This is a genomic window from Nostoc sp., assembly GCF_036917275.1.
GTDB lineage: Bacteria > Cyanobacteriota > Cyanobacteriia > Cyanobacteriales > Nostocaceae > Nostoc.
This window is the reverse complement of record NZ_JBALDF010000001.1, coordinates 1-40,893: the sequence shown is the minus strand read 5'-3', so window position 1 is coordinate 40,893 and position 40,893 is coordinate 1. Positions and strand designations below refer to the sequence as shown.

37 protein-coding genes and 4 pseudogenes are annotated in these 40,893 nt (G+C 41.0%); 24 read left to right on the top strand and 17 right to left on the bottom strand.

Annotated elements, in window-relative coordinates; translation table 11 throughout:
• Positions 1–75: pseudogene (locus tag V7K35_RS00205) on the top strand (photosystem II protein D1); the annotation flags it as partial.
• 392 nt (positions 76–467) lie between these two features.
• Here the strand turns inward: V7K35_RS00205 and V7K35_RS00200 are convergent.
• Positions 468–596, bottom strand: a pseudogene (locus tag V7K35_RS00200) (Uma2 family endonuclease); the annotation flags it as partial.
• A 255-nt stretch (positions 597–851) separates the two neighbouring features.
• Between V7K35_RS00200 and V7K35_RS00195 the strand changes: the two are divergent.
• The 6 genes from V7K35_RS00195 (at position 852) to V7K35_RS00170 (ending at position 7,089) form a co-directional block, all read left to right on the top strand.
• A complete protein-coding gene (locus V7K35_RS00195; RefSeq protein ID WP_335075387.1) occupies positions 852–1,247 on the top strand; it encodes a type II toxin-antitoxin system RelE/ParE family toxin in 396 nt (131 codons plus the stop codon).
• Positions 1,237–1,761 carry a helix-turn-helix domain-containing protein gene (locus V7K35_RS00190; RefSeq protein ID WP_335075385.1) on the top strand — a complete coding sequence of 175 codons (525 nt, stop codon included), beginning with the start codon at positions 1,237–1,239 and terminating at the stop codon, positions 1,759–1,761. Before V7K35_RS00195 ends, V7K35_RS00190 begins: the two co-directional genes overlap by 11 nt.
• On the top strand, positions 1,758–3,452 hold the full coding sequence (locus V7K35_RS00185; protein ID WP_335075383.1) for a KGGVGR-motif variant AAA ATPase: 1,695 nt from the start codon (positions 1,758–1,760) through the stop codon (positions 3,450–3,452). The genes V7K35_RS00190 and V7K35_RS00185 overlap by 4 nt, the downstream gene beginning before the upstream one ends.
• A gap of 104 nt (positions 3,453–3,556) precedes the next feature.
• Positions 3,557–4,114: a recombination mediator RecR gene (gene recR / locus V7K35_RS00180; protein WP_273764321.1), complete on the top strand. Its 558-nt coding sequence runs from the start codon at positions 3,557–3,559 to the stop codon at positions 4,112–4,114.
• Between the two features lie 459 nt (positions 4,115–4,573).
• The gene (locus V7K35_RS00175) at positions 4,574–5,005 is read left to right on the top strand and encodes a hypothetical protein (protein ID WP_335075381.1); all 432 of its coding nucleotides are present in this window, start codon (positions 4,574–4,576) and stop codon (positions 5,003–5,005) included.
• Positions 5,006–5,448: 443 nt separating this feature from the next.
• Positions 5,449–7,089 carry a metallophosphoesterase gene (locus V7K35_RS00170; protein WP_335075379.1) on the top strand — a complete coding sequence of 547 codons (1,641 nt, stop codon included), beginning with the start codon at positions 5,449–5,451 and terminating at the stop codon, positions 7,087–7,089.
• A 180-nt stretch (positions 7,090–7,269) separates the two neighbouring features.
• On the opposite strand, the gene V7K35_RS00165 is transcribed toward V7K35_RS00170, so the two are convergent.
• Complete coding sequence (locus tag V7K35_RS00165; RefSeq protein ID WP_335075377.1) at positions 7,270–8,202, bottom strand: serine hydrolase; 933 nt, start codon at positions 8,200–8,202, stop codon at positions 7,270–7,272.
• 9 nt (positions 8,203–8,211) lie between these two features.
• Between V7K35_RS00165 and V7K35_RS00160 the strand changes: the two genes are divergently transcribed.
• The 7 genes and pseudogenes from V7K35_RS00160 to V7K35_RS00130 all read left to right on the top strand — a co-directional run bounded on the left by V7K35_RS00160 (position 8,212) and on the right by V7K35_RS00130 (position 13,859).
• Positions 8,212–8,934 (top strand): C40 family peptidase, encoded by a 723-nt coding sequence (locus V7K35_RS00160; protein ID WP_334794963.1) that lies wholly within the window; start codon positions 8,212–8,214, stop codon positions 8,932–8,934.
• Positions 8,931–9,944: a glycosyltransferase family 2 protein gene (locus V7K35_RS00155; RefSeq protein WP_335075375.1), complete on the top strand. Its 1,014-nt coding sequence runs from the start codon at positions 8,931–8,933 to the stop codon at positions 9,942–9,944. The genes V7K35_RS00160 and V7K35_RS00155 overlap by 4 nt, the downstream gene beginning before the upstream one ends.
• Before the next feature lie 143 nt (positions 9,945–10,087).
• Positions 10,088–10,306, top strand: a pseudogene (locus V7K35_RS00150) (ISAzo13 family transposase); the annotation flags it as partial.
• Between the two features lie 350 nt (positions 10,307–10,656).
• Positions 10,657–11,058 carry a response regulator gene (locus V7K35_RS00145; RefSeq protein ID WP_335075389.1) on the top strand — a complete coding sequence of 134 codons (402 nt, stop codon included), beginning with the start codon at positions 10,657–10,659 and terminating at the stop codon, positions 11,056–11,058.
• A 340-nt stretch (positions 11,059–11,398) separates the two neighbouring features.
• Complete coding sequence (locus V7K35_RS00140) at positions 11,399–12,214, top strand: class I SAM-dependent methyltransferase (protein ID WP_335075373.1); 816 nt, start codon at positions 11,399–11,401, stop codon at positions 12,212–12,214.
• 109 nt (positions 12,215–12,323) lie between these two features.
• The gene (locus tag V7K35_RS00135; RefSeq protein WP_335075371.1) at positions 12,324–12,965 is read left to right on the top strand and encodes a DUF4232 domain-containing protein; all 642 of its coding nucleotides are present in this window, start codon (positions 12,324–12,326) and stop codon (positions 12,963–12,965) included.
• A gap of 102 nt (positions 12,966–13,067) precedes the next feature.
• Positions 13,068–13,859 carry a GH25 family lysozyme gene (locus V7K35_RS00130; protein ID WP_335075368.1) on the top strand — a complete coding sequence of 264 codons (792 nt, stop codon included), beginning with the start codon at positions 13,068–13,070 and terminating at the stop codon, positions 13,857–13,859.
• A 661-nt stretch (positions 13,860–14,520) separates the two neighbouring features.
• On the opposite strand, the gene V7K35_RS00125 is transcribed toward V7K35_RS00130, so the two are convergent.
• Positions 14,521–14,964: an NUDIX hydrolase gene (locus tag V7K35_RS00125; protein ID WP_335075366.1), complete on the bottom strand. Its 444-nt coding sequence runs from the start codon at positions 14,962–14,964 to the stop codon at positions 14,521–14,523.
• Between the two features lie 491 nt (positions 14,965–15,455).
• Positions 15,456–16,427 (bottom strand): RsmB/NOP family class I SAM-dependent RNA methyltransferase, encoded by a 972-nt coding sequence (locus V7K35_RS00120; RefSeq protein WP_335075364.1) that lies wholly within the window; start codon positions 16,425–16,427, stop codon positions 15,456–15,458.
• 151 nt (positions 16,428–16,578) lie between these two features.
• Between V7K35_RS00120 and V7K35_RS00115 the strand changes: the two genes are divergently transcribed.
• The 3 genes from V7K35_RS00115 (at position 16,579) to V7K35_RS00105 (ending at position 19,042) form a co-directional block, all read left to right on the top strand.
• Positions 16,579–17,997: a DUF2157 domain-containing protein gene (locus V7K35_RS00115; protein ID WP_334794971.1), complete on the top strand. Its 1,419-nt coding sequence runs from the start codon at positions 16,579–16,581 to the stop codon at positions 17,995–17,997.
• Positions 17,998–18,166: 169 nt separating this feature from the next.
• Positions 18,167–18,877: a GDYXXLXY domain-containing protein gene (locus V7K35_RS00110; RefSeq protein WP_334794972.1), complete on the top strand. Its 711-nt coding sequence runs from the start codon at positions 18,167–18,169 to the stop codon at positions 18,875–18,877.
• Between the two features lie 6 nt (positions 18,878–18,883).
• Positions 18,884–19,042, top strand: coding sequence for a hypothetical protein (locus V7K35_RS00105; RefSeq protein WP_334794973.1), 159 nt, complete (start codon positions 18,884–18,886; stop codon positions 19,040–19,042).
• A 55-nt stretch (positions 19,043–19,097) separates the two neighbouring features.
• Here V7K35_RS00105 and V7K35_RS00100 read toward each other — a convergent pair whose 3' ends face one another.
• Both V7K35_RS00100 and V7K35_RS00095 read right to left on the bottom strand, forming a co-directional pair.
• Entirely contained in the window at positions 19,098–19,985 is an 888-nt protein-coding gene (locus V7K35_RS00100) for a metal ABC transporter permease (RefSeq protein ID WP_335075362.1), read from the bottom strand.
• The gene (locus V7K35_RS00095) at positions 19,985–20,713 is read right to left on the bottom strand and encodes a metal ABC transporter ATP-binding protein (protein ID WP_335075360.1); all 729 of its coding nucleotides are present in this window, start codon (positions 20,711–20,713) and stop codon (positions 19,985–19,987) included. The genes V7K35_RS00100 and V7K35_RS00095 overlap by 1 nt, the downstream gene beginning before the upstream one ends.
• Before the next feature lie 54 nt (positions 20,714–20,767).
• Here V7K35_RS00095 and V7K35_RS00090 point away from each other — a divergent pair, with 54 nt between their 5' ends.
• Positions 20,768–21,787 (top strand): metal ABC transporter solute-binding protein, Zn/Mn family, encoded by a 1,020-nt coding sequence (locus tag V7K35_RS00090; protein ID WP_335075358.1) that lies wholly within the window; start codon positions 20,768–20,770, stop codon positions 21,785–21,787.
• Positions 21,788–21,884: 97 nt separating this feature from the next.
• On the opposite strand, the gene V7K35_RS00085 is transcribed toward V7K35_RS00090, so the two are convergent.
• Positions 21,885–22,292 carry a universal stress protein gene (locus V7K35_RS00085; RefSeq protein ID WP_335075356.1) on the bottom strand — a complete coding sequence of 136 codons (408 nt, stop codon included), beginning with the start codon at positions 22,290–22,292 and terminating at the stop codon, positions 21,885–21,887.
• 89 nt (positions 22,293–22,381) lie between these two features.
• Between V7K35_RS00085 and V7K35_RS00080 the strand changes: the two genes are divergently transcribed.
• From V7K35_RS00080 to V7K35_RS00065, 4 genes and pseudogenes are all read left to right on the top strand, one after another.
• A complete protein-coding gene (locus tag V7K35_RS00080; protein WP_335075354.1) occupies positions 22,382–23,584 on the top strand; it encodes a phosphoglycerate kinase in 1,203 nt (400 codons plus the stop codon).
• 66 nt (positions 23,585–23,650) lie between these two features.
• Positions 23,651–24,268, top strand: coding sequence for an NUDIX hydrolase (locus V7K35_RS00075; protein WP_335075352.1), 618 nt, complete (start codon positions 23,651–23,653; stop codon positions 24,266–24,268).
• Positions 24,269–24,861: 593 nt separating this feature from the next.
• Positions 24,862–25,176 (top strand): CHASE2 domain-containing protein, encoded by a 315-nt coding sequence (locus V7K35_RS00070; RefSeq protein WP_335075350.1) that lies wholly within the window; start codon positions 24,862–24,864, stop codon positions 25,174–25,176.
• Positions 25,128–25,952 (top strand): annotated as a pseudogene (locus V7K35_RS00065) (CHASE2 domain-containing protein); the annotation flags it as partial. The gene V7K35_RS00070 and the pseudogene V7K35_RS00065, both read left to right, overlap by 49 nt.
• Before the next feature lie 62 nt (positions 25,953–26,014).
• Here V7K35_RS00065 and V7K35_RS00060 read toward each other — a convergent pair.
• From V7K35_RS00060 to V7K35_RS00025, 8 genes are all read right to left on the bottom strand, one after another.
• Positions 26,015–26,692, bottom strand: a complete 678-nt coding sequence (locus tag V7K35_RS00060; RefSeq protein WP_335075346.1) for a response regulator transcription factor — start codon at positions 26,690–26,692, stop codon at positions 26,015–26,017.
• 322 nt (positions 26,693–27,014) lie between these two features.
• Positions 27,015–27,716, bottom strand: a complete 702-nt coding sequence (locus V7K35_RS00055; protein WP_335075344.1) for a hypothetical protein — start codon at positions 27,714–27,716, stop codon at positions 27,015–27,017.
• Positions 27,717–27,734: 18 nt separating this feature from the next.
• Complete coding sequence (locus tag V7K35_RS00050; RefSeq protein ID WP_335075342.1) at positions 27,735–29,147, bottom strand: HlyD family secretion protein; 1,413 nt, start codon at positions 29,145–29,147, stop codon at positions 27,735–27,737.
• Between the two features lie 24 nt (positions 29,148–29,171).
• Positions 29,172–31,319: a peptidase domain-containing ABC transporter gene (locus V7K35_RS00045; RefSeq protein WP_335075341.1), complete on the bottom strand. Its 2,148-nt coding sequence runs from the start codon at positions 31,317–31,319 to the stop codon at positions 29,172–29,174.
• Between the two features lie 208 nt (positions 31,320–31,527).
• Positions 31,528–31,860, bottom strand: coding sequence for a hypothetical protein (locus V7K35_RS00040; protein WP_335075339.1), 333 nt, complete (start codon positions 31,858–31,860; stop codon positions 31,528–31,530).
• 487 nt (positions 31,861–32,347) lie between these two features.
• Entirely contained in the window at positions 32,348–32,584 is a 237-nt protein-coding gene (locus V7K35_RS00035; RefSeq protein ID WP_335075337.1) for a CTB family bacteriocin, read from the bottom strand.
• Positions 32,585–32,746: 162 nt separating this feature from the next.
• A complete protein-coding gene (locus tag V7K35_RS00030; protein ID WP_335075335.1) occupies positions 32,747–32,983 on the bottom strand; it encodes a CTB family bacteriocin in 237 nt (78 codons plus the stop codon).
• Between the two features lie 147 nt (positions 32,984–33,130).
• Positions 33,131–33,367 carry a CTB family bacteriocin gene (locus V7K35_RS00025; RefSeq protein WP_335075332.1) on the bottom strand — a complete coding sequence of 79 codons (237 nt, stop codon included), beginning with the start codon at positions 33,365–33,367 and terminating at the stop codon, positions 33,131–33,133.
• Positions 33,368–34,090: 723 nt separating this feature from the next.
• Between V7K35_RS00025 and V7K35_RS00020 the strand changes: the two genes are divergently transcribed.
• On the top strand, positions 34,091–34,960 hold the full coding sequence (locus tag V7K35_RS00020; RefSeq protein ID WP_335075330.1) for a TauD/TfdA dioxygenase family protein: 870 nt from the start codon (positions 34,091–34,093) through the stop codon (positions 34,958–34,960).
• Between the two features lie 44 nt (positions 34,961–35,004).
• On the opposite strand, the gene V7K35_RS00015 is transcribed toward V7K35_RS00020, so the two are convergent.
• Positions 35,005–37,161, bottom strand: a complete 2,157-nt coding sequence (locus V7K35_RS00015; protein WP_335075328.1) for a serine/threonine-protein kinase — start codon at positions 37,159–37,161, stop codon at positions 35,005–35,007.
• Positions 37,162–37,216: 55 nt separating this feature from the next.
• Positions 37,217–38,899: a serine/threonine-protein kinase gene (locus V7K35_RS00010; protein ID WP_335075326.1), complete on the bottom strand. Its 1,683-nt coding sequence runs from the start codon at positions 38,897–38,899 to the stop codon at positions 37,217–37,219.
• 207 nt (positions 38,900–39,106) lie between these two features.
• Between V7K35_RS00010 and V7K35_RS00005 the strand changes: the two genes are divergently transcribed.
• Entirely contained in the window at positions 39,107–40,621 is a 1,515-nt protein-coding gene (locus V7K35_RS00005; RefSeq protein WP_335075324.1) for a phenylacetate--CoA ligase family protein, read from the top strand.
• Positions 40,622–40,893 lie beyond the last annotated feature (272 nt).

Genomic DNA, 40,893 nt, shown 5'->3' with positions numbered 1-40,893 from the left:
CACAATTTCCCCTTAGATTTGGCAGCTGGTGACTTTGCTCCTGTAGCTCTTACCGCTCCTGCTATCAACGGTTAAATAGTAAAGTTTAGCTAAATCAAAAAGCGCCCCCCCTTTCGGGAGAGCGCTTTTTGTTTAGATATATCGGAATTGGAAGTTCAGCCCACCAAATTTCCCTTCGTTGCACTACTGCGCTTCCTCTATTAAAGTATGGCCTTGTAAATGAATGAAGAACGGATCAAGAGCACTATTCTCATCTGTATACACAGTGTCTAATTGTTCTGTAATGCGATCACTACCATAAGTTTGCAGGTATTCTTGAAGTGCTACTGCATACTAACTGACTGCGGGAAAGCTACATACGTTGTGCAAATAAATTGTTCAGCCACCTCGAATAGGGCATCAAGAACAGAAATTGCTCTCTTCATGGCAAGGGTATAACTGTGGTTATACATCGGACTCTAACTGTAATGAATTAGGGTTTCTGGAGTCATTTCCACAATTTCGCCGACTAGCAACTCCACACTGTGATCGCACAGAATCCCTGCTTCAATCATGCGATGATAATCACCTACAGACAATTTGGCTGGTGTTTTGATGCTCACATCATCTCTGTAAGTCTGACTTAATTTTACAGTATCTCAAAAAGGCGATGCCTGCGGCAGGCTGCGCCTACGCTCCTCACAATTAAACTCAACAACCCGATAATCTCAAAACTACTGCACTGATAGCCTAGCTGTATAACAACTGAACTCACTGACAATCAAGCAAACCGAATTTTTAGGTTAATAATATTGTAATATCGACTAATATTCCAAATATGGCATATTAATTCAGGGTGTGAGGAGCCTGTGGTGAGTGAAGAATGGCAGATTATTTACTACCAGGAGGTAGACGGAACTGAACCAGTTGAGGAGTTTTTCAATGATCGTTCGCTCACTCAGGGCGAATTGAAGCAGTTTAAACTCCGCCTCGACCTTCTGAAAATTAAAGGATTAGCCTTACTTGTTGAACGTTCAGACATTTTAGACAAAATAGAGACAGAAGATAAGCTTTATGAATTACGTTTGGATAACACTCGTAACAATATCCGTATCTTTGTGTGTGCTTTACCAGGTAAAGGTAAACGTCTAATGTTGCTGCACGCTTTTAAGAAGAAAGGGGATAAGACTCCACTTAGACAAATTAAGATTGCAGCTAAAAGGCGAGATTTTATAATAGCGAAGGAGGATAAAACAGATGAGCAATAATCCCCATCTAGGCGGCGATGCTTTGGCTTCCTTAAACAAAATTGTCCAAGACACACCAGAGAACCGTCTAGTCGAGCATCAAGAAATTTTCAGGCTTGCCTTAACTCAAGCGATGCGAAACGTGCGTAAGCGAATGGGACTTACTCAAAAAGAAATGGGTGAACGGTTTGGTGTAGGACAAAGTTGGGTATCCAAGTTGGAAGACATCAATAATGATCACACATTTGACTCCGTACTTACTTACTTAAATGCTTTAGGCGCAGATTTTGAGGCAGCGATTCTTGTAGAAAAGCAGCGGGTTGAAATAATTGCAGCAAATCTGACTGTGGATAAGATAGACGTAGAGGCAGCCATCAACGCAATATTTGAAGATGCTGAAGACACAGAGCTAGTGAACGAAGTACCAACCTCAGATTTTAACTTAATCTCACCGAAAGAGAGAGAGACATATTCTGAGGCACAGCATGTTCGGCATCGACAAGGAGGTTCTTGGGGGAGGGATAGTGTGGCATGAAGACAATTACTTTTTATTCGTATAAAGGTGGTGTTGGTAGAACACTGGCCGCAGTAAATTTTGCACTTTATCTAGCTAAACTGGGTCGAAAAACTGTTTTAGTAGATTTTGACCTTGAAGCACCAGGTTTAGACGCAAAGCTTGCCCAGTTTTCTGGATTTGAATTACCAGCTAATCAAAAAGGACTCCTCGATTACATCCTAGATTATCAGCAACAAAATACTGATCCAGGAAGTCTTGAGCAAATAAGCCTTCAGGTACCAATTCCTTCAAAAAGAACTTTACCCTTGTGGCTCATTCCAGCAGGTCAGTATCTCTCTGATGAGTATTACAGAAAGCTGACTAAGCTTGACTGGAATTTATTATTCTCTAAAGAACGTGATGGAGTTGCGTTTTTTCAACAGTTTCTTGCCCGGATTGAAAAAGAATTACAGGCAGATTTTGTGATTATAGACTCCCGCACAGGCATTACCGAAATAGCAGGTATTTGTACACAGCAGCTACCTGATGAAGTTGTCATGCTGTCTCCTTTGAGTTCAGAAAGTATCAAAGTAAGCAAGCATATTAAGCGACTGATTGAGCAAAGTGCAGTAGCGAAAGCGCTTGGAAAGTCAATCGATGTTAAAGTTGTTGTATCACGCGTACCAAAACCTAAAGATTTAGACAGCTTTAAGCAAAGATGTTGCCAAATTTTTGAAACAGATGAGACTAAATTGTTCTTTTTGTTTTCCTGTCCTGAGCTAGAACAAGAAGAGTTCTTGGCAATTGCTGATCCTGATAGTAATAAGGAACTACTAAACAACTATGTGCGACTATTTTATGGATTGAATTTAGAACTTTCTAGTGAAAATATTCGGGCTGAAATTGAGCAAATAGGTAGTCGCTTGCTCTTTTCATCTTCACTTGAAAAGTTAGAGAAGAATGTTTTAGAGCTAGTTGCACTCTATCCGCATCCAGATGTATATCGTGCTGCTATGCGGTTCTTCAGGTTAAGGGAGAACACAGAAAAATTAAGGTCTTTTGGTTGGGAACTCCTTGAGCTATTACCAACTGATCAAGAAGCACAACAAATTCTTGCAGAAAGCTATTTATCTGAGCGAAAGCTTGATAAACAAGATAAGAAAAAAGCTGTGCGTGTCATTGATCCCCTATGGCAAAGGGAAGAACTTAACTCAGAACAAGCTGTACGCTACGCAGATATATTGGAAGATATAGAAGAATATTCTAAAAGTTTTGATGTTGTTTTTCCTTTGTGTGATGATCAAGAACTTGATGACGATATCCAAATCCAAGCAAAATTGATTGCAGCTAGAACAGCTTTGAAGTTAGGCCAAACTGAGATTGCAGCTAGATTAATTCCAGATATTCCTCCGAAGCAGCTAGGAGGTTCGCTCATCTTTTTAGCAATAGAAACTTTGAAAGATAATGGAGATTTGGAAGGTGCGTTTGAGTCGGCTAAGCAGTTTATACGCCGAGAGTACAATCCTACCGTTATAGAGCAAGCAGCTAGTTTGGCTTACCAGTTAAATCGTGTGAAAGAGCTAGAAGACGCAATACGTTCACTTGCAAAATTCCGTACCTTAAAGGACGAGAGTTTTTACCAAAACTTAAAGGACTGCGGATTATCTGAACTAGCACGTGAATTACAAAAGTCATCTTATAAGTATTCATCGGGTCAGAATATTAAATAACCAGTCTAAAAAATCTTGTAAAAGTGTCATCATAGTTAAGGTAAAAACATTCTGGAGATAAGACAACGGTTTACGCACGCCCTTTAGCACGGTTAATTGAGCAATTGCAACGCTTGCCAGGGGTTGGCCCCAAATCTGCCCAACGACTGGCTTTGCATATTTTGAAGCGACCAGAAGCAGAAGTAGAAGCTTTAGCACAAGCTTTAATTGAGGCAAAAAAGCAGATAGGCTTGTGTTCTGTTTGCTTTCACTTATCTGCTGAACCTGTTTGTGAAATTTGCCGCAATCCCAACCGTGACAATAACACTATTTGTGTCGTAGCAGATCCCCGCGATGTGATTGCGCTGGAAAAAACCCGCGAATACAAAGGCAAATATCACGTTTTGGGTGGGGTAATTTCCCCAATCGATGGAATTGGGCCAGAACAGTTGACTATACTGGCTTTGCAGCGCCGGGTGAGTCAGCAAAAACCTCAAGAAGTGATTCTGGCAATTAGTCCGAGTGTGGAAGGGGAGACTACGACATTGTATGTCGGTCAGCTACTGAAACCATTTACTAAGGTGACGCGGATTGCCTTTGGTTTGCCTGTAGGTGGAGATTTGGAGTACGCCGACGAAGTGACCCTGGCAAGGGCATTGGAAGGACGCCGAGAGTTAGATTAGGCTTAATTAAAAGTTATAAACTTTAGATTCAAGCCTTTTCCACTCCTTAGTGTTGGTGACTCAATTTTGGATTTTAGATTTTAGATAAGGATTCAGCACTCAGGAGGAGGCAGTGCGCCCTTCTCCCAAGGGGAGACGCCAAGGGCGATGCGGTTCCCCGACTTGTACCCCTACGGGGAAGCAAGCTACGCGCATGAGATTTTGTGCAGTAACTACACTGAATTAGCTAGAAGTTAGTATAAAACTTTATAAAAGGTAGAGAAGCTTACAGATGAAGCGTAATACTGAAAATATAGCGCTTTTGGGTTGAGTCCAATACAGACCTAACAAGAACAGCCCCTTCCCTACCTCTCCCTAACCCTCTCCTGGTAGGACAGGGAAGCGGAAAAACTTTTGTTGTTGGAAGGGGAGTAAATTCAAAGGCTCTCTCCTTTTAAGAGCTACGGTGTACACACAAGTATGACCAGCATAGGTTTCAATTCTAGTAGTTTCTTTCGTAGGATGCGTTATGGACACGCCGAAATAACAAATGCGTACCCCGAAATAACAAATGAGTACGCGGAAATAACAAATGAGTACGCCGAAATAACAAATGAGTACGCGGAAATAACAAATGAGTACGCCGAAATAACAAATGAGTACGCCGAAATAACAAATGCGTACCCCGAAATAACAAATGAGTACGCGGAAATAACAAATGAGTACCCCGAAATAACAAATGCGTACCCCGAAATAACAAATGAGTACCCCGAAATAACAAATGCGTTGGCTAGCAAGAACCGCAGGCATCGCCATGATTCCAACAATTTAGCTTCGTCACGCCAGCGTGACGCACCCTTCTCCTATCAAAGACGCTACGCCAACGGGTCGGGTAACGCTCCTGCGTCGTAAGAGGCTGCGCTAACAGCAGTCGCCTGCAAAGGAGCCAGTGCGGTCTTCTCCCAAAGGGAGAGGCTAGCGCCTGCTGTACGATGCCCGTAGGGCTGTAGGGGTCTTCCCAAGTGGAGCATCTGGCGTTGGAAATCTACCAAGAGCGCTGCTGAACCACAAATTTTGGTGGATGAAGTTTTTCCGACTTGTGTGTATACCGTTGCCTTTTAGGAGAGAAGTCAAAGTGTATTGCATACAAATGAAAAGCGCTATGAAGGATAAATCTTAAACCCTGTCCGCAAAAAAGGCTAATAATAAAACTGCGTTCAGTCAGTGAATACTCTAAAAAATTTGGTATATTACTCATGCTCAGACGCAAAAGCCGCCGTAAAATCTTCTCAGTGGCTATACTTGCCTTTGTTATATGCTTTATGGTAAGTGTGCGTTTATTTGGGCAAACAATTATGACATCAGCACCCCAACTACTCACTGACCCATTTTTGCAACTGCCAACTGAAACCTCAGTGCGAGTAGTTTGGTTTACTGAGTTTGCTGGTGTTAATCACACAGTAACCTACGGGGAAAATCTCAAACAAACTGCTAAGGCAAATATTACCCAACTCAGTCGCACGCGTGAAGACCAACACTCAAGAGTTGCAAACCAAACCAAAAATAACCAAGTTTATCAAAAACCCGTCCAGCGCAACATTTGGCGACATGAAGCTGAGGTGACTGGGTTAACTCCTGGTGTGCGGCTAAACTATCGGGTTAGGAGTGGGCGAGAAGACGGCGAGAGTGTTAGCAGTGATGTTTTTAGCCTCGCAGCTACTCCAAAACCGGATACACCATTAAAAATTCTACTTACCTCTGACCATCAGTTAAAGCCGATGACATCTGCAAATCTGCAAAAGGTGGTAGAAACAATTGGACGAGTTGATGGGGTATGGTTTGCCGGTGATTTGGTCAACGTTAGCGATCGCGCCTCAGAATGGTTTGATAATAATAGTGGTGGTGCATTGTTTCCCGGTTTACAAGGTCGTGCTAAATACGAAATGACGCATAACGGTGTTAAGACAACCTATACTGGTGGACAAATAATTCAACACGCGCCCATGTTTACTTGCATTGGTAATCATGAGGTTATGGGGCGATTTGCCAGGACAGGAAGTTTAGATGGTGAATTTGATGATACAATTTCCCGTGTCGTTGCTCAAAAAATCTACCAAGACAAATCTTTAATAGATAATTCTTTTAATACTAATACCTACGAAGATATTTTCTCTTTACCAAAAAGTAAAGAGGGTGGAAAAAGGTATTATGCAGTCAGTTTTGGTGATGTACGTTTGGTAGTACTGTACGCTACGAATATGTGGCGCCCCCCCAGCTTAGATGGAAAGCGTAAGGGTAGATATCAGGAAGCAGAAAAGGATTTAAATAATCCTGAAAATTGGGGTTATGGACAGTTGATTTATGAGCCAATTGCTAAAGGCAGCAAGCAGTACAATTGGTTAGAGACAGAACTCGACAGCCTTGAGTTTAAACAAGCAAAATACAAAGTTGTGATGTTCCATCACCCGCCCCATACTCTGGGTGATAATATAGTTCCTGCTTATACAGATCCAATTCAAATAATTGAACGGGATGGTAATAATATCAAAGCAGTGCGTTATGAATATCCGAAAGACGCAGATTATATTATCCGCGATGTTGTGCCTTTATTAGAAACGGCTAATGTGCAATTGGTATTCTATGGGCATTCCCATTTGTGGAACCGCTTTATTAGTCCCAGTGGAATGCACTTTCTAGAAACATCTAATGTGGGCAATACTTACGGTGCTGCTTGGGGTGATAGAAAGCGAGAAGTACCAATTGGGTATCAAGAGGATTATGTTAAGCTTGGTGATCCAAATGGGTTAGAGCCGATAGTGCCAACAATTGCTCCCTTGCTGGGCGAAGATGGGAAGCCGATGCCTTATATTGCGAGTAATGATATTACGGTTTTCAGTATCTTTGATACAGGGACAGGTACGATAAGTAGTTATCGTTTTGATACTCGCAAGCCGGATTCGGAAGTATTGAAGTTTGACGAATTTAAGTTGAAATAATATATATGCACAGATGTGCATTGGTGTCAATTTAAGCCAAAACTTTTGAAAATCTCGTTTCCAGGTGTAACCTGGAAATGCTATTAGTTGGGCTGCCACTAATGAGGGAGGCGGAGCCTCTGAGTAGGCATTCCCAGTCGAAGACTGGGAACGAGGCATTCTTGACTGAACTATATTAGATCATAGACTAGCGATCGCTTCGCCAACTAGTTTAGAAACAAAGGGCAAAATAGCCCGACTCTTTGCCTGCGCTTTGCCTTCAGTAAATACCACTAAGAGGTAAGGGCGCTGATTTGGTAATTCAATATACGCCGCATCATGGCGAACTTGACTTGTCCAACCGGCCTTTGACCAAATTTGAGCATTTTCAGTCAGTCCACCACCTAAAAAACCTGTTACCTGGTTTTCCTCGGCGTCAGCAGACAAATCGTTGAGAGTCCGTTTGAGCAAAGCCATCATTGCTTGCGATCGCCCACTTGAAACTGCCACCCCACCTACAATACTATGCAGTAACCTGGCGATCGCATTTGTTGTTACCATATTGCGATTTTCCAGTAACTCTCCCACAAACGCCCGTTCCCGTCCATAGGGGCCATCACCCCAAGTTTTTTGACAGATGTTAATGGTTTCCATTTCTTCCCAACCCAAGGATTGGTAATAGCGGTTAACAATATTACGCTGATATTTCCAGGTTTCAAAGGGCCCAGTTGGTAAATGTGGGCCTGAGGTGGTGCCACTGAGAATATCCACAATCAAGCTGGTAGCATCATTACTAGAATCTACAATCATATCCTGCAAGGCTCGCTCCAACTCCTTGGAGGTTTGACTCATGCCTTTTTCTAACCATTCGTTTACCGCCACCAGATAAAATAGCTTGACTACACTGGCGGGATAAATCCGCTCAACACCGCGATAAGTGAAACCACGAACTGGGTGCTCCCAAAAAGCTTTGGGAGTTAGAGCGCCACCAGTATTTACTAGCACTGGTGGATCGTAAACAACCCAAGTTAACGCAATTTGGTTACGGGCTAAAGTCCCAAATGCTGCCCAAGTTGCATCTAAAATGCCTAACCCAAGATTTTCGAGTTGTTCGTCTTTATTAAAAAAAATCATTCTCGAATAATGTCCTTTAATCTAAAATCCAAAATCCCAAATCCAAAATCAGGGGAGTATCAGTGTCTAGCTAACCTGAACTTATATGATTCTCCTGAATGTACACGCTTGGCAACTCAAGCCGCATCTGGGCGACATTTATGGGTAACATCAAATCATCAAAATTCAGCGGTTGAGGTGTATTTCTGTGAAGATGACTATCCGGGATGGGTATCGCTTTCAGATTTTGATTCATTACAATCTGCTACTGTACCTTATCAGGCTGCAACATTTTCTGAATCTGAAATTAAAAAACTCCTAGCAAAGGTAATCGCCTTTACCCAAAAAGCGATGCAACAATCCAATTATTACCTTTGGGGTGGTACAGTAGCACCAAATTATGACTGTTCTGGGTTGATGCAGGCGGCGTTTGCTTCGGTGAGTATTTGGTTACCCAGAGATGCTTATCAACAAGAAGGATTCACTCAACCAATTACTATTACAGAATTAGCAGCCGGGGATCTAGTATTTTTTGGAACTAGCCAAAAAGCAACCCATGTCGGACTTTATTTGGCGGATGGTTATTACATCCATAGTTCTGGGAAAGAGCAGGGACGGGATGGGATCGGGATTGATATTCTCTCGGAACAGGGAGATGCGGTTAGTCAGTCGTACTATCAGCAGCTGCGAGGTGCTGGTAGAGTTATCAAGAGTTACGAACCACAGAGACGCACAGGACGCACAGGTATATGAGGAGTGGGAAGGTTTATCAAGGGTTGAGTCAGGAAAATGGGGTGATTTCAGCAATTGTCCCAGATGTTTCGGTGGTGGTGCCGATACATGACGAAGTGGAAAGTTTGCCGCTTTTACTAGAAGCGATCGCATCTACTTTATCCTCTAGTCAGATAAATTATGAAATAATTTGTGTGGATGATGGTTCTACAGATGGTTCCGGGGAGTTTCTCAAGAAAGAGGCGCAAATCCGCACTGATTTAAAAGCGGTGATTTTGCGTCGCAACTACGGCCAAACTGCGGCTATGGCTGCTGGGTTTTATTATGCTGTAGGTAAAGCGATCGTCACTTTAGATGCTGATCTCCAGAATGACCCAGCTGATATCCCCATGTTATTAGCAAAGCTGGACGAAGGTTACGATTTGGTGAGTGGTTGGCGACAAAAACGCCAAGATGGTGCTGTAAATCGGTTACTTCCTTCCAAAATTGCCAATTGGCTAATTCGTCGCACCACCAGCGTGAATATTCATGACTATGGCTGTTCGCTGAAAGCCTATCGGGCAGAACTATTGGCAGATATGAACCTCTACGGGGAACTACACCGATTTTTACCTGCCCTGGCGTACATTGAAGGAGCTAGAATTACTGAAATACCAGTGCGTCATCACGCCCGTCGCTTTGGTCGGAGTAAGTACGGCATTTGGCGGACATTCCGGGTGTTGATGGATTTGTTAACCATTCTGTTTATGAAAAAATTCCTTACCCGCCCGATGCACGTTTTTGGGCTATTGGGCTTGATTTCAATGGTTTCGGGGACAGGGATCGGAATTCACTTGACGTTCGTCAAATTTGCTTTCCATGAGGACATTGGCAATCGCCCTTTGCTGATTTTGGCAGTTCTCCTGTTACTAACTGGAGTGCAGTTGTTTTGCTTCGGTCTTTTGGCAGAATTGCTCATGCGTACTTACCATGAATCCCAAGGACGGCCTATCTATCGTGTGCGAGAGGTGGTAGTAAAAAATCTTGACTAAGGTAACAATAGTTATGGGGCATTGGGCATGAGTAAACAGTCAAGAGTAAATATTGGTTTACTCTTGACTCCTAACTCCTAATACCATTTCTTTGTGAGGCTGCGCCAAACCCTTTTAACTGTTTAGATAATTATTTTTTTAGAGGGCGTTGGAAAGCAGAAGAACACTTACCAAAACTTTTAGAAGATATTAAAAACTTAGTGGATTCTCAAAGCCAAACCGATCCAAGTTTTAAAAGTCAGAGGTTGTATACACGCTTAACTGCAAGTCAAGTAAGGAAGTTATTAGCTGAAAAATTAGGCTATACTGATGAACAGTTGCCAACTGAAGAAACAATTCGGATCAAATATGCGTTAAATAATGGAACGCAAGAATCTTCTCTACGATAGGCTCCGCCAACAATTCCATTATCCAAAATTTCAATATCGTAAATTCGCTAAGTAATTAGGAAAATTATTCTGAAACTTCAACTATTTGTTAAAATGAATCTATTAAATGTAAAGTAATTTAAATGCCAACATAATTTTATCCAGTCAATAATTATAAATGCCAGCTAATAATTAACCATCAATTTGATGTGGCTGGACAAATTGAATTATTGTTTAGAAAAATAGGCGCGATCGCAGTAAAATTACCAATGGTGTGGTCACTGAGAAAAAACAAGCAGCTGATTAGGAATAACTTTCATTTGATCAACATTAATGGAGATGTTATGGAACCTGTTCCCCTTGCTGGCTTAAACATCCTCGTAGTTGATGATGATGACGATAGCCGCTTTTACATTACTACCGTGTTGGAAGCAGATGGAGCGACTGTCATGGCAGTTGCATCGGCAGCGATAGCATTGAAAGTATTACCTGAGTTGCAACCTGATGTGTTGATTTGTGATATTGCTATGCCTGGTGAAGATGGCTACACCCTTATTCGCAAGATCCGGGCGCTGAAGCCTGATATTTGGGGAAAACTCCCCGCTATTGCCTTAACTGCCTATGGCGATAGCGAGTATCGTAGCTATGCCCTGGAAGCAGGCTTTCAGACTCATGTGGCTAAACCGGTTGACCCAGGAGAACTAGTTGCGATCGTCGCAAATTTGGTTGCTTCTTATAAGAGTTAAGACAAAGATTATTTTATCAGCGATCGCATCGCCTCTAGTTGACTAGCGATCGCAATGATAATATCACTGATAAAATATCAAACATGTGAGAACTTTACCCAGCGCTCAAGCCTTACTTAGAAGGTAGTTTACAGGTTTGTGACCTTCATAGCATTGATGATATCAAACTAATTGCGATCGCAATTAGTTTCGGGTTTGCCTTATTTAGTAGCTTACAAGAGAATCCCAATCTTTTGAGGGTCTTGCAAATAGTATAACGACAGTAACGATATTAAATTGGTCTTTGCTCCACGAGACTAAATAAAATGAAGTTGGACTCAAAAGCTGATAAAAGTAACTTATGCAAGACTCTAAACAAGAAATAAATGCCAGAGCTTCTATAGATTTAGAACAGCGAAGGAATTGGTATTCTCCCGTTGCTGATGTTTATTACAACGCCAGACCACAATATCCAAAGCAACTGATCGAGCGGTCTGTCCTTTTAGCCCAACTTGACTCAGATGCATCGATTCTTGAGGTCGGTTGTGGGCCAGGAAATGCGACGGTAGGTTTTGCTCAATTTGGTTTTTCAATGACGTGTATTGAGCCAAACCAGGATTTTTGTCGTTTGGCACAACGCAACTGTGCAACCTATCCAAACGTTGCAATCCACAACACCTCATTTGAGGAGTGGGAACAGGAAGCAAAACAGTTCAATGCCGTTCTATCTGCTAATGCCTTTCACTGGATACCGTCAGAAATTCGGTATGCCAAGGCAGCGACGGCATTACGCGACAACGGGTTTCTCATCCTGCTATGGAATCTGAGACCTGAACTGAAATATGAAGTTTACCAAGCGATCGAGGAAGTATATCAAACCTATACTCCCTCACTTGTCCGGTATGAAGGTGCAGAAACTCAAGCAGAAATTTTGAGAGGGTTTGAACAAGACATTATAGACTCTGGTTATTTTAAGGAGTTGGTGACTGAGCAAATCGCGTGTGAGGTTACGTACAGCATTGATGACTACCTTAAACTATTAAGTACCATTGGGAGACTGGAGCCAAAGGCGAAGGAGTTGCTATTTACAGGATTGCGGGAAAAGCTGAGGAACTTTGGAGACAGTGTACAACTCTCGTTTCTTTCTGCTGTTCACGTTGCCCGAAAAGATGGATAAGTTGTTGAATTCGTTACGTAATGACGCAGCAACGCAAACCCTTGTGAAATTGGAAACTTATACTGGATATGAAGCATCAGTGTAAGTAGTTCACTACAAAAAAAGAGATATGCGAATTCTAATTAGGGAAAGCAGTCTGTTATTGCTCCTGACTGCGGTGACAACTAGCTGTGTCGGTTCTCCTTCTGTTACCAAACAGACACAAGCTTTACCAACAATCACTGAACAGCCAACGAAAGAAGCTGTATTGACCTCAACACCTACACCGCCTGAAAAAACTATAGAGAATTCTACCCCTGAAGCCACTACTGCCACAAATCTGACGCGCTGTGAAACTAGTCAATTGTCAGTGCGCCGAGTCTCCGAAGATGCTGGGGTTGGGAATGTTGCCCTCACCTATGCCTTCACCAATAACACCTCATCCCCTTGCAACCTCTACGGTTATCCGGGATTGGCACTACTGGATGAAAAAGGTCAGCCTTTGGAAGGGATTAAAGTTGTCCGCTCCGAGGGCACTTACTTTTCGAGTAAGCAACGTCGACAAAAAGTAACTCTAGCTCCTGGAAAACAAGCCTCATTTCAGATAGCATATAACCATATCAGTTCCCCACAGGAACAGTGCCCAATGTCTAGTAAAATTGAAATTACGCCTCCTAATGCTTACCAGCACTTTACCCTCACGGAACAAATCAAGCCTTGTGCAGGTAAAGTCAGAGTGACTCCAGTGCAATCTGTTGACACTCAACCCTAGTAAATATTCTGTAATTTACTCAAAGACCCAGAAAAAGCATAAATTTAATCAAAGCCTCTGATAAGTTCAGTATTGTACTAATCAAAAAGGTTAAAAAATTCTATGGAAGGAATTGATGTTGCCGATCAAGACGGCAGAGTAGATTGGACAGCAGTAAAAAACTCTGGTAAAACTTTTGCGTTTGTCAAAGCTACAGAAGGAGTTAGCATCAAAGATTCTGCTTTTGCTCATCACTGGCAGACCATGAAAACTGTTGGTATTATTCGGGGTGCTTATCATTTCTTTCACCCACACACATCTGACCCGGTTGAGCAAGCAAAGGAATTCTTAAAAACGTTGGGGAAATTAGAACCAGGAGACCTACCACCAGTTCTGGATGTAGAGGTAACTGACAGAGGAAGTAACCAAGCTGTAATTAATGGAGCGAAGCAGTGGTTAGCAGAGGTAGAAAAAGCCCTTCTACAACAAACAAAAAAACCAATCAAACCAATCATTTATACCTTCCCCAGTTTCTGGACAGAACTTGGTAATCCATCTGATTTTGCTAGTTATCCGTTATGGATTGCCCATTACGGAACCAAGAACCCAAGTATTCCTAGCGCTTGGCAGGGGCAATACCTAATCCATCAATATGAAGGTGATATATCTGGTGTAGCTGGTGTTAGTGGTCGAGCCGATTTGAATAGATTCAATGGATTGCAGCTAGGAGATTCTGGGCTAATAGTAAAACAATTACAACAGCAATTAAAAAATATTGGATTATATACTGATGCCATTGATGGCCATTTTACGGAGTCAGTTAAAAATGCAATTGTCAGTTTCCAAACATCTAAGGGATTGCAAGCTGATGGAATTGTCGGTGTAAAAACTTGGGTAGCTTTATTGTGGATTTAGAATGAATTGTAAACTCAATAAATAGACCCATCATCATCATCAAATAAATGTAAACATAGGTGATACTTTACATCTAATGTTTACTTTTTTTAATTAGCGAGTGCAGTTGTTTTAAATATAGCTACTTATTGAAAATCCCTCACGGTGCTTAGAGGTTGTTTGAAAAGTCGTGATTGATGTATTAAATATTTTTTTACCCCTCCCTAACCCTCCCCGATATATTGGTGAGGGGACTGGATTTTCTGGTTTCCCCCCAATATATCGGGGGGATTAAGGGGGGTAATAAAAATCACAGTCAAACACTTTTCAAACATCCTCTTAGAGCGCTTTTCAATAAGTAGCTAGGTGTAAATAAATTAAAGTTTGTAGTGAGTTAGCGCGGTAAGGGTAAGAACTTTAGTCCCAAAAAACCTTGCTATGGGCAATGAATCGCTCACTATGAGCTAGGATTTTACTGTATGTTTAATTATGCCTACTTACTTGTAGCCATTTTCAATTCGGTGAGGTAAAAGTATGCAGATAGACCAATCCCCTAGCCCCCTTCCCGAAGTGGGAAGGGGGAAAAATTCAAAGCCTGTTTCCTAAAAAGAGAGAGGAATGGAAGTGAGGTCAAAACTGTACCTCACTGGGTCGAAAACCGCTATAGTTTGTATTTCTATATCTAATTAGCATCTCGAAACGCACAAAAGTGAGATTTGACCTGAAAAAAACCTTTCAAGATTCGTTTGAGTGAATTAAACTTAACCCACTTGATAGCTTTATTCACTTCTACCCACTGCCGTTTTCTTTTACTTGCTTCTGGATAATCTTCACTCAGCATCTCCACTGGCAACAAATACATTTTGACCTGGTAAATTTTACCTCGTTTCCGGTACTTGTAAGTGCCCAGTTCATTGGCGTCTACCTGCCCAATAACCCCTGCTTCTTCCCACGCCTCTTTGGCTGCTGAAGCGGGCGGACTCATGCCATTAGGAATATCTCCTTTCGGAATTACCCAGTGTTGAAAGTTACGGGTCGTGATTAGCAATATTTCGACTTTGCCATTGTTGACTCTATAAGGAATCACCCCAGACTGTTCAAACACTTTGCTGACTTTTCGACTCATGTAATTTGCATCTTGTACGGTCTAGCTTTTTTGTACAATGTTTATTTCAAAAAGTCGAGAGCTGGTAATGAATAAATTTTAGTTAATTTTAGGTTATCAAAAGGTTAAATTTTATCTATAAGAGTTAATTATTGGAAGTTTTTATTAATCTCTTAATCTGGTTTTCAGATTCTAGCTGGCAATGCTCTTCAATTGCGGCTCTGCCGCTTGGACTGGAGGCGGAGCCTTCCAATTGCATTCCCAGTCAGAGACTGGGAACAAGGCACAAACGAGGCACGAGATTTTTAAAGCTTTTGGCTGTAATTTGATGTAGATAAAAATGTTTTATCAGTAGCACATGTTGCATTTGTACCAGAATTTTTATATCTGTTACCTTAATATAAAGTCAACTAGCTTAAAAAGTGTATTCCTGATGGCTGATTGACAAATGCAGCATTATTCAAAAAATTATATATTCTGGCATTAAGCTAGAATATATGTCATCAATGTAACTAACTTGACTTTTTCAAATTTTCGTAGATATACAGCGAAGATATTGTATTTAAATCTAATTCTTTAGGCTCATCTTCATCGTCATTAGTATTTTTAAACAGGACTGTAAACGCACCAGCGCCTAACCTATCTTGAGGAAACATCCGATAACAAGGCATGGTAGTTAAATGCGACTGATATTTTGCTAAATTACTCATTTCTATTGCCTGAAACTGGGGAAAGCGCTCTAAAAACCATTCACAAACTTGCTCATTTTCTTCGGGTGAATATGTACAAGTCATGTAAGCAAGATAGCCTTGTGATGAAACAATTTTAGCAGAGTTAGCTATAATGCGCTTTTGCCGATTTGCACTCTTATTAATAGCAGTTGGGTGAAAACATCCGGGTGCTTTTTCACCTTTAGCAAGTAAGGATTGTCCAGTACAAGGAGCATCTACTATTACTAGATTGCTAGAGCAGAGAAACATTTGGGCAAATATACTCGAATCTCTATTAACCACTGCACTAGGGCTGATCTGACAACGCTTAAAATTAGAAATTAGCATTCCCAGACGTTTGCCAATTACTTCATTACTGATCAGTAAGTCAGGTTGTAAAGCTTTCCAAGCGAAGATACTTTTACCTCCTGGTGCGGCACACATATCAAAAACTAAACGTATTGACTGAGGAATAGCTAACAAAATAGTGGCTGCAAACACCGAAGAAAAATCTAAACAATAGAAATATCCTTTTTGATGTAAGGGATGCTGACCAGGTTTTTCTCCCAGGTATAAACGGTCTATAAATTTTGGTTGCCAAGAGGTTGGTGTTTCCACTGCCAAAGGTGAAATATCTGGCTTTTCTTGACACCAAAGAATACTGGGTGAAAAAGGCTGAGGATTCATTAAAGCCTCGATAAATTTTTCTTGTTCATCTAGATTAGTGAACAAACGCCGCGAAACTTTAAGTAATAAATTAGAAGGTTTTTCCATGTAGATATATAAATAACTAGGTTGTATCCAAATACAAATCAAACTGTTACACAAGAACAATGTAATTAAGGCTTTTGGCTTCATACTCAAAATATAATGACCGCCATTGGGATTGCAATGGCCAAGCTACCCCACTGCACCGGAGAAGGTCATGATCTTAGAGAATTTTCCCCAAAAATTACGCAAAGAAGCACAACTATGGAGGGATGAAGGATTAATTAGTTCTTCGCTGTATGAGCAATTAGCAGAACGTTATCAATTTAAAAACCTGGAAGCTGCTGCACGCGATCGCAATAAAGCGATCGCGATTGCTGTAGGCGGCATCCTTTTATGCTTAGGCATAATTACCTTTGTAGCCGGAAACTGGCAGGGAGGGTCACGAGAAATCAAATTTATTCTGATGATGAGTTTGTTTTTTGCGATCGCTATCACTGGTTTTTACACCTGGAGACCACCTGAAGGAAAGAAGCCACAACGAAGTAAACGCTTACTGGGAGAGGGGTTACTAATTTTAAGCGCCTTCATTTTCGGTGCAAATTTACTGCTGATGGCCCAGATGTTCAATATTGCCGGTTCAACTTCCCAATTGTTTCTTGCCTGGGGGGTGGGTGTTGTGGTGATGGCCTTTGGTTTGTGCTTAAATTCTTTAGGAATTCTGTCAATTGTCCTGGTGGAAATCGGTTACTGGACTGGACTAGAAGATTTGTGGTACGCTTCAGGTGAGTTTACTTGGTCGCGGCTAGTGGTGCAGCATATGCCTTTGTTGGCATGGTTGGTGTTTGTTCCCCTAGCCTACTTCTGTCGATCGCGCTGGATTTTTGGTCTAGCAGCCTTTGTCTTTGCTAGTTCCTTACAAGCCAACCTCAATCCGCTGCCACTGCTGAATTATGCTGATATAGCCCCTTGGGTGGCATCTTTTGCTTTTGCACTCCCACCTGCATTATTCTGGAGTTATGATGATTTGCTGTTTCCAAGCATAAATTACAGGTTGTTTCAATCCCTGGCCCGTAATTTAGCGTTGGTAAGCTTCGGCATTGTCTTTTACGTTCTCTCTTTTCGTTGGGTCTGGGAATCTCCAAATTATGGTTATAATCAGCCAACGAATGTGACAAACTTGTTCCAGTCTCTGCCGATCATCGATCTGGGGATTCTCAGCGGGTTGGCGGTATTGCAATGGTTGTTTCTACTACGTCAAAGAAATAACCCTCCGCGCCGCGAAGTGATTTTCACAACTGCTGTCATTAGTACTTTTCTTGCCTTTATTGCCATAATACCTTTTTGGCATCAAACTATCAGCCGGATTGATGAACTTGGTGTTTTTATTTTCAATGTACTTCTAGCAACATTAGCCTGGGGACTAATTCAAGAAGGATTGAAATTAAGCAACAGAAATTCTTTTTGGGGCGGTATGCTCTTATTAACAGTCCAAATTATCAGTCGTGTGCAAGAGTACGATACAGACTTACTTTTTAAGTCGCTGGTCTATGTCTTATGCGGTTCTGCTTTAATTAGCGCTGGACTCTGGTTTGAACGCCGTCTACCTGGTGGTAGCTCTACAAGTAAGAAGTAGTGCAAAATATGAAACAAGTCATACCAATTTTTAATTTTGGATTTTGGATTGAATAAAAAATCTAAAATATGAAATCTCTGTGCATCAAAATTTTTAAAGTTTCTCTGCGTCAGTCCTAATCTCGTTACTTTTGACCTCCTCAATCCCTCTGCTTTTTAGGACTACGCTCATGACTAATAGTTCTCCTGAATCTAAAAATAAAACCTTGTCTCCCGAAGCCGAATTCTCCAATAAGGTGACTTTTCGGGATTACTTGATTGCCAGTGAACAAAAATCGAATAAGCCCTTACCTTTTTGGCGGTTACTAGCTCCCCTGGCGCTGCAAACAGGGCTAATTATGGCAGTACCAGCCCAAGCGGTTTATACAGACGTAACAGGTAAGACGGTGATTTTGCAAACCGTACCTGTAGACCCTAACAATGTGCTAGAAGGTAACACCTTAGCGTTAGATTACAACATATCCCGTACCGCAAATTTGAGCCGATTACCTGGTTGGCAAACATTAGTTAGCAGAGGCCGTGGAAGTGGCAGAAGATTGCCAGAAGGAACCAACATCTTCGTGACTTTGCAAGAGCAACTATCCTCTGGTCGCGGTGTTCCTAGAGCTTGGAGACCGTTACGAGTAAGTAGCGATCGCCCCACTTCTTTAAGAGCCAATCAGGTAGCCTTAAAAGGTGTTTATCAAGATGGTTCTGTTAATTACGGCTTAGAAACATATTACATAAAAGAAAACCAACGGCGGCAGATTACCAACGACTTACAAACCCAACGCGCCCGCAGAGGACAGCTACCACCGATTGTGGTGAAGGCGAAAGTAGATCCACAGGGGAAGGCAGTGCCAGTTAGTATGTGGGTGCGCGATCGCAACTATCGCTTTTAAAGAGCGATGTCTACGACGGGCTACGCCTACGCTTTCAAGCAGCTAACAGTATCGGCTGAAATGCTGATTAATATGTTTTGTGACGGGGATTTTAACCCCGACACAAAACAAGCCGTTTATAGAAATGGGGGTATCAACCCCTATTCAATTACGATTGACAAGTAACGATTTTGGTAAATCTGCTTGCATTGGGATGTTCCCAGGCGACAGAAATGCATTATCACTTCGGATTTTGAAATTTTAACTGGCTAAGAAGTCTAGCTCTTCGATCAATCATTTCTGGTCTGGTAAAAATTCCTTGGGTAGGACTAAAAAATAATGCTAATAAAAATATGACGGAAACAACTAGAACTATAGCTGCGCCTGATGGAACGTTCAAATAGTAACTAATATACATTCCTGTGACACTGCTAATTACACCAATAATTGCACCTAATTGCATCATTTGGTGTAACTCTTTCACTAATAAATAAGCTGTAATTCCTGGCCCGATCAGCAGGGAAACTACTAATACTACACCTACAGTTTGCATACTAGCAATAATCGTCAGTGTAATAGCACCAGTTAAACCAAAATGAATCAAATTAATTGGTAAACCACTTGCTTGAGCGCCAAGTGGATCAAATGTGTAAAATAGCAATTCTTTGTAAAAAAGCTTTACTAAAAGCAAGACAATAACTGTAATAATTACAGTGCGCTTCACATCATCTGTAGTTACACCCAAAATATCGCCAAACAAAAATTCATGCAGGTCTAACTTACTTTTCAATAAGGTAATTAGCATGATACCTAAGGCTAAAAATCCCGAAAAAACTAACGCCATAGCTGCATCAACTTTGATCCGAGATTGGGATTGAATCCAACCAATTACAAAGGTGCTGAGAGTTCCAGAAATAAATGCACCTAAGAAAATATCGATACCCAAGAAAAAGGCTATAGCTAGTCCTGGTAAAACTGCATGAGCAATCACATCTCCTAGTAATCCCATGCGTTGAACGATCAGGTAAGTACCAACAACAGCGCAAAGAACACCCAACAGAATTGCTGTAACAAGTGCTCCACGCATAAATTCAAAACTTAGGGGTTCAATTAGCCAATTTATTAACATTAAACTACTTCCCTATTCAATATAAATATACTATCTCCATAGGCACGTTGAATATTATCTGCTGTCATCACTTCGTTCAGCGAACCGTTGGCAATTATTTGTTTATTTAATAATAGTAACTGGTCACATTTTTTCAAAATTGTTCCCAAATCATGAGTGACCACTAATAAAATCTTGCCTTGAGATTTTAGTTCTTCAAACACATCAAATATTATCGCTTCTGTCTTTTTATCAACTCCGACAAATGGCTCATCGAAAAATAATAATTCAGCTTGTTGTGCTAAAGCTCTTGCTAAAAATACTCGCTGCTGCTGTCCGCCTGATAATTCTCCAATTTGACGCGATCGCAACTCTAACATCCCCACCCTTGCCAAAGCATCTTTAACTATTTCTTGAGAGGATCGTGAAGGTGCGCGAAACCAGCCTGTATGTACAGTCCGCGCCATCAGCACCACATGCCAAACTGTGATCGGGTAATCCCAGTCTATTTGCGATCGCTGTGGTACATACGCAACAGAACTTAATTGCTGTTTCAAAGCGCGATCGCGAAACTTCACAACTCCACTCGTAGTTGGTACTAAGCCCAAAATTGCCTTCACCATTGTGCTTTTACCAGCACCATTTGGGCCAATTACACCCACAATTTGTCCCGGTAAGGAGCGGAAACTCACATTTTCAACCGCCATCACTCCTCGGTAATTTACAGCTAAATGTTTAACCTCTAACATAAATTTACCATTTATATGATAATGATAATCACTATAACTAAAGCAATCAAATTTATGATATCTTACAAATTGCGATTAAAATCCCTAGCTGCTCTTGCCTTAACATGCGGAGTACTTGGATGTAGTCCGACATCAGAGACCAGCCAATCGACTCCCACACCTGCGAATAATGTGGTGGCTCCCCAAACAGGTACTTCACCTGTTCCAGAAGCCAGTGGGAAAGGCCCATTAGTAGTGGCCACCAATACCGTTGCTTGTGGCTTAACTAAAGAAATCGCAGGTGATACAATTGGCCTCAAATGCTTAATCGATCCTGGTTCAGACCCGCACGTATACCAACCAAAGCCAGAGGATAGCAAAGCAATTGAGCAGGCTAAATTAATCCTTTACGGCGGTTACAATTTTGAACCTGGTTTAATCAAGTTAATTAAAGCTAGTTCAAATTCTGCTGCCAAGGTAGCTGTAGATGAAGTTGCAGTCCCCAAACCTCAGCAGTTTGAGGAGGATGGTAAAACTGTTACTGACCCCCATGTATGGCACAATGCCCAGAATGGGATAGCTATAGCTCAAACTATTTCCCGAGAATTAGCAAAGATAACTCCAAATAATGCTGCAACTTATACCAGCAACACCCAAAAATTAACAAACGAAATCAGCCAGATAGACACTTGGATTAAATCAGAGATTGCCACAATTCCACCTAAGCAACGCAAATTAGTCACCACTCATGATGCTTTTGGTTACTATTCCAAAGCTTATGGAATTCCTCTTGAAGAGGCACTAGGGGGCATTAGCACAGACGAAGCGCCGACACCGAAGCGAGTTGGTGCATTATCAAAAGATATTGAAAAAGAGGGTGTGCCAACAATTTTTGCAGAAACCACGATTAACCCGAAACTAATTCAAGCGGTAGCAAAAGAGGCAAAAGTTAAGGTTTCAGAGCGAGAATTGTTTGCTGATGGTTTGGGAGAAAAGGGGACAGAGGGGGAAACTTACCAAGGAATGTTAATTGCCAATACACGCACGATTGTAGAAGGTTTAGGGGGCAAGTATACGGAGTTTAAGCCTAAATAAACAGAGTTATGGACGCCGAATAGTTCGCCGTAGCGATCGCCCTCTTGGTGGATACGAGAGTGTGTATCTATAGTAGAAGCGATCGCGCCGATAAAACTTAAGGCACAATCAGCACTGGGCAAGGGGAAAGGTTAATCACGCGAGTCGTGACACTATCATCAGCTCCCTCTTCAGTCAAACCTAGCCCCCGACACCCCATGATGATTAAATCAGCCCCTATTTCATCAGCGACATCGCAGATAGTAAAAGCTGGTTTCCCTTGCCTTTCCAGGATTTCGGATTTAATTCCTTGCCCAGAAAATAAAGATTGGGCACTTTCGAGTAGTTTGGCAACTACCTCTGGTGACACCATCGGATCTGCACTAGGTGCGTCTGGAGATGGTTCTTCTACCACAGACAGCAGCACCAAGCGACTGCCGAACTTTTTAACTATGTTGGTCACCATATCAGCAGCTTCCCGCGTTTCCCGGCTTTGATCAATAGGAAATAGTACTGTCTTAAACATCTCTGTCACTTGGATACCCCTGACTCCGGTAAAATCTTGATGGTTCTACTTTCAAAACAATAACAAAAAGGCAATCAGGAGAGTTTGGTGTGTCCAAAAAAAGTTTAGCAAGTTTATCTTCGGCTGATATATCTGGGAAACGTGCCTTAGTACGGGTTGACTTTAATGTGCCTGTGGATGATCAAGGCAATATTACCGACGATACTCGGATTCGCGCAGCTCTGCCAACCATCAAAGATTTGACGCAGAAGGGTGCTAAGGTCATTCTCACGAGCCATTTTGGCCGTCCCAAGGGTGTGGATGACAAATTACGCCTAACTCCCGTTGCCAAGCGTCTCTCGGAATTGCTGGGGCAAGAAGTTATTAAAACTGATGACTCCATTGGCGATGAAGTTGCAGCTAAAGTTGGCGCTTTACAAAATGGCCAAGTGCTGTTATTAGAAAATGTCCGCTTTTACCCAGAAGAGGAGAAAAACGATCCAGAATTTGCGAAAAAATTGGCAGCTAATGCTGATTTTTATGTAAATGATGCTTTTGGTACTGCACACCGCGCCCATGCTTCTACTGAAGGTGTGACTAAATTCCTCAGCCCTTCTGTGGCTGGATATTTGGTTGAGAAGGAATTGGAATATCTGCAAAACGCGATTGAAAATCCTCAACGTCCTTTGGCGGCAATTATTGGCGGTTCCAAAGTTTCCAGTAAAATTGGCGTGATTGAAACACTGCTAGAGAAGTGCGACAAGCTGATCATCGGCGGTGGGATGATTTTCACATTCTACAAAGCCCGTGGTTTGAATGTTGGTAAGTCGTTGGTGGAAGAAGACAAGCTAGAACTAGCGAAAACTTTGGAAGCTAAGGCTAAAGAACGGGGCGTTACCTTCTTGTTACCCACGGATATCGTATCAGCAGATAAGTTTGCTCCCGATGCTAATGCGACAACCGTCAGCATTGAGAACATCCCCGATGATGGTATGGGTTTGGATATTGGCCCAGACTCGGTGAAAGTTTTCCAAGAAGCCCTTGCAGATACCAAAACGGTAATTTGGAACGGGCCGATGGGTGTGTTTGAGTTTGATAAGTTTGCGGCGGGTACGGAAGCGATCGCTCATACCCTCGCCGAAATTAGCAAAACTGGCACAACCACCATCATTGGCGGCGGTGACTCAGTAGCGGCTGTGGAAAAGGTTGGTTTGGCCGACCAAATGAGCCACATCTCCACTGGCGGCGGCGCTAGCTTGGAGTTACTTGAAGGCAAGGTATTGCCTGGAATTGCAGCCTTAGATGATGCTTAATAGCCATCTTTAAAATTATGTAGAGACGTTACATGTAACGTCTCTACATTAAATAGGGAAAAAACTGTGGAAACTAAATGGCTGGAATGGGCACAAAAGTTACAAGCGATCGCTCAAAATGGTTTAACCTATTCTGAGGGTGTTTTTGATATCGAACGCTACAAACAATTACGAGCGATCGCCACAGAAATGATGGCGACTTACTCAAATGTAGAACACAGCTATATCCTCGATTTGTTTAGCCGTGAAGTCGGATATGCAACTCCCAAAGTTGATGTGCGGGCAGCGATTTTTCGTGATGATACTATATTGTTAGTCAAGGAAAGAGCCGACGGCTGTTGGACTTTACCTGGTGGATGGGCTGATGTTGGTGAGTCTCCCAGTGAGGTAGTTGTGAAAGAAGTATATGAAGAATCTGGATATCAAGCACGCGCTATCAAACTACTAGCAGTCTATGACAGAGACAAACAGGGACATCCACCACTCCCGTTTTATGTCTATAAGCTATTTTTTAAGTGTGAACTTATTGGTGGTTCTCCATCATCAAGTATTGAAACTGAAGAAGTAGGTTTTTTCCCTGAAGATGCGTTACCAGAACTTTCTGTCGGACGTGTGACACCAGCGCAAATCACGCGACTTTTTCAACATTACCGCCAACCAGATTTACCAACAGACTTTGATTAGTAATCGCTTTTGCCGAACTGTTTGCAAAAATCAAATAAGATTTCTATATATGTATCAAAAAAATAGTTGAGTAATCTTCACAAATAAAAAGCACTAATTGTCTCAGTGTACTGAGCTTAACCTGATTAAATTCAAAGCTATTGTCTACAATTTCAACCCTATGGAATGACAAGTATACGAAGACCAGCTATACAAGAAATTAAAATTTTATGAAGACTAGTCAGCAATTGAAGATGTGATGAAGACCACTAAGTAAATCTGACATACTCAGGAACTTTGTGATTTGATAGAAATAATAAATATATCACGCACGTGTCGCTTTAACTGACAGTATTTTAAATAAATTACTGATAGTACAGCAACAGCCAAGGTGGTTAGGACATTAACAAATGATAAAACTTAGACACAAAAAGGCTTTTCACCCATTCCCCAGTCCCTAGTCCCCAGTCCCTTGCTATACAAGTAAAGCATTCAATTTGTGTCTTCAAGGTTATTCTTAGGACTCTCAAATGATAATGATTAGTTTAAAATCTAAATTACTAAACGCCATTTTAGCTGCTACCGCTGCATTCCCCAGATGAAGGCGGACGTTTATGAAGCCTGAACTTTGGAGAACAATTAAAGAGGAAATTTATATTTGGCGTGTAGGTACATTACCAGGTATTGCAGTGATTGGGCTGGTGATGATTGCTCGTCTCACTGGTTTAATGCAATCTTTGGAGTGGCTGGCTTTTGACAATTTTCTCCGACTACGCCCCGATGAATCTAGAGATGAGCAAATTGTAATTGTGGGGATTAATGAAGATGATATCAGCACTTGTAGAGATTTTTCCCTATCAGATCACGACTTGGCACAGTTATTGGTGTCACTAGCTGTAGCCTGCTGGTCTTTTGTTATTTACTCCTGATTTTGGGTTGGTGGGTTCCGCTGATCCCGACACTCGTTGTTTTAACTTTAAATGGTATGAAAATCACAGCTTTATATCAATACGATCAAGCTTTGCGTTCTGGAATTAGAGCTAGAGAAGCTCTAATTGAACGCATATTTGCAAAAATTCATAATGGCCCCCTGCAAAGCCTAGCTAAAGTTTTGAAACTAGTTCGAGATAAGGATTTACCAATGAATGACTTGCTACCAGAACTAGAAAAAGAGCTTGAAAAATTGAACCACGAGTTACGGGGGATTTATGAATTTTTGCAACGAGAACCTATCAACGAAGAAACTAGTCTTTATTTAAGCAAAAATCTTGTGCTAAATTTGCGAGAGCCTCTTCATGAAATTCTCTATCAAGTTTATAACTCTACCTTAGAGCGAGAATTTCCCTGTTTTAAAACTATTAAAGTTAAAATCAGAGCTTTTGAACCTCTAAATGAACGAGCCTTGAATATTGAAGAAAAACAGGGTCTCTGCCTATTTTTGGAAGAAGCTTTATGCAATGTGGGCAAACATGCTACAGGAGTCACCCGTCTCGAAGTTACTTGCTCTTCATCTGAAGGCTGGTACACTCTAAGCATTATCGATGACGGCTTAGGGGTGAATTCATCTAGAGAAGGTTGGGGAACACAACAGTTTAGAAATTTAGCTCGACAATTAAAAGGGAAATTTCGGCGAGTACCCCTTTCTCTTAGAGGTACTCTTTGTGAGTTATCTTGTCCAATAGTTAAAAAACCAAGCTATTTTTAGACTTTTGACTATTGCTCGGATCAACATAAGTTCTCAAAAAATTGATTAATTATTAATAATAATTAATCAATTAATCCTTCTTCTCTAGCTCGCATTTCAGTTTGAATTCTAATATTTTTTCCCTCTTCAGGATAAACATTTAAAGCGTCTTGTAGCTTACTCCAGTAATGACGCACCATCCGTTCAGATATACATATACGTTCAGCAATTGTTTTATCTTGCAATCCTTCCTCAAACGCTAAAGTCAGCACCCTGAGCCACTCTGGTTTAACCTCTAATACAGAATGTATTCCTTTAATATCTTTTGTATGAGTTAAACCCTGTAACGCCCAATCAATCCTGGTCAACATTTCCTGAGTCGATAGGCTTTTATCCGCGACTGTAAAGCCTCCTTTATGACTATCAATATCAAGTCTAATCCTTACCAGGGTTCTCACATTAGCACTTTGGACAACAATATTTAAGTTGGGATAGTTTTTCGTCAGAGTTCTTAGAAGTTGAACCCCTATATCAGGTCGGGCTGTCATTCCAGAGTTATCTGGAATAGAAAGATCCATTACAACCATATCTGGCTGTGAGGTAACAATTTCATGAAGAGCGTTCTTAGCATTTACCGCAATGATAAATTCAGCGTCAGGGTAATGCTTTTGCAATACATTAACAGTTCCAGCTAAAACTGATTCGTGGTCATCAATTACTAAAATTTTTAGCAATCCTTTATCTTTTAAATCTTGTTTCATAATTAACAACACCCTGATTAAATCGTAATTTAACTAATTCACAAACTGTGATAATTGGCGGAGTATACCGATTACGAGCAAAACAAAATATCTTATTGACAATCTAAAATATTTTCACCATTTATCTTGTAGTTTTTAAATAAGTTTTAGATTACAATTATATTAGTTATTATACTGTTTTTGTATCCGTATTTAAAAATAAATTATGATTATTAATTCTTGATAAATTGTTTATGAGTTTAACCTGTCAAGGATAAGTAACTACTGACCCAGAGACTTGACACCTTTATAAATTTTTCCATGCACTTTATCGGAATAATCTTTACCAATAAAAGTGACAAGTAATGCTTAGGTTATCTTTACGATAAAAGCATTTACCCGAAGTTAAAAATCGAAAACTTTTGCAAAGATACTCTAGTTCTCTTAAGGTAGAATAAAAAATAATTTTAGATGGCTCAGGATATGTAATTTTTACCATTAGTTGACCAATATTTTTCTGTTGTTTTAAACTGATAAAAATTGATATAGGAACCGAAATATTTGGCAAAGTTAATATTAGTAATTCTTCTAAAGATTTGAAAACTATCAAACTCCGTTCAGCTTGCTCAGATCGCCAGTAAGGTGGCATATCGAAATGAAAACAGAGGTGAGAATTTGATGTTAACCACTGTTCTAATAGGCACTCAATAGCCAAAGGTAGGCTATCTTGAATATATGCCGGAAATAAGCGATCGCTCAATTGCACTAGAGCATGATGAAAATTATCAGCTTGTTTTAGGTATTCTTGGATTTTGTTGATTGTTAGATTTAGGTTGTCTTGTGCCAATAAATCCAAGCTGCGACGAATTGTGAAGGATTCTTGTAATAAACCTTCGTGAATTTTACTTGCTTCTAGAAATAGTTTGAGAGATTGTCTATATGACCACCATTGTAATGCTTGTTGAGTTTTATAATAAGTTTTCAAATACATTATCAATGTCAGGACATAAATAGTTACAAGTGTAATTTGTCCGTAAAGTTTCATAACCACATACTTATATCCTCATAAGTCAGTAATTAACCTAGCCTTTCTTAACATAAATTGCAGTGCTGTCTCTTCTTTTGAAATAATGTCAGCTTTTGCTTCCATCCCAGATTGGATATGACACAGGCGATCGCCATTGCCAAATATCATTATTTCAGGTTGGATAGTAGCTTCAAAGTAGCTATTTCCAGGGGTTGTAGAACCTGATATGGGGCTTTCTGCATTGTTACTTTTAGATGTAATTGTATCTGGAGAAACAGCCGTGACCACACCCTTGAGAGTGCCATAATCAGGATAAGGACAAGCATCAATTCGCAATTGCACTTTTTGACCAACTGCGACATTTTTAATTTCCTGAGTAGGGATAACTGCTTTAATAACTAGAGGAGCATTATTAGGAGCAATTTCAGCAATAGCTTCACTAGCACGTAGCACTTGACCGGGGTTGCGTAAATTGAGTTTGAGAATAATACCATTACTACTTGCTCGCAGAATAGTATCTTGTAATTGACTAATTACTTGTAAAAGTTCTTTATGAGATTGTCCGAGTTGGTTTTGCATTTCCACTCGCCGCTGAATTAAAGCTTGTTTTTCCTTTTTTAAAATAGCGATGCTGACTTCACCTCTAGCAAATTCTTGGGCAATGCGATCTTGAGCGATCGCAACTGTGGCAGTGGTAGGATTAACAGCACCTAAAGCTGCTTGCACTTTAGCTTTAGCAATATCAACAGCTTTTTTTTCAGATTCAAGTATGGCTTTAGTCTGGACAACAACTAGCTTTTTCTGCTCAAATTCGCGCTTACCAATTGCGCCAACCTGCGCCAACTGCTCATAGCGATCGCGATCCACCTCAGCAAAGCTTAAATCAGCTTCGGCTTTTTGCAATTCTGCTTGGGATTTTTGCAAACTTGCTTGTGCTGCTAGTAATTCGCTGCTGGTGGTAATTTGTCGCTCTTGATATTCCCGTTGATTACGTGCTAAATCTGTTTGAGCAGAGGCCACAGTTCGCTCTGCTACTGTTGCTTCAGCGATAATTTGAGTATCTAAAATCTTAATTTGGGCATCAATTTGAATTATTTGTAACCTGATTTGTTGAATGTTGTCTTTTAATTGACTCTGTTTGATTTGCAGTTGTTCGTCATCTAAGCGAGCGATCGCATCTCCCTGTTTGACTAATTGATTTTCTTTCACAAAAATATCTTTAACAGTCCCTTCAATTTTCGGTTGTACTAACCGAATTTCTCCTGTAGGACGCACTACTGCTGCTGCTTTCACCGTCACATTATACTTTACCCATGAGCAGAGACTAATTCCAGCACTAAGACTTCCAACCAGGAAAATTCCTGCTAAAGATGTCCAACGACTCACAGGAGGAAGAAATTCTTCACTTTGCAACGACGGCAGAAGTTTTTTACTATCTGTGTAGAGCATAATTATCTAAATAGATGTTAATAATTAAGAATTTAAAAATTCCAAATGCTCTCCAGGTTGGGAGCGCAACTCATTTAAAGAACCTTGAGTTTTTAACTTGCCTTGATCTAGTAGAACTATCCAATCAGCACGATTAACTACCTTAGGACGGTGAGTAATCAAAATAGTTGTTTTACCTTGGCGATGCTTAAACAATTTATCTAAAACTTGCGCCTCACTTACTGGATCAAGTCCACCAGTAGATTCATCTAAAATAAGAATTGGTGGATCTGTGACAATGGCTCTTGCTATTGCTAATCTTTGCCGTTGTCCACCAGAGATATTTGCCCCAAATTCCCCTAAAGCAGTTTGATATGTATTAGGTAACTTACTAATAAATTCATCAGCTTCTGCCACTTGACAAGCTCTCACAATCTCTTCAAACGTAGCTTGGGGAGCACCTAAGCGAAAGTTTTCTACAATCGACCGACTCCAAAAATGAGGTTCTTGGGGAACAAGAACCACCTGTTGTCGAAGACATTCAAGGGACAGGTCTTGAAGGTTATAGAGTCCAATACGAATATTGCCAGATTGCAGTGGATATAACCCAGCAATCAGTTTAGCCAAAGTGCTTTTACCACAACCAGATTTACCGATCAATGCAACATTTTTACCACCAGGAATTATTAAAGAAAAGTCATCTACTAAATCTAGACGACCAGCATAATGAAAATTAACATTTTTACAAATAATGTCAGCATCCCCTGGAATATTGGCATAAGGCTTTATCTCATCGCCCTCATTTTCTGAGGTAGCATCTATGACTTCTGTTAGACGTTGTGTAGCAGTTTTTGCCCGAGTAAATTCTTCAACAAAGCTGATTAAAGTAGCAAATAAGCCCAGAAAATTACCATTCATTGAGTTAAAGGCAAATAGTTGCCCAATACTCAGGTTTTCTGCTGGGTTAATTACCAAATTGCCACCAAACCAAAGCAAAATAACGCCACCAACTCCCGAAACCAAGCCAGAAAAAGTATTATTAATGATCCCAATGTGTATTGTGCGATATGTAATGTTAGCAAGACGACCAAATCGACTTTGTAATTCCTCCCAAAATTGCAACCCAGATGTAGTGGTTTTGAGAGTTAGTGCGCCTTTAAAAGTTTCTACTAAAACCCCTTGTGTTTCTGCTTCTTGAACTAAAAGCTCACGAGTTTTTTGCTGCAAAGTTGGCTGAAAGACTACTGTCGATAAGCTCATCACTATAGCGATAAATACAGCTACAACAGTAAGTTTCCAGCTATAAAAAACCATGAATCCAAAAGAAATCAAGGCAATAAAAAATTGGCTAGGTAAACCAACAACAACTTGAGCAACTAACTGATTAATTTGGTCGATATCTTGCAGACGACTAACAATTTCACCACTGCGACGGGCTTCGTAATATGAGAGAGGTAATCGGAGAATTTGCCGCCCAAATTCTAACACTAACCCCAATTGTAGACGTTGGGCAAAGTGAGCAATTAAATTAGACTGCACAAAGGACAGACTACGGGAAATAAAATTCATTACTATCACAGCGATCGCTACAGTAGTAAGTAACTTTGTATCACCTCTAACCAGCACATCGTCAGTCAAAATTTGCATCAAAAAAGGGGAAGCTAAAGATAGCAATCCCAACATCAAGTTAAGAGGCAAAGCTTGAGCTAAAATAGCACGATAAATCCAGACGCGCTTGAAGAAACGCCAAAATCCACCTAGTTTTTCATCTTCTTGAGCAAAAAACTTTACATCTGGCTCTAGTAAAAGCATCAACCAATCTGTACAACCTTCGGCTATCTCTTTTTTAGAAAGATAACGGATACCTACAGCCGGATCAGCAACTAAACATTTTTGACCTTTCTTACCATATAAAACAACCCAGTGATTACCTTTCCAGTGAATAATTGCAGGTAGTGGTGCTTCTTTAATCCGGTTTAAAAATTCTGGTGAAGTTTTAACTGGACGAGCATTGAAACCAAGTGTTTCTGCTCCTCTCTTTAACCCTAATAAAGTAGTGCCGAACTGCCCAGTACCTACAGCTTCACGGATGCGACTGAGAGTAAAAGTCCGTCCATAATATTTAGAAATAGCAGCAAGGCAAGCAGCCCCACAGTCTTCTTCACTATGCTGTTTAACAAATTGGTATTTCATAGATAAATTACCTTAATTAATGACAACTTTAAGCTAATAATGTTGTCAATATGTTGGTATAGTTTTTGAGAATTGGAGTGCGCTCAACCCATATAGGACTCATCTATGATTTTTGAACAAGATTTCAGATAAAACTCTGATAAGACGGGTTTTTTAGTCTTAATATGTTTTTAAAAATCAAATCGGAGTCCTATAAAATCTTTGAGGATTAACCTAGAAGAGACATCATGCTAAACAACATATTAAGTAAACCAGAGTTGCTCCTCGCTGACCTACGCCCCCGTTGTTGACTACCGAGACTGAATCCAAAGGTAATTTGTGAGAACCTATATCCAGTTTGTTGAATAGAAGAAATATTACCATTACTACCAGATACATTAATTGCACTATTGGCAAAAGTTTCTATATCTGTTTTTTGGAAGAACAAATTTTCAAAATCTAATCCTGAAGAAAGGTAACGTCCACCAGAGATAGTTTCTTGCTGTTGTGCTGATAAATCAAGAAATAATTCAGAAACTTCCGGTTTGATATCCTTAGACATAGTTATTATGTTTGTAAAAGGAGAATTTAGACAATTTATGATCATGCATAAGTTAAACCCCATAAATAAATTTCAGGGGCTTAAAATAAAGACGCTTTTTTTTCGACATTCGCGTCTTAAAAAAAATCTTTTGGCAAAATATATATTTGATTCCTTTTGCCTTCCTTTTGTAAAAGCTAAGACTTACGCACACTCTAAGATTCTTGGCGTCCTTGGCGTCTTGGCGGTTCAATAAATTAAACTTTTTGGCGATTTTTGTGTAAGTCCTAAAAGCATTAAACTGACACAAAAATTTAGAATGTAAAATGCAGTTAGCTTTCAGTAATTTATGGAATTATAATTAATTGTATATCCATAAAAATTGAATATATAGCTGATTGCTAACTGCTATCAAACTAAGAAGCTAGTGAAAGATAGGGGAGCGCTGATTACTCCCCTTGGTAACGCCTTTAGACACGATGATACTTGTCGCTATCTATTGCATAAACTAGGAAACTGCTGCCAAATACGAAGTACCTGTAAAAATAGTTGATAGGGTTGTTTTTTGGACGCCACCAGCTAATATGCTGCTGCCGCCAGGACCAGACGTACTAGCTACTGGTCCGATGCTTTCAGTTTGCTGGAACATGCTAGAATATAGGGTGCTAAAGTTGATAACCGCTGCACCACCTGCTACAACTTCTTGTTGTTCAGCAGATAAATCGGAAAATAGTTCGTGTGACATAGTTGAAAACTTCCTTGATTTAAGTTGAATAATCTCGAAAATTGAGATTCTGAATTAAAACATCAGTTGACTAATAAGCTAGGGAAAGATAGGGGAGCGCTGATTACTCCCCTTCATAACGTGTTGAGAGACGATCATACTCGTCGCGATCTATTGCATAAACTAGGAAACTACTGCCAAAAACGAAGAACCTGTTTCAATAGTTTGTCGGATTGTTTTTTGCACGCCACCAGCTCCAAGAATGCTGCCGCCAACACCAGATGCACTACCTACTGGCAAGATGTTTTCAGTTTGGTGAAACAGGCTAGAATATACGGTACTAAAGTCGATAGCCGCTGCACCACCTGCTACAACTTCTTGTTGTTCAGCAGATAAATCGCAGAATAGTTCGTGTGACATAGTTGAAAACTTCCTTGATTTTTTTGGGTTGAATAATCTTGAAAATTGAGATCCTGAATCAAAACATCAGTTGACTTCAAATGACTGAATAAGGTAAACCTTTAGCTAGTTTAGCTAGCTTAAAGGTTATTCAATACATGGAATTAGTTAAAGAACTAATCCGAACAATGAATTAGATGTTTGCAGACTATCTAGAACTGATTTGCTTACACCGAAAGAAACTATAGAGCTACCAGTAGGTCCTGAACTAGCTGCGACTGGCCCAATACTTTCAGATAGTTGGGAGACGCGCTTATAGAAGGTTTCCAAGCTAAGAACTTCTACACCACCAGTTACGCTTTCTTGTTGCTCTTCGGTTACATCGATAAACAAATTGTCAGACATAATTACCAACCTTTAATTTTGAGTTGAATTGATTTTCAGCTATTTAGTTGAGTGCCTTTGTTTTGGTGTCTCAACCCTTCGCTTAATAAATACAATAAGTTAAAGCACTGAGGTTGTCATTTCCAGTTTCCGTAAACTTAATTACCAGATTTAGAAAACTAGATTTCACAATTACGCCACTACTATTTCCGAAAAATACATAGAGAGGAATTGCCCTGAAACTATAGCAATCCGATTTGATTGTGTGAAAAAATTTAACTATATGTAGGGTGCGTTAGAATGGAGTCCGTAACGCACCAAAGTCTTCGGACGGTGCCGTACTTTCGTCTAATACAACGCCAGTTGCTATAACAGATGGCGCAGCGTAAAGCCTTCTCTTCTCCCTACAGCCCTTCCCTAACGGGATGCCTTGCGGCGAACAGGCATTCTCCGGCAGGCGCTAGCCTCTGGCAATGTGAGAATGGGAGCCAGCTGTGTGGGCGGGTATCCCGACTTGAGCGGACTGGTAGTGGCGTGAGACGCTACGCGTAGCTTACTTACCCACACGGGTACAGGATGCCACAACTCTACAAGACGCTCCGCGTAGCTTGCTTCTCCGTAGGAGTACGTCTCTACGTGTCCTTAAACATTTTTTTACTTGCCAACTTTCTGAGGTAAAATACTATTACACAAATTTCCTAACTAATTGACTACATAGTTTGCTATAGAAATAGTTGCATAGCAATGACTCCAATAACTAAACACCAACAAAGACTCGGAGTTGAAGTCCTGCGGGGTTGCAATCTTAGCAACCTCACAAATCTAGAGTCGCGTGAATTAAAGGAATCACTTTGGAAACACGGCGTTGTGGTAGTTAGACAGCAACACCTCACCGCAAAGCAGTTGGAAGAATTTGCCAGAAAGACCTTTGGTGACTTAATGTTTGGCTATTCCAAAACCAAAACATTAGATCCTGATATCAGTCCAGACCTCCAAAGCCAATGTGTAAATGTTTTGGGTAATCCCAAGGGGCTTTCTCAACCAGCAGTAGGAAAGATTGCTTGGGAATGGCATCATGATAAAGATGGCCTTCCCCGCACAGAGGGACTAGATATGAATGCACTATATGTTGTCATGCTTTATGGTGTGGAAGTGCCTGCCGAAGGTGTAAATGGGCAACCTCACACCACAGAGTTCCTCGACATGATAGAGGCTTATAATAACTTAGGTCATCAACATCAGCAGCAGTTAGAGCAGATGTCGATGTATCACTCACCACCAATGTTTTCTAAAAGTACCAATGTAGAGACTGATATACCGAGGAAAGTACATCCCATTGTGTCTACTCACAAAGTCACTGGTAAAAAGGGATTATATCTAGGTTCGGACACTGCGATCGCAGTTGGTATGGAAGATAGACCAGAGCAAGCAAAACGTTTCTGGCAGGATTTGTTTGGGACTGTTCTAGCCTGCACACCAGTCTACTCCCATGTTTGGCAGCCAGGAGATATAGTTTTTTGGGACAACTCACAGGTAATGCACAGAGGTGTACCTTATGAAGCAACGAAGTCTAAGCGAATTGCGTTGCGTTTAGGTGTAGTGGATCAGACATAATTTTTATCTTACGTAGAGACGCTCTAGACGCAGAGGATAACTCTCTACTGAGGCGTTGTCTCCTGCGTCGGTGTCGGTGTAGGTGTGGCGGTTTCTATAGGAGTTGGTTTTGGTGTTGGTGTAGGAATTGGCGTAGACGTGGGAGTTGGCGTGGGAGTTGGCGTGGGCGTTGGTGTAGGTGATGGGGGAGGGATAGGATTTTCTGCTGTAATGCTGAGTTGATAATCTACTGGTTTCGATGCTGTAGAAACCACGACAAACTCGTAAAATCCTTTTTCTGGTAATTTAATTGATAAACTGCGCTGGGTAGAATCTTCTAAAAATTGAATTTTGCCAGAGGGTGAATAGACTGATAATAAAACTTGGAAATTTGCTTGTAGCTTCAAATCCAGAGATTGCTCTTTGGCAAGTCCAGCAATGAATACTTTACCACCGCCAGGTTGAAGAGTACCGTTGACTGTTTTGCTGATAGCGCCCGGTTCAAAGACAAGTTTCTCAAAAGCGCTACCGCCGAGGATAGCACTGAGTTTATCGCTAACAAAACCGTACCAAACTTGTCCAATCGGCTGAACTCGGAAATTTTTACCACGCTGCTCAGGGAATATATTTAAGAAAGCAGCATCTCCCAAATCATACAAAGAACGACTACCAACGTTGATTTTGTTAACTTCCACATTCTGGCGATCGCGTTCAGCAGTTGTGTAAGTTCCCAGTTGTCGGCGTGCATTGGCACTTAATGGTACTAGCTTTTCCAGCAATTCTGAGCCTGTTTTATCCCATTCTGCCCGTAAACCCTCATCTTCAGGGCCATCGCTGAGAGTGCGTCCCCGTAAACTGGGATTTCTGTCCCAAAAAACTTCATTCACCAAGTTAATGTAAAACTTCTCATTAATACCCAACTGTTGACGGCGATCGCTTAATCTTTCTTTGCGCTGCCGTTCTGCTGGTGAATATTGCGCTGAGGGATCGGTTGGCTGATCGCTGGTTGGAATTGGGCTGGCTGTAGGAGTAGGTTTGACTTCCCCAACATCACGCCTGCTATTCACTCCCCACCAAAGTAATCCAACAGTACCAGCTACCGCCGCCGCCACAAGGAAAGTTTTTGTTGGTGTCCACCAGCTTGTGGGTTGAGGAGATGGGGGAGATGAGGGGTATGAATGAGATGGGGGAGGTGGAGAGATGGCGACGGTGGCGGATGTGGGTTCTGGTGCAGTGGGATATTGAGTTGGAGGAAAGTTAGCTGGGGGCGGGTTGAGGATTTGGAGTACTTGACGGGCTGATTGATAGCGATCGCTTGGTCTGGCAGATAGCATTTTATCTAATACCTGTGCCAAAGTTTGACTCAGGCTAACTTCCTGTCGCCACTGCCAGGTAAGATTGTAAGTATCAATTAATTCTTGGGGTTGTTTTCCTGTGAGTAAAACCAACATTGTTGCAGCCATTGCATACAAGTCGCTGTGGGGAGATACTAACCCAGTTTGCATCTGTTCTGGGGGAGCAAATCCGATTTTACCCAATAGGGTTGGTAATGGGGAAGATGCAACTACGCCGGGTTGGTAATATTGGGAAGCAACGGTTGCTACCACTTGTTTAACACCGCCAAAATCAATTAACATTGGCAGTTGGTCAACAATGCGAAGCATTAAGTTATCTGGAGAAATATCTCGATGAATTACTCCTAGTGAGTGGATGTATTCCAACACTGGCAAAATTGAAAGCAATAATTGGCGTACTTCCGTCTCTGTAAAGCGTAAACCCTGTTGTATCCGGGCATTTAACAACGAGTTGTAAGTTTCCCCTTCGACATAATCTTGCACTAAAAACAGATATTCTTTGCCCCCTAAGTTCATGCGAAGCAGTTCCCGGAAGCGGGGAATTTGGGGATGTTGCAGTTTATAAAGAACACTCGCTTCTCTCTCAAACAGTTCTTCAGCTTTTTGGACAACGTAAGCGGTTTGAACTTGGGGGGAAAATTCTTTTAAAACACAAAGTTCGCGGAAACGGTTGACATCTTCAGCTAAATAAGTGCGTCCAAAGCCACCTTGGCCTATTTGACGCACAATTATGTAGCGATCGCCTAAAGTTAGTCCCGGTTGGATACTATAACTCATGGGCGTATCCAACAATTTTTCACCACATTGGAGACAAAAGCGACTACCTGGGGAATTTTCATGTCCTTTAGAACAATAGATTGAATTCATAGGAAAGTGAGCAGTTAGGAGTTAATTCATAACTCATCACTTATAACTCCTAACTCTATTTTTGTACTTTACTAACTTGATCAGCTGCGATCGCATACCAAATTTGATTAAAAGTCTGTTGATTCAGTTTCCCATGCTGCTGACCAGGAAACAACCGATCAAATTTTTCATTTGTGTCTTTGGTCAGTTGATCAATTGTATAGTTCCCGAATTGCCCTGATCGTGCAAGTCGTCTCCATGTTTCGTAATCTTGTGCAGTATATTTACCCAATTTATGGCGAACTTCTGTACTGAGGTCAGCCTGTTCTATTTTATTCAATAAATCGTCAGCGATACCAGACCATTCATCTCGTAAACCAGCGTCTTCAGGTTTAGATGTGAGGCTACGTCCCTTTAATTCTGGTTTTTTTGTATAAAATAAATTATCTACGAAGGGAGTAAAAAATCCTTCAGTAATTTCTAGCTGTTGGCGACGATTGACAATTTTCTGGATGTCACTATTGTTTCCCTTATCGCTGACTGGTTTACTACTCGGATTTGGGAACTGGGGAATTTGCGGTAATGAAATTGATGGGAGAGTGATTGAAGATACGCTCCGAATGACTGCATTTCCCACCGCCAAAGTTAATCCAACTAAAGCTGTTCCCCCTAAACTGATCACAAAAGGGCGAATCCAAACAGGCCAAGATATCGGTTTAACGAGCGCTTGAGTTTTGCTCTGGAATCCACTCACAACAGCACTGGCGCGTTGTCTTCCCGGAGCAACTACCATCGTCTTAATCTTGGCGCTAATATAATTACCTGTGGGTTTAGTAGCAGTTGGCGATGGTAAATCTTTGAGGATTTGTTCGGCTCGTTGATAGCGATCGCTCGGTTTATAAGCCAGCATCTTTTTTAACACCGCTTCCACTTGGGGACTAACTTGAATTTCCTTTGCCCATCCCCAAATTCCCTGATAGCTATCGTATAATTTTTGCGGTTCTTTCCCTGTAAGCAACACCAATGATGTTACCGCCAAAGAATATAAATCACTACTTAGAAATACTTTCCCCTGCCGTAGCTGTTCTTCTGGAGCGTAGCCCTTTTTACCCAGCAAAGTGTTATTTCCAACCAACTTAGTCTGCCAAAAACCTTGGGAAGCTGGCAATTGCTTGACACCACCAAAATCAATCAGCACTGGCAGATGATCAGAACGCCGCCAAATCAGATTATCAGGAGTGATATCGCGGTGAACCACATCTTGTGAGTGGATGTAGGATAACACAGGTAAAATCTGTTGCAGTAGGGTGATTACTTCCTCTTCACTAAAAGTCTTTCCTTGACTCTGACGCTGTTCTAATAATTGGTAGTAATTGTCACCATCCACATAATCTTGCACCAAAAAGAAAAAATCTTTAGTGCCTATCTTCACTTGTAACGAGGCGTGAAAACGCGGAATTTGTAGATGCTGGAGTTTTTTCAGAACATTTGCTTCTCGCTCAAATAACTCTTTAGCTTTTTGTAAATCTTGCTGTTCTTGTACTTGAGGTGCAAATTCCTTCAGCACACATGTTTGATGGGATTTACTTCTATCCTGTGCCAAATAGGTGCGTCCAAAGCCGCCCTGCCCTAAATGACGGATAATTTGATAGCGATTATCCACCACCTGTCCCACAGCAAGAGGTAATGGCTCACCACAATGGATACAAAAGAGGTTACTACCATTATTTGTGTGTTGTTTACTGCAATAGAGCTGCATGGTGCTGAAGGATAAGTTAAGGTTTTATTGATTGACTACGACGTGCATACCCTCATTTTCGGATATTTTAGGAAATGTTAAAAGCAGGGTATTCCTATATAAAATCCGTGTTGTTAACAATCACTGGTTTTGAGGGTATTAGATAACAGCTAAAATACTGGCAGTAATAACGGTGTTGGTTCTACTTCAGGATAAACAACAAGCGTCATGAACTGCAAATCACAACAGCAGCGAGCAATTAAAGCATTTGAAGATTTTTTATCTACCCCCTTAGAAACGCTACTGCAACGGCATCTCAACACTCAAGGTTCGGCAGCTTTGAGTTTATTTCACGATGTGGCAACTAATGTACCAGCCTACAAGGCGTTTTTAGCAGAAAGGGAAATTAATCCAGCGACTATTCAAACCTTAGAGGAGTTTCAAAAACTCCCAGCGATCGCTAAACAAAATTATATACTGCGTTATCCTTTAGCTGACTTGTGCCGCAACGGGCAACTCCAAGCGTGCGACATGATAGCTGCTTCATCAGGTTCTAGTGGAAAACCGACATTTTGGCCCCGTTTTTTCACAGATGAACTCCAAATCGCCATACGCTTTGAACAGATTTTTCACGATAGTTTTCATGCAGATACTCGACGTACCCTAGCAGTGATTTGTTTCACTTTAGGCACTTGGGTAGGTGGAATATTTACTACTAATTGCTGTCGTTATCTTGCTAGCAAAGGTTATCCCATCACTGTAATTACTCCTGGTAATAACAAAGAAGAAATTTTGCGAGTTGTCCAAGAACTAGGTTCTGCATTTCAGCAAGTGGTGTTGTTAGGATACCCGCCATTTTTGAAAGATGTGATTGATACTGGTATCGCCCGTAGTGTGGAGTGGCAGCAATATCAGATTAAGTTAGTAATGGCGGGAGAGGTATTTAGTGAAGAATGGCGGAGTTTAGTTGCCGAAAGAGTTGGTTCACAAAATCCTTGCTCTGATTTTGCATCACTTTACGGCACTGCGGATGCGGGAGTTTTGGGTAATGAAACACCGTTAAGTATCTGCATTCGCCGTTTTTTGGCACAAAATCCCGATGCAGCTAGAGCTTTATTTGGGGAATCACGTTTACCTACATTAGTACAATATGATCCTTGCAGTCGCTTTTTTGAAGTTGAAGATGGCGGATTGCTGTTTTCTGGAGATAACGGTATTCCCTTAGTGCGTTATGACATCTTGGATACTGGCGGAATAATTAGTTATGATGCCATGCTGCAATTTTTAGCAGAATGGGGATTTAACCCGCTCGAAAATCTCCGCTCTGACACTCAACAATCACCTAGAGGTATTCATCAGCTACCTTTTGTTTATGTCTTCGGTCGTTCTAATTTTACAGTTTCTTACTTTGGTGCAAATATCTATCCAGAAAATGTAACGGTGGGATTAGAGCAACCAATAATTCAAGAATGGGTGACAGGTAAATTTGTCTTGCAGGTGAAGGAAGATGCAGACAAAAATCTATTTTTATCGGTGGTTGTGGAGTTAGCACCAGGAGTCGAGGGTAGTGAAGAGAAAAAAGAAGCGATCGCATCTTCTATTCTTTCACAACTACTACGCCTAAATAGCGAGTTTGCTAATTATGTTCCCGCAGAATATCAAACACCACAAGTTACATTAGCCCCAATGGGTGATTCCGAATACTTCCCCATTGGAGTGAAACATCGTTATACCCGTCAATAGGGAATAGGAAATAGTTTTCAGTTAGATGTAAGTCCCTTAATATTAGTGATTTTGCCTGTTAATCTAACTGCGAACTTACCTTAAATAAGAGCATCCAAAATGTGTAAAAACATAATTTGTCATTAATCATGTATAAATAATGATAACCACTATACAGCAGATTGCAAGTTAATTAACTACAAAAATACCCCTCCCTAACCCTCCCCGATAGATTGGGGAGCCACTGCGTTGGGCGGGCAATGCCCGACTTGAAGCATGTGGCGTGAGGGAAC

Bases quoted from the DNA above. Each gene is read 5' to 3' on its own strand.
- V7K35_RS00190 (WP_335075385.1), top strand. From the start codon at position 1,237: ATGAGCAATAATCCCCATCTAGGCGGCGATGCTTTGGCTTCCTTAAAC.
- V7K35_RS00185 (WP_335075383.1), top strand. From the start codon at position 1,758: ATGAAGACAATTACTTTTTATTCGTATAAAGGTGGTGTTGGTAGAACA.
- V7K35_RS00175 (WP_335075381.1), top strand. From the start codon at position 4,574: ATGACCAGCATAGGTTTCAATTCTAGTAGTTTCTTTCGTAGGATGCGT.
- V7K35_RS00170 (WP_335075379.1), top strand. From the start codon at position 5,449: ATGACATCAGCACCCCAACTACTCACTGACCCATTTTTGCAACTGCCA.
- V7K35_RS00165 (WP_335075377.1), bottom strand. From the start codon at position 8,202: ATGATTTTTTTTAATAAAGACGAACAACTCGAAAATCTTGGGTTAGGC.
- V7K35_RS00160 (WP_334794963.1), top strand. From the start codon at position 8,212: ATGTCCTTTAATCTAAAATCCAAAATCCCAAATCCAAAATCAGGGGAG.
- V7K35_RS00155 (WP_335075375.1), top strand. From the start codon at position 8,931: ATGAGGAGTGGGAAGGTTTATCAAGGGTTGAGTCAGGAAAATGGGGTG.
- V7K35_RS00145 (WP_335075389.1), top strand. From the start codon at position 10,657: ATGGAACCTGTTCCCCTTGCTGGCTTAAACATCCTCGTAGTTGATGAT.
- V7K35_RS00140 (WP_335075373.1), top strand. From the start codon at position 11,399: ATGCAAGACTCTAAACAAGAAATAAATGCCAGAGCTTCTATAGATTTA.
- V7K35_RS00135 (WP_335075371.1), top strand. From the start codon at position 12,324: ATGCGAATTCTAATTAGGGAAAGCAGTCTGTTATTGCTCCTGACTGCG.
- V7K35_RS00130 (WP_335075368.1), top strand. From the start codon at position 13,068: ATGGAAGGAATTGATGTTGCCGATCAAGACGGCAGAGTAGATTGGACA.
- V7K35_RS00125 (WP_335075366.1), bottom strand. From the start codon at position 14,964: ATGAGTCGAAAAGTCAGCAAAGTGTTTGAACAGTCTGGGGTGATTCCT.
- V7K35_RS00120 (WP_335075364.1), bottom strand. From the start codon at position 16,427: ATGGAAAAACCTTCTAATTTATTACTTAAAGTTTCGCGGCGTTTGTTC.
- V7K35_RS00115 (WP_334794971.1), top strand. From the start codon at position 16,579: ATGATCTTAGAGAATTTTCCCCAAAAATTACGCAAAGAAGCACAACTA.
- V7K35_RS00110 (WP_334794972.1), top strand. From the start codon at position 18,167: ATGACTAATAGTTCTCCTGAATCTAAAAATAAAACCTTGTCTCCCGAA.
- V7K35_RS00105 (WP_334794973.1), top strand. From the start codon at position 18,884: ATGTCTACGACGGGCTACGCCTACGCTTTCAAGCAGCTAACAGTATCG.
- V7K35_RS00100 (WP_335075362.1), bottom strand. From the start codon at position 19,985: ATGTTAATAAATTGGCTAATTGAACCCCTAAGTTTTGAATTTATGCGT.
- V7K35_RS00095 (WP_335075360.1), bottom strand. From the start codon at position 20,713: ATGTTAGAGGTTAAACATTTAGCTGTAAATTACCGAGGAGTGATGGCG.
- V7K35_RS00090 (WP_335075358.1), top strand. From the start codon at position 20,768: ATGATATCTTACAAATTGCGATTAAAATCCCTAGCTGCTCTTGCCTTA.
- V7K35_RS00085 (WP_335075356.1), bottom strand. From the start codon at position 22,292: ATGTTTAAGACAGTACTATTTCCTATTGATCAAAGCCGGGAAACGCGG.
- V7K35_RS00070 (WP_335075350.1), top strand. From the start codon at position 24,862: ATGAAGCCTGAACTTTGGAGAACAATTAAAGAGGAAATTTATATTTGG.
- V7K35_RS00060 (WP_335075346.1), bottom strand. From the start codon at position 26,692: ATGAAACAAGATTTAAAAGATAAAGGATTGCTAAAAATTTTAGTAATT.
- V7K35_RS00055 (WP_335075344.1), bottom strand. From the start codon at position 27,716: ATGAAACTTTACGGACAAATTACACTTGTAACTATTTATGTCCTGACA.
- V7K35_RS00050 (WP_335075342.1), bottom strand. From the start codon at position 29,147: ATGCTCTACACAGATAGTAAAAAACTTCTGCCGTCGTTGCAAAGTGAA.
- V7K35_RS00045 (WP_335075341.1), bottom strand. From the start codon at position 31,319: ATGAAATACCAATTTGTTAAACAGCATAGTGAAGAAGACTGTGGGGCT.
- V7K35_RS00040 (WP_335075339.1), bottom strand. From the start codon at position 31,860: ATGTCTAAGGATATCAAACCGGAAGTTTCTGAATTATTTCTTGATTTA.
- V7K35_RS00035 (WP_335075337.1), bottom strand. From the start codon at position 32,584: ATGTCACACGAACTATTTTCCGATTTATCTGCTGAACAACAAGAAGTT.
- V7K35_RS00030 (WP_335075335.1), bottom strand. From the start codon at position 32,983: ATGTCACACGAACTATTCTGCGATTTATCTGCTGAACAACAAGAAGTT.
- V7K35_RS00025 (WP_335075332.1), bottom strand. From the start codon at position 33,367: ATGTCTGACAATTTGTTTATCGATGTAACCGAAGAGCAACAAGAAAGC.
- V7K35_RS00020 (WP_335075330.1), top strand. From the start codon at position 34,091: ATGACTCCAATAACTAAACACCAACAAAGACTCGGAGTTGAAGTCCTG.
- V7K35_RS00015 (WP_335075328.1), bottom strand. From the start codon at position 37,161: ATGAATTCAATCTATTGTTCTAAAGGACATGAAAATTCCCCAGGTAGT.
- V7K35_RS00010 (WP_335075326.1), bottom strand. From the start codon at position 38,899: ATGCAGCTCTATTGCAGTAAACAACACACAAATAATGGTAGTAACCTC.
- V7K35_RS00005 (WP_335075324.1), top strand. From the start codon at position 39,107: ATGAACTGCAAATCACAACAGCAGCGAGCAATTAAAGCATTTGAAGAT.